The 57,671-nt window shown below is 40.6% G+C and carries 49 protein-coding genes (2 of these 49 cut by a window edge); 13 read left to right on the top strand and 36 right to left on the bottom strand.

Annotated features, from left to right (window positions below; genetic code table 11):
* From N773_RS0112595 to N773_RS0112535, 13 genes are all read right to left on the bottom strand, one after another.
* Positions 1-91, bottom strand: the 5' portion of a protein-coding gene (locus N773_RS0112595) for a hypothetical protein (RefSeq protein WP_196231643.1). 419 nt of this gene lie to the left of the window's left edge; 91 of the gene's 510 nt are visible here — the first part of the coding sequence; its start codon is at positions 89-91; its stop codon lies off the left edge, out of view.
* A gap of 247 nt (positions 92-338) precedes the next feature.
* Positions 339-728, bottom strand: coding sequence for a hypothetical protein (locus N773_RS0112590; protein WP_024858114.1), 390 nt, complete (start codon positions 726-728; stop codon positions 339-341).
* A gap of 16 nt (positions 729-744) precedes the next feature.
* Complete coding sequence (locus N773_RS0112585) at positions 745-1,386, bottom strand: hypothetical protein (RefSeq protein ID WP_024858113.1); 642 nt, start codon at positions 1,384-1,386, stop codon at positions 745-747.
* Complete coding sequence (locus N773_RS0112580) at positions 1,376-2,164, bottom strand: hypothetical protein (protein ID WP_024858112.1); 789 nt, start codon at positions 2,162-2,164, stop codon at positions 1,376-1,378. The genes N773_RS0112585 and N773_RS0112580 overlap by 11 nt, the downstream gene beginning before the upstream one ends.
* 59 nt (positions 2,165-2,223) lie before the next feature.
* A complete protein-coding gene (locus N773_RS21320; protein ID WP_024858111.1) occupies positions 2,224-3,468 on the bottom strand; it encodes an Ig-like domain-containing protein in 1,245 nt (414 codons plus the stop codon).
* Between the two features lie 4 nt (positions 3,469-3,472).
* Positions 3,473-6,151 (bottom strand): VirB4 family type IV secretion system protein, encoded by a 2,679-nt coding sequence (locus N773_RS0112570; protein WP_024858110.1) that lies wholly within the window; start codon positions 6,149-6,151, stop codon positions 3,473-3,475.
* Positions 6,111-6,473, bottom strand: a complete 363-nt coding sequence (locus tag N773_RS0112565; RefSeq protein WP_024858109.1) for a DUF5592 family protein — start codon at positions 6,471-6,473, stop codon at positions 6,111-6,113. Before N773_RS0112565 ends, N773_RS0112570 begins: the two co-directional genes overlap by 41 nt.
* Before the next feature lie 2 nt (positions 6,474-6,475).
* Entirely contained in the window at positions 6,476-9,283 is a 2,808-nt protein-coding gene (locus N773_RS0112560; protein ID WP_024858108.1) for a hypothetical protein, read from the bottom strand.
* Between the two features lie 91 nt (positions 9,284-9,374).
* Positions 9,375-9,755 carry a hypothetical protein gene (locus N773_RS0112555; protein ID WP_024858107.1) on the bottom strand — a complete coding sequence of 127 codons (381 nt, stop codon included), beginning with the start codon at positions 9,753-9,755 and terminating at the stop codon, positions 9,375-9,377.
* A gap of 16 nt (positions 9,756-9,771) precedes the next feature.
* Positions 9,772-10,848: a DUF3991 and TOPRIM domain-containing protein gene (locus N773_RS21315; protein ID WP_024858106.1), complete on the bottom strand. Its 1,077-nt coding sequence runs from the start codon at positions 10,846-10,848 to the stop codon at positions 9,772-9,774.
* Positions 10,849-10,860: 12 nt separating this feature from the next.
* On the bottom strand, positions 10,861-11,205 hold the full coding sequence (locus N773_RS0112545; protein ID WP_024858105.1) for a hypothetical protein: 345 nt from the start codon (positions 11,203-11,205) through the stop codon (positions 10,861-10,863).
* A 132-nt stretch (positions 11,206-11,337) separates the two neighbouring features.
* Positions 11,338-21,504, bottom strand: coding sequence for a DUF6908 domain-containing protein (locus N773_RS0112540; RefSeq protein ID WP_024858104.1), 10,167 nt, complete (start codon positions 21,502-21,504; stop codon positions 11,338-11,340).
* A gap of 121 nt (positions 21,505-21,625) precedes the next feature.
* A complete protein-coding gene (locus N773_RS0112535; protein WP_024858103.1) occupies positions 21,626-22,420 on the bottom strand; it encodes a septation protein SpoVG family protein in 795 nt (264 codons plus the stop codon).
* 215 nt (positions 22,421-22,635) lie between these two features.
* Between N773_RS0112535 and N773_RS0112530 the strand changes: the two genes are divergently transcribed.
* Together N773_RS0112530 and N773_RS0112525 are read left to right on the top strand one after the other, a co-directional pair.
* Complete coding sequence (locus tag N773_RS0112530) at positions 22,636-22,869, top strand: type II toxin-antitoxin system Phd/YefM family antitoxin (RefSeq protein ID WP_013499806.1); 234 nt, start codon at positions 22,636-22,638, stop codon at positions 22,867-22,869.
* Positions 22,853-23,260 (top strand): type II toxin-antitoxin system VapC family toxin, encoded by a 408-nt coding sequence (locus tag N773_RS0112525; RefSeq protein ID WP_013499805.1) that lies wholly within the window; start codon positions 22,853-22,855, stop codon positions 23,258-23,260. The genes N773_RS0112530 and N773_RS0112525 overlap by 17 nt, the downstream gene beginning before the upstream one ends.
* Before the next feature lie 57 nt (positions 23,261-23,317).
* Here the strand turns inward: N773_RS0112525 and N773_RS0112520 are convergent, their stop codons facing one another.
* The 7 genes from N773_RS0112520 to N773_RS0112490 all read right to left on the bottom strand — a co-directional run bounded on the left by N773_RS0112520 (position 23,318) and on the right by N773_RS0112490 (position 31,095).
* On the bottom strand, positions 23,318-23,776 hold the full coding sequence (locus N773_RS0112520) for a hypothetical protein (RefSeq protein ID WP_024858102.1): 459 nt from the start codon (positions 23,774-23,776) through the stop codon (positions 23,318-23,320).
* A gap of 172 nt (positions 23,777-23,948) precedes the next feature.
* Positions 23,949-27,695, bottom strand: coding sequence for a SpaA isopeptide-forming pilin-related protein (locus N773_RS0112515; RefSeq protein WP_024858101.1), 3,747 nt, complete (start codon positions 27,693-27,695; stop codon positions 23,949-23,951).
* Between the two features lie 147 nt (positions 27,696-27,842).
* The gene (locus N773_RS0112510; protein WP_024858100.1) at positions 27,843-28,829 is read right to left on the bottom strand and encodes a hypothetical protein; all 987 of its coding nucleotides are present in this window, start codon (positions 28,827-28,829) and stop codon (positions 27,843-27,845) included.
* A 92-nt stretch (positions 28,830-28,921) separates the two neighbouring features.
* A complete protein-coding gene (locus N773_RS0112505; protein WP_024858099.1) occupies positions 28,922-29,587 on the bottom strand; it encodes a hypothetical protein in 666 nt (221 codons plus the stop codon).
* 167 nt (positions 29,588-29,754) lie between these two features.
* A complete protein-coding gene (locus tag N773_RS0112500; protein ID WP_155250895.1) occupies positions 29,755-30,417 on the bottom strand; it encodes a DUF3849 domain-containing protein in 663 nt (220 codons plus the stop codon).
* Positions 30,417-30,875 (bottom strand): hypothetical protein, encoded by a 459-nt coding sequence (locus tag N773_RS0112495; protein WP_155250894.1) that lies wholly within the window; start codon positions 30,873-30,875, stop codon positions 30,417-30,419. Before N773_RS0112495 ends, N773_RS0112500 begins: the two co-directional genes overlap by 1 nt.
* Complete coding sequence (locus tag N773_RS0112490; RefSeq protein WP_024858096.1) at positions 30,802-31,095, bottom strand: hypothetical protein; 294 nt, start codon at positions 31,093-31,095, stop codon at positions 30,802-30,804. The genes N773_RS0112495 and N773_RS0112490 overlap by 74 nt, the downstream gene beginning before the upstream one ends.
* Before the next feature lie 156 nt (positions 31,096-31,251).
* Between N773_RS0112490 and N773_RS0112485 the strand changes: the two genes are divergently transcribed.
* Entirely contained in the window at positions 31,252-31,956 is a 705-nt protein-coding gene (locus N773_RS0112485; protein ID WP_024858095.1) for a hypothetical protein, read from the top strand.
* A gap of 100 nt (positions 31,957-32,056) precedes the next feature.
* Here N773_RS0112485 and N773_RS0112480 read toward each other — a convergent pair whose 3' ends face one another.
* The 11 genes from N773_RS0112480 to N773_RS0112425 all read right to left on the bottom strand — a co-directional run bounded on the left by N773_RS0112480 (position 32,057) and on the right by N773_RS0112425 (position 40,377).
* Positions 32,057-33,172: a DUF3848 domain-containing protein gene (locus tag N773_RS0112480; protein ID WP_024858094.1), complete on the bottom strand. Its 1,116-nt coding sequence runs from the start codon at positions 33,170-33,172 to the stop codon at positions 32,057-32,059.
* Between the two features lie 4 nt (positions 33,173-33,176).
* Positions 33,177-33,542, bottom strand: coding sequence for a hypothetical protein (locus N773_RS0112475; RefSeq protein WP_024858093.1), 366 nt, complete (start codon positions 33,540-33,542; stop codon positions 33,177-33,179).
* Positions 33,543-33,771: 229 nt separating this feature from the next.
* Positions 33,772-34,074 carry a hypothetical protein gene (locus N773_RS0112465; protein ID WP_024858091.1) on the bottom strand — a complete coding sequence of 101 codons (303 nt, stop codon included), beginning with the start codon at positions 34,072-34,074 and terminating at the stop codon, positions 33,772-33,774.
* A 67-nt stretch (positions 34,075-34,141) separates the two neighbouring features.
* On the bottom strand, positions 34,142-34,696 hold the full coding sequence (locus N773_RS0112460) for a hypothetical protein (protein WP_024858090.1): 555 nt from the start codon (positions 34,694-34,696) through the stop codon (positions 34,142-34,144).
* A 138-nt stretch (positions 34,697-34,834) separates the two neighbouring features.
* Complete coding sequence (locus N773_RS21875) at positions 34,835-35,749, bottom strand: exonuclease domain-containing protein (RefSeq protein WP_024858089.1); 915 nt, start codon at positions 35,747-35,749, stop codon at positions 34,835-34,837.
* A gap of 21 nt (positions 35,750-35,770) precedes the next feature.
* On the bottom strand, positions 35,771-35,983 hold the full coding sequence (locus N773_RS0112450) for a hypothetical protein (RefSeq protein ID WP_242840383.1): 213 nt from the start codon (positions 35,981-35,983) through the stop codon (positions 35,771-35,773).
* 56 nt (positions 35,984-36,039) lie between these two features.
* Entirely contained in the window at positions 36,040-36,522 is a 483-nt protein-coding gene (locus N773_RS0112445; RefSeq protein WP_024858087.1) for a hypothetical protein, read from the bottom strand.
* Position 36,523: 1 nt separating this feature from the next.
* Positions 36,524-36,772: a hypothetical protein gene (locus tag N773_RS0112440; RefSeq protein ID WP_024858086.1), complete on the bottom strand. Its 249-nt coding sequence runs from the start codon at positions 36,770-36,772 to the stop codon at positions 36,524-36,526.
* On the bottom strand, positions 36,769-37,665 hold the full coding sequence (locus N773_RS0112435) for a ParB/RepB/Spo0J family partition protein (protein WP_024858085.1): 897 nt from the start codon (positions 37,663-37,665) through the stop codon (positions 36,769-36,771). The genes N773_RS0112440 and N773_RS0112435 overlap by 4 nt, the downstream gene beginning before the upstream one ends.
* A gap of 3 nt (positions 37,666-37,668) precedes the next feature.
* Positions 37,669-38,466 carry a ParA family protein gene (locus N773_RS0112430; protein WP_024858084.1) on the bottom strand — a complete coding sequence of 266 codons (798 nt, stop codon included), beginning with the start codon at positions 38,464-38,466 and terminating at the stop codon, positions 37,669-37,671.
* A 261-nt stretch (positions 38,467-38,727) separates the two neighbouring features.
* Positions 38,728-40,377 carry a phage tail tip lysozyme gene (locus N773_RS0112425; RefSeq protein WP_024858083.1) on the bottom strand — a complete coding sequence of 550 codons (1,650 nt, stop codon included), beginning with the start codon at positions 40,375-40,377 and terminating at the stop codon, positions 38,728-38,730.
* A 681-nt stretch (positions 40,378-41,058) separates the two neighbouring features.
* On the opposite strand from N773_RS0112425, the gene N773_RS0112420 reads away from it, so the two are divergent.
* Positions 41,059-41,997, top strand: coding sequence for a GGDEF domain-containing protein (locus N773_RS0112420; RefSeq protein ID WP_242840382.1), 939 nt, complete (start codon positions 41,059-41,061; stop codon positions 41,995-41,997).
* A 110-nt stretch (positions 41,998-42,107) separates the two neighbouring features.
* Here N773_RS0112420 and folD read toward each other — a convergent pair whose 3' ends face one another.
* The 4 genes from folD to yfmF form a co-directional block, all read right to left on the bottom strand.
* Complete coding sequence (folD, locus tag N773_RS0112415; protein WP_024858081.1) at positions 42,108-42,959, bottom strand: bifunctional methylenetetrahydrofolate dehydrogenase/methenyltetrahydrofolate cyclohydrolase FolD; 852 nt, start codon at positions 42,957-42,959, stop codon at positions 42,108-42,110.
* Positions 42,960-43,030: 71 nt separating this feature from the next.
* Positions 43,031-44,269, bottom strand: a complete 1,239-nt coding sequence (lgt, locus tag N773_RS0112410; RefSeq protein ID WP_024858080.1) for a prolipoprotein diacylglyceryl transferase — start codon at positions 44,267-44,269, stop codon at positions 43,031-43,033.
* Positions 44,270-44,275: 6 nt separating this feature from the next.
* Positions 44,276-45,559 carry an EF-P 5-aminopentanol modification-associated protein YfmH gene (yfmH, locus tag N773_RS0112405; RefSeq protein ID WP_024858079.1) on the bottom strand — a complete coding sequence of 428 codons (1,284 nt, stop codon included), beginning with the start codon at positions 45,557-45,559 and terminating at the stop codon, positions 44,276-44,278.
* Positions 45,552-46,832, bottom strand: a complete 1,281-nt coding sequence (gene yfmF, locus N773_RS0112400) for an EF-P 5-aminopentanol modification-associated protein YfmF (RefSeq protein ID WP_024858078.1) — start codon at positions 46,830-46,832, stop codon at positions 45,552-45,554. Before yfmF ends, yfmH begins: the two co-directional genes overlap by 8 nt.
* 373 nt (positions 46,833-47,205) lie before the next feature.
* Between yfmF and N773_RS0112395 the strand changes: the two genes are divergently transcribed.
* The 5 genes from N773_RS0112395 to nifJ all read left to right on the top strand — a co-directional run bounded on the left by N773_RS0112395 (position 47,206) and on the right by nifJ (position 54,174).
* Positions 47,206-48,213 (top strand): glycoside hydrolase family 130 protein, encoded by a 1,008-nt coding sequence (locus tag N773_RS0112395; RefSeq protein WP_024858077.1) that lies wholly within the window; start codon positions 47,206-47,208, stop codon positions 48,211-48,213.
* Positions 48,214-48,420: 207 nt separating this feature from the next.
* Positions 48,421-48,921, top strand: a complete 501-nt coding sequence (locus N773_RS0112390) for a LuxR C-terminal-related transcriptional regulator (RefSeq protein WP_024858076.1) — start codon at positions 48,421-48,423, stop codon at positions 48,919-48,921.
* Positions 48,922-49,113: 192 nt separating this feature from the next.
* On the top strand, positions 49,114-49,434 hold the full coding sequence (locus tag N773_RS0112380; protein WP_024858074.1) for a hypothetical protein: 321 nt from the start codon (positions 49,114-49,116) through the stop codon (positions 49,432-49,434).
* A gap of 144 nt (positions 49,435-49,578) precedes the next feature.
* Positions 49,579-50,301, top strand: coding sequence for a SecDF P1 head subdomain-containing protein (locus N773_RS0112375; protein WP_024858073.1), 723 nt, complete (start codon positions 49,579-49,581; stop codon positions 50,299-50,301).
* Between the two features lie 300 nt (positions 50,302-50,601).
* Positions 50,602-54,174, top strand: coding sequence for a pyruvate:ferredoxin (flavodoxin) oxidoreductase (nifJ, locus tag N773_RS0112370; protein WP_024858072.1), 3,573 nt, complete (start codon positions 50,602-50,604; stop codon positions 54,172-54,174).
* Positions 54,175-54,281: 107 nt separating this feature from the next.
* On the opposite strand, the gene N773_RS0112365 is transcribed toward nifJ, so the two are convergent.
* Positions 54,282-54,878 (bottom strand): helix-turn-helix domain-containing protein, encoded by a 597-nt coding sequence (locus N773_RS0112365; RefSeq protein WP_024858071.1) that lies wholly within the window; start codon positions 54,876-54,878, stop codon positions 54,282-54,284.
* 833 nt (positions 54,879-55,711) lie between these two features.
* On the opposite strand from N773_RS0112365, the gene rpsJ reads away from it, so the two are divergent.
* From rpsJ to rplW, 4 genes are all read left to right on the top strand, one after another.
* The gene (gene rpsJ / locus N773_RS0112360; RefSeq protein WP_013496799.1) at positions 55,712-56,026 is read left to right on the top strand and encodes a 30S ribosomal protein S10; all 315 of its coding nucleotides are present in this window, start codon (positions 55,712-55,714) and stop codon (positions 56,024-56,026) included.
* A 96-nt stretch (positions 56,027-56,122) separates the two neighbouring features.
* On the top strand, positions 56,123-56,761 hold the full coding sequence (gene rplC / locus N773_RS0112355) for a 50S ribosomal protein L3 (protein WP_024858070.1): 639 nt from the start codon (positions 56,123-56,125) through the stop codon (positions 56,759-56,761).
* Between the two features lie 17 nt (positions 56,762-56,778).
* Positions 56,779-57,402 (top strand): 50S ribosomal protein L4, encoded by a 624-nt coding sequence (rplD, locus tag N773_RS0112350; protein WP_024858069.1) that lies wholly within the window; start codon positions 56,779-56,781, stop codon positions 57,400-57,402.
* Positions 57,402-57,671 carry the 5' portion of a 50S ribosomal protein L23 gene (gene rplW, locus N773_RS0112345; RefSeq protein WP_024858068.1) on the top strand. The gene runs 21 nt beyond the window's last position, so only the first 270 of its 291 coding nucleotides appear in the window; the start codon lies at positions 57,402-57,404; its stop codon lies beyond the right edge, outside the window. Before rplD ends, rplW begins: the two co-directional genes overlap by 1 nt.

Here is a 57,671-nt window from a genome sequence, read left to right as displayed (position 1 = left end):
TTCGGTCATCCAGTGAAAATAGTCTTTTGGTTTTGGGCATTTCAATCACTCCTTTTTTTATTGCGGCTGATAAATAGGTAATAATGAGCATAAAGAGAGTGATATCACTCTCAGTAAGAAAGTGCGGTAGTACCGCACTTTTAGGCTAGAAAAAGTGATATCGTATCTATTGAAAATGTATATACGGATATACTATAATAGATATACGGATATACTTCATTCAGCTGAATATTTTCAAAACAGATATACGGATATACTCTTTTATATATACAGATATACTGTTTTTAGCTATTTGGATATACGGATATACTCATTTAAGACGCTGATTTTTGACTGAATCAAGGCGAAGTTTGTTCCGCAGATTCTATAATCGCTAAAAGCTGCTTAGAATTCAAGTCGTTTACATCGTTTTTATCCAGTTCAGGATAAAGAAAATTTTCAAGTTTCTGCGTAATTCTAATCAATCTTAGCAGTGTTCTGTAAACATCTGTAAGGACCTCGGTTGAATTTGCAGATGTATTTTTTATCTCTGTTTCACACAGAGATCGAACGATTTTTGGAAGATATTCAACCATTTCATCATTATTGCAGGCAACATATTCATTGATAATCTTGCATAGAAGTTCGTTCCTTGAAGAACAATTGCGTTTACTTGCAATTAAATCAAGCTGAGTTATCGTATTATCATTTAATCCTCTTATGATGATATCATTCTTACTTTTACTCATATAAATTACTCCTTTTTTATTCTCCGGGAGAGAGGAAATTAGCACCAATATTATCAAAATAGTCCTCGGCTGTGCCGAATTTTTTCTCGATTTTCTTTCTGTTGTAGTTACGGATAACGAAGCAGCTTGAAGCAAGATATAAGAAGAAACCTTGTTCAAGGGAGTTAGGAGCAAGGTCAAATTCTAATATATTTTCAAGAGGTTCGTCAAGCTTTTTATTGTCCAAAGTGTATGAACTTAGGTTTGTATCTTTACTGTTTTTAAAGCACAAACGAAATTTTTCATAGCTGTTATTAGCGAATTCTGCTCGAAGAATATCTTCATAAGCTACATTCAGAACACGCTTGAAACGATAGCTGTTTGTATAATATATAAGCTCCATCTTACGTTCTCCGGCATATATTTCAAGCAAGTGTTCATCGTGCTTTGACGTGTTTTTGAATAGAACAGAACCAACGATAAGAAGTATTATACCTAACCACAGGAATATGCTTGGCAGCCTGAGAACGAACAGTAACATACATACTATACCGGCAGCTATTATACCTATGTTTTTATAAAATACTTTCTTTTTTACTCTGACATTATCGGTGAAATCCTGTTCAACACCATCGCGGAATTCGCTGTACGGATATTCAAAAAAGTTATTATCGTCCATGATATTCTCCCATGTCAAGGTTCAAAATATACTGCCTGTCTACTTCAAAAGCTTGATGATCTGTTTCCTGTGAGAACAGTAATACGTTATCGAGATGGTTATTTATATATTCGATCTGCTTATCTGTTGCAGTGCTTTTACCAAATCCGTATTTATATTCTGTCACCCGAAAATCAACATAATCGCCGTCAGGATACCAATCGTTTTCATCAAAGAAATCTCTGATATGTTCGTAAAATGTATCGTTATCCATCATATTCATGGAAATTGCTACACTATTTCCTGCATATGAAATAACGCAGAAAGTGAAACCATCCGAGCCGTAACTGTCAAGATTATCCTGCAAGTTTTCGGAAATATCATCTCTTATTCTTTCGGGAATCAGACCGTCAATCATTATCTTAGAGTATTCATCGTTAGTAATATACCTCTGCTTGTCGATGATATTTGCGCGTACTGCGAAGTCTTCAAGAGCACTTTTTCTTGTCATCATATAGTGTCCGTTGCTGACACCATCTGTTGTATTACCGGTCCATGTTGCATAAGTAAGATCGGGTAGACGAACACCGACAACAGTATTATTTATTTCCATCATTACGCTGTAGTTGTCCAGTCCGTTGAAATTTCCGTTCTCGGGAAACGATCTTCCGCTCTTAAAATCATCAATTCCTTGCCTGATTATGTAGTCGATTTCTTTGTCAGATCTGCCGAAATAAGAAAGCTTAACATCGTCATGAAACGGATATTTATCGTATGATATATTGTTTCTATCAGTCATTTTTTATTCTCCTTTTTTAATGCTATCTGTGTCTATAGACACATCTTTTATTGAATGCTCTATGATACAGTGACCATACAGCTTGCTTTCAGACCGCCGTCATTTGTCGTTGCGGTGATTATAGCCTTACCTTTTCCGACTGCTTTTATCTCTCCGTCTGCATCGATAACAGCAATATCTTCACGGTTACTCTCCCATTTTACTGACTTGTCATCTGCATTATCTGGTGATATTACAGCCTTGATTTTATGTTTTTCACCGATTTTAAGAGTAACATTATTGGCAGCATAGTCTGTTTCAAGCTTGATACCGTCCACATGAATAATAGCTCTTGTGACAGGCGCAGGTGTTGTTGTAACGGTTGGCTGAGGTGTTGTTGCTGTAGTTGTTACTGATGTTGTAACTTGCTTAGTGGTCGTTGTTTCTTCTTCTCTCGGAGGTTCTTCATAGTCGTTGTAATTATTACCTCCGCCTGAATATCCGCCACCGGAATACCCACCTGAATAACCTCCGACGTTTCCGTTTCCTACTGAATTATTATGACTAGCAGCGGAGGAACTATTATCTTTTTTTGAAGAAGATGATGAGCTTTCAGAAATTCGGCTAGTTGTTGTGATTTGACGACTGTCCGGCACAAGCATAGGTTTTGTTGTAGTTGTTGTTATAGAAGTATACTCAGGCTTTGAGGAATCATCATCATATTCGCTGCTCGTATCATCACTTTCTTGCGATGATAGATCCTTTCCTTTGGGATCGTAGTCCTTGGAATCCATGAATTCTATATCGCGCTTATCAATACAAATGACCACCTTATATGTTTTGCCTTCGATCAGTTCACCCTTGATCGTATCACCGAATTCATCGACTTTATCCTCGGCATAGCGGTCATTCTCTTTATAGGAGATAGCAATACCGATATAAGAAAACTCACTTTCAGCATCGCTTATTTTAGCAAGTGATGATATATCACTCAGCTGATCTATGGTCATATTCGATGTTACATCTTTGTATTTGCCGCCTTTATAATAATAGTATACTGACTCTATCTCAGGCTTTACTTCTTCAGTTTTGCCTGATTTTTTTATTACAGATAGCATAAAATCAAGTTCTGATTTATCTTCAAGATATGCCGCATCGGATACCTTAATCATGTAGGCACCCAATTCAATGCTTTCATTATAGAACTTACTTTTACTGTCATTAGCCTTTGTTCGTATAGCTGGATAACTCAGCATAAAGAAAAATAGTGGAAATGTTATGAGTAAGAATAAGGTATATATTATATTGCTTTTTTTTGTTTCCATATCATTACTCCTTTGCGATATCTATCAGTTCTTGTCCGAATGAAATAACAGTGCTTGCTACAAGAGTATAAAGATAATCACTATCTTCTTTTTCAAAACCAAAAATGCTGAGTACTTCATTGGTAAAAACCTTGCAGAAGTTTTCTCTGATAGCAGGATCATTTAATAATTGCTTGCCATATTCTTTCATACTCATTTCAGTATAATAACGATTGAATATCTTATGTATAATTTCACTTCTGTCTTGTGCATTACCGATGTACATCAAATCGCAATCGGTTGCAATTTTGTAGCAATGAACTTTGTTTCGACCGGCAGAAAGTGACATTAGCATTTCTCCTGCCTGAAAATTAGTTGAATTATTCAGTTCGGAAAGAGTGAACTGACTGAATATCTCATGCAGTTTTTGTATGCTGTCAGGTGACTGTTTGAGTATTATTTTATACTGTATAAGCTGGAAGATTGTCTTTATTACGTCTGTTTCAGCACTGTCCGAGGACGGAAGAAAGTCCAGGATAGACTGTGATGCAAACCATAATCCTGCATCATACTTACGTGAACGCCTGAGAAGAGTCTCAATAAATTTCGTTACCTGTCTGTTTTTTACAGAGATAAATCGGTGAGCTTCATCTAACAGACACACAATATATCGTCTTTCATGTGGACTAACGAAAGCATTATGTTCTCTGTTTTTACAAGTTTCTGCCCACATAAGGGATAAAATATTAAAAAGCTGTGCATTATAAACATTGGTTTCCATTTCAGAAATCTGCTTGACATCAAAGACGATGAGGTTTTTATCATCGATATTTACATTCGTATAGTTATCAAACATCGTACCGAAAGCACCATACTTAGATAACTGCTTGATTTGTGTTTCAAGCTTTTTATAGTTCGATCTTTCGTATTCAGACAGAGTCTGATCCTTTTGAATGTTCGTGAGATAGTTGTATAGGTCACTGAAAATAGGAAACTGTTCCGGGAGAAAAGAAGATATATCCGTTGTATCAGTTATGCCTTTTTCCTTATATACTGCGACCAGAACATCACGCAGCGCGAATAATTCATCGTCGGAAAGAGATGGATTATACTGCCCGAAGAATGAGCATATTCTGGATATTTCCAAAGTGAAGTTCATTGATATCGCTTCTGATTTTGTTATCGAAGCTCCATCATTTTCATCATCGTTTTCAGCATCAGCAAGCACCGTCATGCGTATCTGTAACGGATTTATCGTGTTGCCGCGTGACATTCGTATAACTTGTCCATCGAATATTCGCGCCATATCCCTGTATTCATTTTCGATATCTAAGACCATTACTTTATTGCCCAGGAGTAATTGATCCTGGAGCATAGTTTTTAGTGTTACAGATTTACCTGAACCTTTAACGCCCACTGCAAGCAGATCGTAGGAGTTACGTCCCTGCTTGTCGTTACGGTAAAAGCAGTTAAAAATATTCAAACCGTGAGTATCGGTATACCCGAAGAAAATGCCCGAAGGATCCGTGTGCGACTGATAATAGAACGGATACTGACGTTTATATGTATCCTGCAATGGATAAGGAGTCTGAATAGTATTGCTATCGGTTGTCATACCAAAGTATTCCGATTTCAGGTCGTTGATTGGAACAAAAGATGTAATACCTCTAGTTTCAAGTTCTACGGAAATATCTCTTACACGCTTACTTAGTTCTTCATAGCTGTCTGAAGTTACGAAAAATCGCAGCGTAGTATACACCATCTGTTCGTTACCGCTGCTTATTTCATTATATATAGCAGTCAGTTTATCAAATTCGTTCTGAGTATCGATATCATCAGCAACATCCTGCTTTATAACAGCACGTGACCGCAACTCTTTGAGGGATTGTTTGATCTCATCAATCACAATCTGCTTAGATCTGAATTTGACATCAAATGTGATAGTGCAGTCAGCGAAGGTCGATACAAGTGCAGCAAGCTCAAGGTCATTAAGGTTAGCAGGATAGTCATTGACAACCAAAGAGGTTATGTACTTGTCTTCGATCTTAAAATAATTCTGATAAAACTTAATTTCTGTAGGCAGTGTCTTATCGTTTGTTTCGGTATACGTGTGCAGTTTATCACTCTGAGTGTCGAAACACAGATACTTGTTAAAAAATTCTATGGTTTGTTCTTCGTTACAAAAAAGTACATTGGTATCTATCATTTCACGCTTGAATCGCTTGCAGCAGTCATCCAACTCAGATATATCATCAGAAAAAATCAGTAGATATGCAAGTCTGTCACTGTGATTTTCTTCAAATTCAAGAAACTCATTTTCTTTCCTTGCCATCATACGCATTATATATTTATGAGTGATGTTTCTTCGCTTGAGCAGCAGATTGTTCTTCTGCTGCTCGAAATAAGGCGATGATGTTGTAAATATGTACTTGTGAGCGCATTTCATCGATGTAGTTGCCCGGGCAAAGTTCTGGAATACGGATTCCATATCGTTGTCCGTGTAATGAAAGATATCAATACCTGATACCATCAACAACGATATGTATTTATCTTTTCCGTCAGCCTTTATCTTAAATATGAATTCCTCGTTAGGCACACTAAATGAGTTAAGATCGATCAGGTTGTCAAGAAACATCGCTGATGTAACACGGACCTTTTTAGTTTTATTTATGTTTTTTATTTTTATTTCTCTTAGACTTTTCATTTTCTTTCTCCTTGATCGTCTGCTGGTATTCAATATAATCATGATTGGAAGAACCAATAAAAAAGTTGTTGTCAAACTTAAATCGGATAAAGTTTATTAGACCGCGTGCAAAAGACTGAGAGGGATTAGTAAGTGATTTTCCGGTCAGAATGAAGTATACGATTATAGAACAAGCTATAAAAAGCCATTGCATCGCTCCACCTATCAGGGAACCTATCATTGATGATATCATGATTATGACAAAAAGCCCCATAAAACGCTGTGCAGTCAGACCTTTGAATACTTTTGTTTCAGACTTGGTCTTTTTAGGTATCATTCCCATAATTAATCTCCTTTGCGCTGATTTGTAGGCTCATTAGCAATGTTATTGGTAGGCTTATTAAAAGCATTGCCGATATTTGCTGTATTGTTCGATGTTGTGTTAACATTATTCTGTCCGTTAATTCCATCAATGCCATTTTTACCGTCATTTCCATTATGACCATTTACTCCATTTATTCCCGTATCGCCTTTTTCTCCCTTAGCTGATTCAGTTATATTTGAATTGCCTGAATCAGTTTTTGGTGGAGTTACTATACTACTGTCACTGCTTGTATTTGTAGTTTCGTTGTTAGATGTACTTGAAGAAATGATATTAGATGAGGAGTTGCTGTTTTTTTCAACATTCCATCCTTCTTTTACTCCTTTCATTCCATGAACAGCAGTAGAGACAGCTCCCTGTGAATTTCTTGCTTCACTTTCTCCAGCAAGATAACCTTTTCCAAAACCGGTAAAACCACCTGTGACTCCATCTCTTAACATACTTCCAAAGGCTCCTCCATAAGTTGCTATTTTACCTCCAACACTGTTAAAGTTTCCGTTTCCATCTGTGTGCTTTGAAATTCCATTTTCAAAACCTGATTTAGCTCCATTTATTGCTCCATGTATTTGACCAGATAAACCTCCTGCAACAGCGGCAGCAGCAGTGTTTCCTTTCTTTACAACATTACCAACTGCTCTGCTTGTATTGCTTACCGTACTGCCTGCGATCTGTGTTGCGGATCTGATCGACATTATAGCAGCTGCACCCGATTTAACGCCTGCATCAACACCAAGTATCTTAACAATAAGATCGGGTCCGTCGATGACAAACATAGCTCCTCCAACAGTGAGAGCTATCAGGACGGTAAACGGATAGTTCTTGTCCTGTGCAGATATCAGCACGTAGATATAAAGTCTAAGGATAAAAATAACAGCTATCATTACGATGTTGCACGATATAAGATTTTGTACAACTTGTTTTGCTCTGCCTGAACCACTAAGATCAGATGCTACGACCAACGGTGCTACTATCTGTGCGAAAAGCAGATCAAAAAGCAGTCTTACGATCTTAACCATAGCAAAACACATACTTATAAGTGTAACCACAACTAAAATGAACGTAGGAAGGAAGTCAAGGTAATAATAGTAGACTTCTTCATATCCGTCAACGTATATCATCGCATTAAGAGCTGCCGAGAATGGTTCATCTTTTTTTGCAGCTTCCTGCATTTCCTTAGTATGAAGTGGTTCAAACTGAGCTACGCCATTGTCTTTCTTGTCTTCAATTATTTTACGATAGTTTTCTTCCATATTCAGATATTCGATGAGGCTGAAATTGGTGCCATATTGTTTAAGATATACCTTATTATCTTCAATTCTTCTTATTAGTTCCTCAACGCTACTGGGAGAATTACCGATCAAATTATAGTAGGACCATTCAGCAGTAAATACTTTGTTGAATTCGCTTGGAATATCATTACTCAGAGCAAGTTCATTCATATACTCAACCATACGACAATTTATTTTTGTTATGTAGTTAAATGCAGGAAATGAATCATACTGCCAATGACTGTACCATTTTGGGTCTTTACTAGCATCTTCCTGTGAACTATAACCAAATTGTTCGTAATTATTTTCGTCGATCCTTTTCCATGTCGATAGATAAGGGATAGCTTTTGGCGTTTTTTTGGTCATATCTACATCTGTATATATGGTGTCACCCTCGAATATTTGTGAAACAGGGCTATAGACTGTAAAGCCATTATAGGGAGCGAACCTACACCATACTTTTTGTCCTCTATCTCTATAAACACCGGCTGCTACTACAGCTCCGCCAACTTTAGTATATATAAAATCCGTGTTACCATCTTTATCATTATGTACCTCGATATAATGATCGTCCTTGTTTGATTTCTCCCAGTATTCGTAGATTGAGAGTATAGTTGATTGATAGTCATACTGTGAAGTTGCATGAGTAAACTCAGCATCAAGCAAAGTTATCTTATCTTCCAGTGTTAGAGTCTCGTATTTTTTCTGAACGACAGCCGGGGCTCTTTGATCTCTGCCTGTATCGCTCCACTTTCTGTCAAAACTGTCAGAGTGGATCGTTTGGTTGATCGGTAAGCTATATACACGTTCCGGACTGCTTTTAAAAACGGCATTATCGGATGAACTGTACTTTAGTAACTTATTGTTTTTAACCGAATCCTTGACCCTAGTTATGCTGTTGGCAAGCAAATTTTGACCTAACGTAGGGCTCGTTATCGTGGTATCCTCGTTAATAACTATGTCTTCGTTAAATGAGCTTTTAACGCTTTTCACTCCACGGGTACGCAGGGCTGAAAACTGACTGACCAAAGTCGGTAAAGCTACCAGTAACATTATGGATACGAGCAGATTTCGGAAGAAGTCAGACAATCGCATCTTATCAGCATTAATCAGCAGCATAACTGCCGCTATAACAAGCGAAAGAGATACTAATGCCCACGCTACCGGGTATACTACTGATGTAATATTAAATTTATTTTTTATTAGAGTGTATAAATTTATATCTAAAAGGGTTGTAAGTCCTTTGTCAAACTCATCAATAGTAACGCACAAAAACTTGAGTGTGTTGTACTCGACATACCTAATAGCGTTTTTTATTCGATTGTTACCTTCAACGACCCGACCAACTTCATAGCTTACACCCCAGTCAATGCTGTCAGTACCTTCGGCTGCAACATGAACTATCGGGATAATATACACCACGACAATGAATACAGCTATAAAACAGATAGACAGTATTCTCGCTTTTTTTGTGTCTATAGACACACTTTTACTTTTACTCATTTTTATATCCTCCAATCTATATTATGTGTGCTGCAAAAAGCAGAACATTTCTGCACTTTACGGCACACATAATATGTGTGTGCCGCAGAGCTTATCCCTGAAGTGAGCCTATAAGTCCAACGCCGAATGAGAGAACAGCGACACCAACAAGTATGCTGACTGCCATGCCCTTACCTTTTTGGAGTCCCTGACCGCCACCGGTAATGAATATGATACCGAGACACATTACGCAGAATGCGGCAAGACCATAGCCGATCAGTTTGACTTGTGCGGTTGCTTCTGAGATCCATTGTGTAATTGCACCCCAACCATCGCCGCCTCCCTGAGCAGAAAGTGTTGTTCCTAAAGCTGTTTCAGCTGTTGTGATGCCCGCGGCTGATGCAGAAAATGCAGAGCATACTATCATTGTGTATACCATTACGATAATGGCAAACATCTTCTTTACCGCTGTTGTTTTGCCTTTTGTTTTCATAAAAAAACCTCCTAATTTAGCGTCTAGCGCTTGTCCTGTTATATGTAACATCGTTATCGATGTTATCACTTTGAGTAACTGTTTTTTGCTGCTGTATATATTTGCACAGCACTTCATTGTAGTCTTTGCTGTTCTTAGGTGTATGGATAGATACTTTGTATTTATCTCCATACTTCTGTAAGATGTTTTTAGCGCCCTCCCGTCCGGCAGAATCGGAATCAAGACAGCAGACGATCTCGTTTATCGACGGATTCCTTGACAGGTAGGCTTGTAATGCAACATCTGATACACCAAGCAGCGCAAGTCTGTTTTGCCGTTTCCAGCAATCTTCTCTATCACCTTTTTGCTCACCGACGATCTTTGCTATCGTCGCATGGGAAAGCAGGTCAATAGGTGCTTCAAAAAGATAGACCCTGTTTATCTCGGCTTTTGGATCACTCTTATTGCATGGCACATTAAAGCTGTATTCTATCATACTTCCGGTTGTGTTACCTTTGTATGCTTTATCTGCATAAGTATTCGTTCCGCGCTGTGTTACGCAGCGAATGTTATTATTCTCATCGTAGCCAACGAAACAGGCATTATTATGAGTATCCTGATAGATCAGCTTATCATGGAATAGAGTACTGACTATATCAGCATCTATACATCTTGTAAGAGTAAGGTACATATATACGTTTTTGTAATTGCCATTCGTTTTTTCGGGTATATATAGCTGTTTTTGTGACGGTTCCTTACTGGTTGTAGGTGCTGATGAAGTCGTTTTTTTGAATCTTGTTACAGTTTCGGTTTCAAGAGGGGAGAGCATCATACAAGCTTCCTGAAACGAAAGCCCATCGACACGCTGGAGCCAGTCGAGAACGTTTTTTCCCTTAACATCGTGACTGTTCCATGCCCATGTACGGCGGTTAGGGTAAATAACTAAGCTGTCATGCTCTATGCATTTAAAATACGAAGAAGTCTGTTTAAAGGAAAAACCTTCTTTTCGTCCGAGAAAATCTATCATATCTATCGAACGCAGATTTTCAAGCTCATCATTTGTATAGTGAACATACTCTTTCCCTGAACCTATATACGAAATACGTTTAGGCAATCAGATCACCTCCTACATAGAATTGATACCTCTGAGGATATCGACCTTTATTCTTTTTATCCGATTTATGTCAGATACATCGGATATATAGATATCATTTCTTCCAAGAAACGCGCTGTCTTTGCGGATCTGCATTTCTATGAGCTCACATATATCCTTGTTGTTGATGTAGTATCGAGCAAGTTCCAGCCGATCAATAGTACGGTCCGTAACTATATCTTTAGATGTATGGTTGATTATCCTTACCTGACATAAATCATTGTCAGAATACTTATTAAAGTTATTGACAGGATCCTTGCAAAACTCATCATACGCATTTTCAGTAATAGATTTATCGTCAGCAAAGCGTTTCAGCATAGGTCCGTCCAATCGAATATATGAGAGTAATTCGCTTATCGGAAAGACAAATTCTTTGCGAGGTCTATCAGGATATCTAAACTGTATAATAATGTTTTTCATGTCATCACCCCCTAAAAAGAGGGACAAACGTTATCGTCTGCCCCTCGATGTAGTGTTGCTTTCGGTTTCATCAGCTGAAATAGCTGCCATTCTGTTGTCACTGTCATCACCAACTGCAAGCTCCAGTGACAGCTCCTTGTATCTGTGCTGTTTTTCACGCAGTTCATCTTCATGCGGGAACACATCGCCGCAGCGTGTTTTGGCTACATTCAGATTCTTCTCGGTTTCTTTGAGTTTATCCTCATTTTCCGCGATGCTTTTATCTATCATGTTATCAAGTATGTTGTCGATGTTGTCAAAAACACCCTCATGACTTGTTCCCATAGATGTCCTGAATGTGGTTCTTCTGCGAAGTTCAAGGCTAATTATAGGTGTAGAATAATCACTTGTTATGCCTGTTTCGACAAGCAGCATTTTAAATCCTCTGTACTCACCTACAGCGATAACTTCTTGTGTGGCGATCTTTCTAAGACCTATCAAAGTTTTACCCGCTTCTTTTTTGTCGATAAACATATTACCGCGTATCGAACAATTAAATGACTCATTTTCAGCAGTAGCAGCAGCCTGCTTTTTATCGTCATACAGCCCAAGCAGTCTGTTGTTGAGTGCTTTTATCTCCTGCGGATAAGTTATCTCCGCCTTCCTCTGAGCATCATGCAACTCAGTATCAAACTGTGATTTCTTCTGTTTGAGTTTCTGAATATCGTTTTTCAGCGTTGCAAACTCTTTTATTCTCGGATCTCCAAGTGACAGAGCCTTTATTTCGGCGTATTTTAGACTTGTATCATCAAAAGCTTCTATTTCATCCGAATGCAGCTTGCTTGTAAGCACCTGTTTTATCATTATTGACTTGCCCTCGATAGTCTGCCATCTGTAAGCATCGAATGTACCCTTGCAGCTGTACTTGAATTCAAGGATCTGTCCATCGCCTATATCAGCGCATTTGTTACCTTGTCTTTCACCTCTTCCGTTTCTCTGGTCGTAGTCACTCGGTCTCCATGGAATATCCAAATGGTGGATAGCGTACAGATAATCCTGTATATTAGTTCCCGCACCCATCTTTTCAGTACTTCCGAGTATTACTCTTATATCTCTGTTTCTGACCTTTTCAAACAGCTTTTCTTTTTCCTCAGCGTTCTTAGCATCATGGACGTATGCTATTTCTTCCTCCGGGATACCTTTTGCTATCAGCTTTGTCTTGATATCGTCGTACAAGCTGAAAATACCATCGCCTTTGGGTGTAGACGTATCGAGGAAAATCACCTGTGTCAGCCTGTTTTCGTTTGTGTCTGTATATACCTTGAACACATTTTCCACACAGATGTTGATTTTGCTGTTCGGATCGTCGGGATAAGATGGGTCAATCAATCTCTGATCGAGGGCGCATTTACTGCCATCGGTTGAGATCAACAGCATATTGTCAACATCTCTGCCGACTTCCTTATTGTGTACTCTGTCAGCACGTTCTCCACACTCTTTTATAAATGCTTTCTGTATATCCGTAGGTTCAGTAACGACTACAAGAGTTTTGACTTTTGGTGTTTTCAGATCGAGATCCTCTTTCATTTTTACATCTGCACAAGTGTGGAAGTCCGTTTGTAGGAGAGTCACATTCTTGTATTCCTTAAACTTTGTTATCGAACGGAATGATGTTCCGGTTGGATCAAGTTCAAGATCTGTTGTAAGTCTGCCGTAGTCTGCGATCCACGAATCAAACGATGAGTATCCTTTTTCTTTCAGGTATGAGGGAGCAACATATCTCATTGCTGTATATAGTTCTGTCATCGAGTTGGAGATTATCGTACCCGATGCAAGAACTGTACCTCTGTTCTCTCCGTTGACTTCTCGCAGATAGTTTGTTACCAACAGGAGATTTTCAGCCATTTTTGAGCCTGTTGAAGTGATACCCTTGATGTTGTTTAACTTTGTATTAGTATAGAGGTTTTTGAAGTTGTGGGCTTCATCTACAAAGATATAATCTATGCCTGTTTCTTCAAAGTATATGTTTTTATCTCTATCCATAATGTAATCAAGAGCATCAAGTCGGTTTTCAAGCTGTTTACGTCGTGTAACTGCCGCTTTAGCACTTATGCTGCCGCGTTGTTCTTCTTCTATGGCAATGCACTGATCTATTTCTTGCTGATAGTACAGCGCTCTTCTATTTGGTGAAAGCTGTACCTTTGCAAATACTGAGTACGGCATTATTACCGCATCCCAGTCACCTGTTGCAATACGGCTTGTCATTTTCTGCCTTTTTGCTTTATCACCTCCGTTGATAGCCAGTACGTTAGCTTCAGGGTATAATTTCACGAAATCCGCAGCCCACTGATTTACAAGGTGGTTCGGCACTACGAATAATGGCTTTGTTGCAAGTCCTGTCCTGCGAAGTTCCATAGCCGCAGCAGTCATTTCAAATGTCTTGCCGGCACCGACTACGTGTGAAAGTATCGAACTGCCGCCGTAAAGCATTCTTGCAACTGCATCTTTCTGATAATCTTTTAATGTTATGTCTGAATTCATACCGTCGAAGGTCAGATGAGAACCGTCAAATGTTCGCAGTCTGTATACATTAAAACGCGCGTTGAAGATATCTTCAAGCTCTTGTGCTCGGTACGGATCAGCGAATATCCAGTTTTCAAACATTTCCTTAACCGTATCCTGCTTGTTCATAGCTTCTTGTGTTTTTTCCTGATCTACTACATAGTGTTTCTTGCCATCGGCACCGTCTTCGACGTGTCCCACCTTTGCATTTCTCAGGTTCAATGATGCATCGACCAGTTTCAATGCATTCATATCTTTGGTACCATAGACACTGCAACACAATTCTCGCCAGTCACCCATGTTAGTATTATTGACGTGCCATGTTGACGATGCAAGGTCATGTTCCACGGTTGTATCTACGTCAAGTTTTTCGCGTATGAACTGTTCAATGTATTTTTCGGGTATCCATGAACTGCCCAGCTGTGCAGATATCCTGCCAACAGGTATCCTTTCGGGCTGTACCTTTTTCAGCATTTCGACATTTATTGCATAATCGGGTGATACAGCACTGTATCCCTCTGCTATGCGCAGTTTGCGGGCTACATTACCGCTGAGATATTCATCGGCAGTTTCCCAACCGCTTGTAATATCGCTTTCCATCACCTTTTCGGGATCCCTGAAGATGTATGTTCCGTTCAGATCTTTTATACAATCTTCGATAGGCTTGTCTACGAGTGAAGAAATGTATTCAAGGTCGATACGGGCTTTTGTGTTAAGGCATACCGAGTATGCATCAACTGTTGTATCACAGTGAGTTATCTCAATTGCTCTTGAAACTGTACGTCTATTGAATATAGCAGCCTTTACAAGTTTTGTGCTATCGTCTTTATCCTCTGTTTCCAGTGCATGAAGATTATAGACATCGTCGGAGTTTTCGATAACTTTTCTGATCTTAGCTTTTTTACGTGTTGTGAAAACATCACGAACAGGACCGTATTTAGCTGTATAGCTGTCATACAGATTATTCAATCCTTTTTGCGCTTCAATAAATTCTTCATCGCTCCTGTTTTTCTGCGTATAAAGAGTTTCTTTGTACTGGTCAATTAGTTTTATCAGTGATGTCAGCATATCTTTTTCTTGCTCACTGAAATCTCTTATATCAACTTCTGCCAGTACAGAGCCCTCTTTAAAGAACGGTCTGGACTTATACATACGGAATGTATGATTACGCATATCGGGATCCGCTTCATACTGTTCGCGTATTGAAAGCCATTCAGCATCTTTGTTGTCCTCAGTTATTGTCGGCTGAGGTCTGTTTATGGTCTGAACGGAGATCGTTGCTTGCAGATTCTGAATAGCCTTATCTAATGCCTGTTCAAGTGTTTCACCTTCATTTTCTCGGACAGTAAGTGTATTACCATATCTGCCGCTTGTTTCAAGAACTGTTCCGCATACCATTTCGGGGTGATCTATGAAATACTGATTTATAGGCAGACCGTAATATGTTTCGCGGTCAACTTCAAGCCAGTCTTCATAGTCTGCATTTGGTTCTGAACGCTTTTGCAGGAAAAGGATATCTGCGACTGCATTTGTTCCGGCATTTTTTTCAAATGCTGTGTCAGGCAGCCTTATAGCACCAATCAGCTTTGCTTTGTTGCTGATCTCTGTTCGTACCTTAGCGGATACCTTATCCATCGTACCCGATGAAGTAATTACTGCAACTACACCGCCTGCGCGTGTCAGATCAAGTGATTTAAGGATAAAATAGTCATGTATCAGGTGATTTGACTTGTTATACTTACGGTCTGTCACGCTGTAATTTGCAAACGGCACATTACCTATTACTACATCGAAGTAATTGTCTTTGACATCGGCATTCTGGAAACCTGTAACTTGTATTTTTGCCTGCGGATAAAGCTGTTTTGCTATACGTCCTGTTATACTGTCTATCTCAACTCCCGTGAACTGATAGTTAGCCGCCTTGTCGGTCGGTGCACAGCCTAAGAAGTTACCGATACCGCAGGACGGTTCCAGCACTTTGCCGCCCTTAAAGCCGAAGTTTTCCAGTGCGGTATACATCTTTCTGATAATTACCGGGCTTGTAAAGTGTGCATTAACTACGGAATTGAGTGCTGCATTGTATTCCTCCGGTGTAAGCAGATTTTTCAGTTCTGTGTATTCATTTTCCCATGAACTGTTAGTTGCTTCAAAGGCTCCCGAAAGTCCGCCCCAGCCGACGTAATGTGCAAGCACTTCCTGTTCCTCGGATGTTGCCTGCCTATTCTCAGCTTCTATTTGTTTCAGCAGTTTAATAGCAGCAATGTTTGCCTTGTATTTTTCTTTCGGTGTACCAACTCCTAACTCATCATCTGTAATAGTATAGTTCTGAGGTCCGTTGACTACCGCAGCTGCTTCAACTACAGATTTTGCTGCTTCAGCATCATATTCAGATATGAATACGTCAAGCGGTTCAACGCGAGTTATTGGATACCAGCCGGTATGCTGATCGAGAAGATCTATTTCATTGTGTTCGGGCTTGATAGCCGTTACTGTATAGGTCCTGTCCTGATACTCTATTTCAGCACCGACTTTTACAGGCACAACAGGAGCATTTTCCTCCGTGAACACGGGTGTTCCGAAGATGGAAAGCTGAACTGTATCATTCTCAACCGCATCATTTTTATTACGTAGTATGGTGTACTCATCATCGACTTCATCTAAGCCGAGAAAGTCCAATGCAGCATCCTCTGCTTTTTGAGTATCATCTTCCACGATGTCATAGGTAAGTGCTACCTTTGATATGGCATCCTTTACTCTCTCAGGGAGATCGGGTTCATCCCACTTGACAGCTATGCGGTTTTTACGGTCGATCTGAGCAACTACCTTGTATTTCTTTGTATTTTCGTCGATAGTTGTTTTGTCAAATGCTTCTCCGCTGTAAATGCCGATAGCGTATCCGATGTTGTCGGGAACAAGTGTTCTGGTATGGTCGGTGTTATCAATGAAATCAGCTATCAGCTGTTCACGGTTGTCATTATCAGCTGTGACCTGAATATCGTATTCGCCATTCAGGAATTCAGCTTTTACATCCTCAAAATCTTCTGTTCCCTTGTCAACTATTGTCTGAGAACTGTGATCTTCAATGTAGTTTATAAATGTTTGGTAGCCTAATTTTGTACGTCCACCCGCAGCACTCATTACCTTTACAGCTTCATTGATGTCAAATTCGGTTATGGTCATTTCGATAAACTGACCGTTACCGTCGTTACCATCTTCATTGAAGTAACTCCAGTAGACTACACTACCATTTCGCTTTATTTTGTCAATGCCTATTATGTCACTGTCAATGTTTGGCTTTTCATCATTTTCATGCATTAACTCAGCATATGTCGTATCAAGTACGATCTCATCATCGTAATTTTTTATGCGCACAGGTTTGTAACCCTGATGTGAGATGTTCGCAAGCCATTTTTCTACGAAGTTATTGCAATCGTCCTGGTCAAATAAACCGCTGGTATAGCTTTCATAGATACCAAGACTTGAGTTTTCAAAGCTTATTGCCTGCGCAGAAGTAGCATCGACCTTAATAACAACATCGGGGTCATACATCAAATCGCCGTTCTGGTCATAGAAATGCATTATGGAGAAAGTATCTTCCGAAAGCCATTCAAGGCTTAACGGTTCATAAGCATCCCCGGCTTCCATTCGCATATAAGCGTATTCTTTCTGCATGAACTCAGGAAACAGTTCATTTAATGCTTTGAGGTTTCGCTGTGCAGCACCATACTGCATAACCGTCAGCTCATTATCTGATTCATTAACAGATATTTCCGCTGATAAAGACTCTTTTTCCTGTTTTGAAGCATTATATTTTTCTTCCAGTTTGCTGATATCGAACTGGTCATAGAGTTCTTGAAAGTCAAGAACGGAAAGTACATCTTCGTTGAACGAATGAAGATCATCGTATTTTTCTTCTTTGTAAAGTTCATTGTCGATGTAATAGCGCAGAGCATTGTCCATAAGGTCAGCATATACCTGAAGTTCAAAATAGTGACTATCGTCCAGATCAACGGTAGTGTATGCTATGCCGACTTTGTGAAGATCGGTAAAATCATCACTGCCACCACCGTACTCGCTGTCCCAAAAGTTTCGGATATACTCTTTTGCCTTTTCAAGTTCTTCCTTGTTTGTAGCTTCAAAAAGCTTCTGCTGAATTAGCTTTTCCTGTTCCTTTTTATCTTTCTCAGAGATAAATTTGTCTATTTTGATAAGGTTGTCTATTCTTGTAACAACATCTTTCCAGTTCATTGTGGCTGTGCAGCCTTGCCACTCATCGTAAGCAGGGGAGTGAACTATGGTATAGCCCTTTTTACCGTAATAAAAATTTGTATCCCTATCGCCAAATCCGCCGTCTGAATATAAGTTGTTCAGGAATTTAACCTTATCTTTTGTGGTGCGTTCTTCATCGTCAAAATAATCTCGGATCTTGAATTTTGTCTGATAGTTAAAATGCTGTATTACACGATTTTTTTCATCTTCAGAAATAAAAAACGAAGGTATGAACTCAAAATCAGGGTCTGCTTTGAATTGTCTGCGCTCGATAGTCAGGTCTTTCAACCGTTCTAAGGTTTCACGCGGTCTATGAAAATGAAAACGGAGTATATCTCTGTTCTGCTCATAATCATTTACAAACTTTGTCATCCCTGAAATGTAGTCTTGCAGTTTCTCGCTGTCCATAAGATCATTTTTTATTCTCTCGGTACTATCGGGAAAACCGCCGTTGAACATTTCACGAGGAATGAAATACTCATAAATGTCGTAATCCACATCCTGATGTAGATACCACAATTTGTCTGCGATATCTTTAATTTCCATCTCAGCCGCACGGTCTATAACAGACTGTGAGCAGAACTGACCTTTATCGATCAGCTCACCTACCCTTGCAGCGACTAAATGCCAAGGTGCAACATTGTACATTTTTGCGTTAAGTGCGCTTTCGCCTGCGCCTATCCACAATCTTTCTTTGTCCCACCATGCTGAAATCAGTTCACTATCTGAATATATATACCCTCTCCCATTACCCTCGGACCGAAAACTACTATTAAACTCACGGCTGAGAAACTCGCCGTTTTCCGTATCGGACTTGCCTTTCTGATACTGTGCAATAATACGCTCCAGTGTTCCCTTTGTGGCACTGCCGCATCGAAGAACATAGTTTACCATGTCATCTGTTACATTGAACATAGGACGTGTATCTATTTCAGATGTATCCTTTTTACGGCTTTTTGGCTTTGTAGTGACCGCCATTGTTTCGGGCTCACCGAAAAATGACAGCTGTGCAGCAGCATCTTCCTGTACATTATCTTCAACCGTTTCGGGCGTGTCAATTATCTGAGTGTCAAGATATTCACCGCGTTGCATCATATCAGCGAATAATGTTACAACATCTTCCCAAGAATAGAAATTCTCGGCTGTGCGGGACATATAATTGCCTTCCCATATACAAAGACCATCCTCGAATGTTTTGTAGCCCATGGTCTTTTCTTCATCTGTTGAAAGCTGTGAATATTCTTCGTTTATAGCTTTACGGATAAACTGCTCACGTTCTTTGGCATTTGCATGAGTTTCAAAGAAATCTGCAATTTCCTGTCTGTTATGATGATAGAAACGATCATGCCGCAGCACAAAGAAAATATCATTGTTATCAGCTATCAGCGGAAGTCCGGACGGTATATAGTGAGTGAGTAGTTTAGGATCCAACACAGGCTGTATACCCTTGATCGGATTATCTCTTTTTAGTTCCCACAGTATCAGCTTTTCTTCTTCTGTCAGCTCGGTATTAGCTTTCAGATACGGTATTAAAATGTCAACTGCATTTTTGGCTGTGTTTTGACTATCTTCTGTATTGTATGGATATGGTTTCTGACGGATTATCTCGGTCTGAAACTGCTCAATATGATCGATTATAGAGCCGCCGCCTGTTCCTTTGCCGTCACCTATATCAAATCTTGCATCATATGAAAACTGTTCGCCGCTTATTGTTGCGGTAACTGTAAACCAAGTTTTCTTGTACCAACCAACTTTATTATCTTTATCGGTACGTTCGGTATGCTGTTTTTCGTCAAGATACTCGATTATGGCATTTGCAAGCGCGAAACTCATATCGTTACCGTTATGTTCATTTCTGTATTTGGTTATGAGATCGTCAAGCAGCTTGCTTTCTGTTGTCAGTTCGGGATCGTTTTCTGTTCCGAACTTAATGGTAATGCTGTCAGGGAGAGTTTCTTTTTTATTCTCCGGGATATTATCATTTATAATGATAAATCCTGCATCACGCAGTCTTTGAGTGTAGTTATCTTTCTCTTTATCAGGAAAGCCGCACATAGCAACTTTTCCTTTCCTTGAAAGATAAAGCCCGAGTGCTTCAGAAGCAACCCGGGCATCATTATCGTACATTTCCCAAAAATCTCCGACCTTATGCAGCGTAAGCGAGGTTTTTTCTTCCGCTGTATCGTCTTTTTCTTTGGGTGTTATAAATCTATCCTCACGGATAAGTTTATCTATGGTGTTTGTTACGGTCTGCCAATCAAATGACAGATTTCCCGCATTTCCATCAATATTGTATCTGACTACGAAACAATCATTTCTTGCAAGATATGCGCTGATAATATCATCATTGGTCGAGTTATAGCTTTTACCTTTGTAATTAGTCCTTACATAAGAGGTCAGAGCATTTACACTGATATTACCCGAAAACAATGCATTGATACGTTCTTTATTGATAGAGCTGTTTTCTATCATAAGTGCAGTTTCTAATATTTCCTGCTGTTTTTCGGCAGTTAAGCCGTTATCTGATACTTCAGATATGGGCTGAACAGTAACCACACTTTTATTTTCCTGAATAATATCATCATTGTCATTGTCGGCTGTGACATTTTCAAGTGTTTCGGGTACAGTATACTTTTTTTCTTCATCTTCTGCCGTTTCAACAGTAGTTTTCTCAGATATTTCCTCGTCATATACTGCATCGGTAATATCTTCAAATTCGCTAAGTTCTTCGGCTGTAAACATGACATTTCTGCTGCGTTCTTCTATCTGTTCCTTTGTTACAGAAGATACTGTCCTTTGCGCAGCTTTAAGCATTGACCTTGCATATATCGCGGTAATTGTAGCTGTAAGGTTGACTTCTTCATCTGACAGTTTTGTAATGTCAGATAAGTCGAGATATGTTTCATTCTTATCAATACCAAGTCTTTCGCAGATAACATACGTAGTAGATAAAGCCGCAATTTCCCTTACATTCTCATTAACAACACCGGAAAGGGACTTGTCTTTTGACATCATTTCGCAGAGAAAATCACAGATGTTTACTGAGAAGTCATTTCCATTATCGAGCATAACATTATCTGTTATGTTCATGGCGTTGAAATGGTCATAATAAAAGGGAATGTGACCACTTGTAAACTGCCATTTTCTTACGGACGCGCCGTTTGTATCCTTAATGTCATAGCGTATATGTCCGTCACTGAAAATGAAACCTTTAGCTTTGGGATTTATAAATCTGCCCATTCTGTTCCATTCTTCTAGTGTAGCAACGGCAGTTGCGGTAGGTTCTGCGGAATACACTTTCATGATATCCGCATAACCATAAGAATACATATTTGATGAAAAGCTGAGATAATTCTGCCAGTTTTCTATTGAATTATTTAATCTCATTATTTATATCCTTTCGCAACAAAATCTCCCGTAGGAGTGATTATAGCTTTGTTTCCCTAGGGAGTAACGATTAAAGTTTGTGCTTATTGTTTTGTTTTTTTATTCTCCGAGAGAAAAGAAATTATCTTCCGCGTCCGTACTGCGGTGTTATATCTTCAAATCCACTGAATGGATCGTAATCGGGAATGGCAGCACTCTGCTGATTATAGTTGTTCTGCTGCTGTTCGTATGCATAGCTATTATCCTGTGCCTGTTGTTTAGCGTGAAGACTATCCAGGACTGCATTGGTCAGCTTATCATAGGCTTCTCGGGTGTTCGGGTGGAACAAATCACGGTAGTCTATCTCAGGCTGTCCGTCTGCGCCTATCACTATCTGCTTTGTTTCGGGATCATATTTTTTTGTGCGATAACTGGGCAGATCAAGAAATTCGCCCTTGCTGCCCTCTTTGACCATGATGCTGTCAAGTTTAAAAGCATCACCGAATGTTACCGAGCCGATCCCGACAAGGTGTTTTGACTGATCGCTGTGCAGATTGACGTTGATCTTGCTCATCTCAAACTGAGTATTACCAAGAATGTTGAACTCTGCATACTCTCTGTCATTCGCCCTCCATCGCTCCATTATAGCGTTACACATTTCAGTACGCGCAGCGTTATTTACAGGGTGCAGGACTTCTGTAAATTCTTTTTTGGGATTGCCGTTAGAATCATATACCGGAGAACCGTTGACCTTGGCATTACGTGCTACGGTCGGCAGGCTAACGTACATTCCGTTGGCTGATTCCCTGATGGTTATGCGTTCAAGTATATACTCATCACCATTGTCGTTCTGGAACTTGACTGATGCAAAACCTCTTGTGTTGTTGGCATCACCCTCGGGTGGGGTATACCTGGACGCGGATACTTGGATTCTCATTTGGAAAAACCTCCTTTTGAAATTATAATTTTATAGCAGACCGTATTATCTGCTGAATGCCTGCGAATAATAATGGGGGAGAGGGAGTGTGTCTATAGACACAGTTTTCGCAGGCATTCAGCAAACAAGCCTTTCTGCGTTAGCTAAAATATCCATTGACATTTTAGCTAAAATATGATATACTTATATTAGCTAAAAAACATGGAGGTGTTTTTATGATTACTGCAACAGCAACTGATTTTCAAAATAACTTCGGTCAGTATCTACAAGAAGTTCAGCAAGGCGGCGAGATAATAATACTCAAAAACGGAAAAGAAGTTGCCAGACTGGTTTCACATAAGTCTACGGTTTCTTTTCTAACGGACTCGCTTACAGGAGTTCTAAAAAATGATTATGATGAAAAAGAAATTCGCGCGGAAAGGTTAAAGAAACATGAAGATCTTGATTGATACAAATGTGATCCTTGACGTTCTCTGCAATCGACCGGATTTTGTAGAAAACTCATCAAAGATTTGGAAATACTGCGAGGTAAACAAAATCGATGGATATGTTTCTGCACTCACCGTGCCGAATATTGTGTACATCCTGCGCAAGGAACTTGATCCTAAGAAAACGGAGCAGCTAATAAAGCAGATACTTATGATTTTTGAAGTCGTTGATCTTAAATCATCCGACCTTAATTCAGCGGCAGAAATGCTCACTTCTGATTATGAAGATGCTTTACAGATGTGTCAGGCAAGTAGGATCAATGCGGATTTTATTGTAACCAGAAACATTCGTGATTTTAAGGATAGTAAAATTCCTGCGCTCAAACCGTCGGAGTTACTTGATAGGATCTAAGCAAAAAAGCTGTCGGCATTGTTGTCGGCAGCTTTTTTACAGAATTCGTATTTTTTGTTATCCAATGATGTTGAATGTAACACCACAATTCTGAGCGAAATTGTTATCTGCTGTGTCGAATGATTGCGGATTATCTTTGAGTATCTTTACGAAAGTTTCTTCGGATATAGGAATATCTTCTAAACAACCGTTGATGTCGATGCTTTTGGCAAACATACTCAATCTGTACTTTACTTCGCAGTCATTCAGTTCTTTAAGCTCTTCGGCAGGAATGATAGTAAAACCGTTATCCTTGTCATAAGCAAGATCAAAGAAGTCATTGAGATAATGTTCACATATCTTTTTCTCAGATGGTTCTTCATCATCACCACAGGTGAAGAAAATCTCCTCGCCTGTTGCCTTATCGAACACCTGATATTCAAGGTATGCAGCGACACCACCATATAGTTCACCGTTTATCCTCAGATCTCCTTTTGTTATAAGCATTTTGTCATAGCATATTCTGTATCTTTTCATGATTTATACTCCTTTATCAAGTTTTTGTGCAGATCGCACTATCTGCTGAATGTCTACGATGAATAAGAGAAAAGTGTTTCTATAGACACAGTATTCGTAGACATTCAGCAAACAAGCCGCCTGTATAGGGCGGCTGTCTGCTTTTATAAGGGGGTGCTTTTTAAAGCGATGATTAGCTGTTCTTACGCTTTCTTGAAATGATCATGAGAGCGAGTGCAATTGCTGTTACAGCAAACGCACCGTTAGCAGCAACTCCGGTTGAAGGATTGCTTGTTGTTGTTAATGAAGTAGAAGGTGTTGAAGAATCAGGCTTTTTCTTGTTCTCAAAAGTAATGTTAGAAGTCTGTGCTTCAAATACTGTTACTGTCTGAGCATCAGCTACAAAATAAGCCGCAGGCACAGATTTACCGTCCTCGGTTATGGTGTATGTACCTATCGGCACACCATTGAATGTAGCTTTACCGTCCTTGTCAGTAACAGCTTCCAGCTTCACGGTTCTGCCGCTATCAGAAGTACCTTCAAGAACAAAATTGATTCCGGCGATATCTTTCATGCCCTCAGTCCGTTTCTGAATACTGATGCTGCCGGATCTTTCGCCATTGAATATCTCCTTAGTTACTGTTTCAGCGTACAGCACAGTAACCTCGGTTTCTTCTGCTACCATATATGCAGTCGGTACAGTCTTTTCATCCTCTGTGATAGCGTATGTTCCCACGGGGACATTGCTGAATGTAGCTTTACCGTCCTTGTCAGTAATAGCTTCAACGTGAACATCTGTTCCACTATCGGATACACCCTCAAGGATAAACTTGATACCCTCGATGTTTATCATACCCTCGGTTGTCTTGTGGATCTCAATGCTGCCTGTCTTTTCATCATTGAAAACTTCTGCAATAGATGTTTCGGCATACAGTACATTTACTTCCTGCTTGTCAGCAACAAGGTATGCAGTAGGTACTGTTTCCTTGTCCTCTGTGATGGTGTATGTACCAACAGGCACCTTGTTAAATATTGCCTTACCATCCTTATCGGTCACAGCTTCCAGCTTTACATCTCTGCCGCTGTCAGATGTACCCTCAAGAACGAAATTGATATCAGCGATATTGCCCTTGTTCTTAGTATTCTTGTGTACCTCAACAGTACCAGACTTTTCATCATTGTAAATCTCTGCGATAGTTGTTTCTGCGTACATAACAGATACTTCCTGCTCATCAGCCACAAGGTACGCATACGGAACAGATTCTGCATCTTCGGTGATGGTGTATGTACCCACAGGGATCTTCTCAAAGGTTGCAATACCATCAGCATTTGTTGTTGCCTGAGTATTTACTACTGTACCGTGGTCTGATGTTCCGCTGAGAGTAAAGTTTATTCCATCAACGTTTATCATGCCCTCGGTTGTTTTATGAACTTCAATACTGCCTGATTTTTCCTCATCATACATTGTAACATGATTTGTGGAGCCATCTTCATTAACTGTAAATTTAATGCTTTCTGCGGTGAGAAATCCGTCAGGAGCGAGAACCTCTGTCAGAGTGTATTCCTTTCCGACTGTAAGCTTACCAATGATAGTGTGTTCAGTAGTTGTAGATGTCCATTCATCTATAATTGTACCGCTATCATCGGTTACTGTGAGTTTTGCACCTTCAAGTTCTTCTTTGGTTGTGAGAGATTTCTTGCTTATCTTTACGATTGTGGGCTTTTCGTTGATTGTGGTACGGTATTCAAGCTGTGTTCCGTCATCACTCATTTCAATAGTGATAGGTTCGCCTGAAATATATCCGTCCGGCACGTATACTTCTGTGAGTGTATATGTGTGAGCGATAGGCAGTGACTTAGGTGTAGCTGCGTTGCCGTCCTCGTTGGTTTCCAGTGTGTAAATGGGCTCGCCGGCAGGAATCATATCTTTGCCATTTGAGCTGTAAATATCTTCGTTGCAAGTCACCTCATATTTTGCACCTGCAACAGGTTCAAGGGTTTCACTGTTCTGTTTGTGGATAGATATTGATCCGCGTTTCAGTCTGTTGACGATTGTTACAGTCTTGGATTTATTGTATTCAAGAGTAACATCCTGATCCGCAGGCTGTTCATATCTATTAGGTGTATTTTCCTCGTGGATAGTGTATGTTATGAGGTTGCTGTCAGTATCATAGATATCAAGGTCAGAAATAACTGTAGGCTCATTACCATGTGTTACAGCAGTTCTGACGGATCCATCACTACCTGTGATTGTGAAATTACGGTCACCTGTGTTGCCGTCCTCATGTCTCTTTTTGAGTATGAGTGTACCGGGAACATGGCTGTTAACGATGTATACATCTGTGACCTGATTAAGCAGGAGAGTTACTTCCTGATCTTCGGGCTGTACATATCTATCCGGAACATTTTCCTCGTGGATAGTGTAGGTAATGATGTTGTTATTATCATCGTACATACGCAGATGTTCAAGTGCTGCAGGCTCATTACCGTGTGTTACAACAGTGTAAGTTTCTCCGTTACCTGTTACCGTAAAGGTACGATCATCGGTGTTGCCGTCTGTATGAGTTTTATGTAATACGAGAGAGCCGTATTTATACTCATTGTTAAAATAGAGGTCTACGGTATAATCCTTGTTGGGATCAGCTTCTGAAAGAGTAACAGTCTGTGCGCTAGGATTAACATTTCTCAGATCGTTGTTTATCTCTGAAACAGTGTAATTTATAACATCACCGTCATAATCATAGAGGTTAAGCCCGTCAATCTTTGCTACACCGAGTGTATTTGTGTTTAAACGTTCTCTATGAATTGTTCCATTTTCAAACCAACTGATCATAAATTCTCTGTTTTTCACACCATCTTCAGCTGTCTTGTTAATGCGGATAGAACCAGTCGTTTTGACCTCATTAACGATGACAGTTTCATTCGGAACAAGAGTATAAACATCATTCGATACATTATAGCCTGTCGGAGCTTTTATTTCCTTGACGTAGTAAGTGCCGTAAGGAAGGCTGATTGCAGCACGACCATTTGCTTTTATGGTCATTTCATCTATCTTGTTTTTGCAAGCTTTATCCGTATAAACACCATAAACAGCAGATGATCCGTCAACTTTTGATTTACCGACAATAGCACCTGTGCCGATTTCTGTTTTTTGAATTTCAAATGTGACTTCTCTGTTTAATTTAAACGATGAAACTCTCATGGCACCTGTGTATTTACCGCTAGTGTCATTATTGATAACAACACCGTATGTACTCTGTGCTTCAATGCGCCAGTGGTTTCCACCGTCACCGTTGTCGTGAATGTTTTTATCGTTGATATATGCAGGATTTACACCTATCTTTTTCAGATAAGCTTTAACAGCTGCTTTATTCTCGAATTCGCCTATATAAATCCATGCATGATCAGTACTGCCATTCGTAGGATCACCGATAACAATAGAGCCGGGCTCTATCGTACTACCGTTTGACCTCTCCCAGTAGGGGTGATTGTTGGTACTTACTCTTATTTTTTCTATTTCCAGTGGCTTAGTTGTGCCTTTATAGGAAATAGTAGGATTGGTGTAGCTCAGCCAATGATTAGTATCTACGGGGACGGGGTGATTCCATGCGAAACCTGATGTTTTGTAGCCTAACTTTGTCATGGTATAGTACACCAATCCTGAGCAGTCTACCCCGGCTGAACGAGTATAATTCACATCGTAAGCAACAGGTGTTTTGTTGGCATCATACATATTGTAGTATCCTTTACCACCTGCGCTTGAATAATTACCTCCAAGTAGAGTAGCTGCCTGTGCGATGATCTGATCGGCGTTTGGGAAAACTGCTTCTGATGCGGCTTTAGCTTTCATCGGTTTAACTTCTGCTGTTGCAAAAGAAAAAGCGCATACAGCAGCCATTATTCCAGTGCCGATTCTCTTCAAAAGTTTGCCTTTGAACATATTATCATATCCTTTCTGAATTTTAATATAAAAAAAGCATTTCCTTTTCGGCAAAATTAAGGAAATGCTTGATCTATCATATTCTCCGTGAGAAAAAGAAAAGCACCTAACATGATGTTGTTAAGTGCTTGAAGTTATGTTTAGCTATTATTCTCCATATTTAGATGAAGAAACGTCAAGTGAGTATCTATTATCATAGATATCAAAGAAAATATCAAGTGGAACAGGGTCAATAATACCACTACCGTCAGCGCGATAACCACCGAAAGCTATGGCTGTATTTGCTGTAGTTTCGTTTGTCATTGGTTCCATGTAGTAATACTGTCCATCTATGTTTACAATATTTGCTACATGACCATACCAGTCATATTGTGATGAGCGTGCGAGGTAACACTCAAGACTCGCGCCCTGAGCAACGAAGTATGCATTAAGTGCGTATTCTATGCAGTTTCTACCACCACAATTGTATGCGTATTCACATACAGCCTTTGCCTTTCCATAGTTTGTTCCATCATAAGAAAGGTTTTGTCCAGCCTGATACATAACTTCATAATCGATAGGATAAAGAGTCAAGAAAACATACATCTGATCGTCTGTCATATCAATATCCACTATAGAAGTATTTGGTGCAACAGGCTCTGGAATAGGCTCAGGTTCAGGAATATACTGTGTAGTAGTTGTGGTAGTTGTTTTCTTCACAGGCGGCTGAGTTGTAGTTGTTGTCTGTGTAGGTGCTGCCTGCTGTTGTGCCGGAGCCTGAGTAACAACATTCCCGCCACCGGAATAACCTCCGCCATTGTTACTGTTATTTGATGACCCGGTTCGACCTGAAGATGTGATCTTTACCTTACCTGAAGACTTTTTGCTGGTAGTAGTAGATTTTTTACTTGTTGTAGCAGCAGTCGTTTCAGCCTGCGATGAACTATCGTCCTTTTCGGTCCTGGTAGTCGTTGTAACCGCTTCACTTGTTTCTTCTGTTTCGCTTGTTGTTGTGACAGAAGAAGTGTCCTCGGCTACCGTCGTTGTGGTCACTTCGGCAGATGTATTTGCTGCATTGTCTTTCTCACTGATATTACCGCAGGATGTAAGCAGCATTGATATCATTACGATTAGTGAAATTGTGATTCTTTTCATCTTTGGTCATCTCCTGATTGTTTTATCTAAGTATATCATATCGTCTGTAATAAATCAAGAAGTTGGTCGGGCAAGTGTGTCTATAGACACATTCAGATCGATGGTAGATTGAGTTTTGCACCCGCACCGACAAAGCGATTATAAACATACTGTTCGTTGATGTACTCCATCACCGAATACTTGACCATATTGGAGTAGCGCACACGATCTTCTGACGGTATCTCACCAAACATTTCTCGCCTGCGGACCATATCGCGGGGGACATCGGTAAGTGTCACAGATGCGTAGTAATTACTGTAATAATCATAGTACGCATTCAATGCGAAATTCCTTTTGAATTCATCCTGACTTATACCTGTATCAAGAAGATAATTGAGCCAACGTATCTGTGCTGCATCACCGGACAGATACTTCATTCGATCAGTTACTATTGTATGCTGTGTCAGCATTTCATTCTCCTCAAGCATACAGCGCAGATTCGCCCTGAAAATATCCTTATACCACAGATATGCGCGGCACTGAACATCGGAATCTATCTCACAGGAATAATCGAACTGCGGCAGCTTGGTCGCATTCCAGAATTCTTCACCCATAAATTCACGAACAGCTTTGTTCTCAAATCCACCGGAAACATCATCGTTATCCGGGCTGTTCATGTATTCTTCATGCAGTTTCATCTGATCTGCGATAAATGCTTTTACTTCTTCGGGAGTGTGTTTCAGTCTCAGAATGTTCTCATCTTCGGTATTAATTTTCATACTAAGCCCACCTTTCGTTTGTTTCATATTGTTCCCCAATTATATTATATCATGAAAGCCCTGAATAAACAAGAGAAAACCTTAACAAAGATATATCTGTGCTTTTGTGCAAATTGGGAAAATTTTCCAGTTCTACTAAAAGGCGAAAATGATAATTTAAAAAATTACTATCTTCTTCCGTAACCCATTGATTCGGATTGTTCGTAGGACTGATCGTAATCATTATCTATATCCTGAGTCTGATCTATACTCCTGTTCGCTATCCTCATACGTACAACATCCGTAAAACCGTCAAGCACAGAGGGGTGAGTATCACAGCCGAAGAAATCTCTATATTCTTCGATTTTTATATCATAGGCTTGAATGAAGTTATCAGCCCATGCTTTGTTAAGATCTGAAAATCTCCCGTCCCATGACTTACCATGAATGGTAAGTGCTACCGCCTGTGCTATATCGAAATCGCTATGATTAAGAGAAAGCTTATCATAAGCTCCATCAAGATCGTAATGATACAGTTCATGCATTGATGCTGAGATCTCTTTATCAATGTCACTTGCTGTATTTTTCAGTGAAATACGATTTTCAATGCTTTCGTACATTATATCCTTCTCCTTTGCAGATTTAACTGCATTAAGATAATTGGTTGATACTATTGCATTACGCCATTCAATGTAGCCATCGTCTGTAATGTATGGCTTTGATGCAATTAGATATGAATGTTCTGTCATAGATTGCAGTACAGCTGTATGATAGAACTGTTTCTTCAGTTCATACAGTCTACCGCTTTTATCTGTATACAGAGCATCGTCAGTCATAATTTTTCGTCTCATCAGAACTTTGTAGTATAATGAATATCATCGGCACCGATCTCGGACCGATACGCTCTTAGATATGGTCTAAGTCCGTTTTTGTTTGCCCAGCTTGTAAAATCCGAATCGGTGTCAATGAGCCGACCGTTTTTCCTTTCTACCGGAGAAGAAGAAATGGGGAAAATCGTTCCTGCTTGCAGCATATCATTGATAGCATCATAATCAAGACTAAGCTTTTCTGTCATTATGAGATCCGTCCCGGTATCCGATACTGTACCGTATTTTATCTTCGCATTTGGCTTTTGATCCATATACTCCATTGCTGATAGATAGTAGATCGTATCTGAGGTATAAGCTATCAGCAAGCATATTTTATTCAGTTGTTTGTGAGAAAGCATCTTAACTTTATACCCCTTCGCTTTGATCCGATGACCCGCCAGCATCAGGCTGAACGAGCACTTTATCAGTGTGTTGTCCATCGCTATCCTCCTTGTCCTTGTTCTCGATGTAGTGTCTTACGGTCTTTGGAACTTTCTTTTTGTAAAGCTTATCAATGTGATTGTTGATGACAGCAGAGAGTTCTGCTGCAAGATCAAGAGTATCACCGTCCTCTTTTAGGTAGAAGTTTATGAGTGATATCTTTTCTTCATCGATATTCAGTTCCAGCTTATCAAGTATACTTCCTGTTTTCTTTGCCATTATTATTTATCCTTTCTATATTTTAATTAAACAAAACAATGTCCATAAGCTAATTTGCTTATATTTATACTGATTGTTTGACACACTTGATTATTTTATCGTAATATGTTATATTTATATGTGTATTATTGCTATTTGTTTAAAGGGGGCTGTATTATGAGCTATAGAGGCAAAAATAAAAGAAATCCTAATGATTATTTCCCTTCAGTTCATAATCATACTTACCATAAAGGCTCATTATATGAATACACATACATTGCTGGATCAGGAGTAAAACGCAGTAGAAACAAGTGTATACACTATGAAAGTGAATCGAAATGGTGTGATGTTCTAAAAGCTTCATGTGTTGGTCCATCAAATGATATTTGCACACATTATGCAACTAATAGAGAAGAGGAAACAGAAACTAATGTGAAAAAATCAAACATTAGCACTTCCATTTTTTTTAAAATGATTTCCATAGATGAGATAGTTCTTGATGGTAAGACAAATATACCTACTTTGGGAGACGTTAACTATGAAAAAAATTTCTATTTAAAGAATCGTGTATTTACTGCCCCAGTGTTAGTAGTTCAGCAATCTAATAGATATATTCTTAAAGATTCTGCACAAGTATTCTTTGCCGCACGTAGTTTAGAAATATCAATGATACCGTGTGAATTATACACTGACGAAGATACAGCACGTAAACTGAGGTATATTAGAACCAAAGGTAAAAAAGTTTATTTGCGTGAGTATAATCAACAAGGAAAAATAATTGATTTTTCATATTACAAAGTATTCATTGTTTTGAATAATGGAAAAACAATATCATACGCGATTCATGATGCTTTATCGAAGTCGCTAATACAGTTTATTTAGAAAACCTTTATTATTCAGTTGGCTTGATTGATCATAAAGTGATAATACGTGTCCATTGAGATCTTGTCTGTATATGGCAGTAATACCTTAATTTGTTTTATCATCTATGACATGATGATATGTCTAAATGAGTCCGTTCCTCCCAGTCAGGACAGATTTTTTCAAAATCTTCGTGAGTTTCGCTTCCATCTGATTTTGTTATGCAAACATCTATATAATTATAGGTTCGTTTGCTTAATTCAGTTGAGTATTTTTCAAGTACATCTTCATAATCCTTTGAAAGGATTGATGGATCGATTATCGTATCTTCGATAGGGAAGTCAAGTTCTGATTCAAAACCATACCGTATTACTAACTCGTTATCGTAATCGAATAAGTAGAATGAATCATCTTCTGTATATTCAGAATAATTGTCCTTACGCTCATGACCATTTACATCAATGCCTCCGACATAGTAGGTGCTTGTTGCATGGAAGGATATCTTAGTAGTATCCTCGGGAAGATCATGGTCTTTCAGAAAATTATCCCATACTTCTTTAACGTATGAAGGAGTTGAACCTCGTTCACGCCAATCAGGGCAAAAATCTTTGAATTCAGTAAAAGGTGTCAGTCTATTTGGAATTTCCAACAATACACCTGTGACTTCTTTTCCGTGTGTTTCTATTAGCTTTCTGGAATACTTGTCAAGTGCTTTTTCATAAACTGATCTCAATTCATCAACTGATGTCAATGTTTCGGTGCAGTTATCGTTGCTGTTGTATAATATCGTGTATTCGTCTTTTATGACTTCCTTTATCTCAAAAATATCTGAATTTGTACTGTTGCGTATCTTTATAGCTCTGATATTAAGATCGAGCCTGTTCTCAGCAAGGAAACCTCGCCAAATAAGCTGACTCTTGGAAGATACATTTGACATAAGCCTGTCTGCTGTTTCCGTGATAGTATAGGGTATGTCTGCCATGTTTTCGCTATCCTTATCGAGCCAATCCTCATAGATCTCATCCAGCGTATTATTGCTCAATTTTAAAGCGATCTTTTGTTCAGAAGTCAGCGCAACGGTTTCATCACATATCATATCTCTGATGTTCTGTTTGATAACTATCTCATAAGCATTCTCATATACATCTTTTGGTTTAAGCTGTTCTTGTGATTTACGAAATTCACAGTATTCACTAAGTATTTTATTTCTTAGACTTATATGTAAATTCATAGCCATGAAATTAATACCCCCTTTTAGCTCCTCGATCAAGCAGTATCCTCAGATCGACCTCATAGTTGTTAGTTTCAAGAGGATCGCATTTGCTTAGGAAGTCCTCGATGTCACTTTCGATATATTCACGAACATCATCTGTGAGCATATCATCTGCATCAACATCGAGATCACCGTATCTGTATACACCAACTTCAACGTCGGTATAATCATCATCGTCACAGTCGCAGTTTTCAAAATAATCGACTAATGCCGAACAAGAATACAGATCGTCATCGTCGATGTATTCGTCTGTAACAAATCTGCCGTAGTCTGTATCGACCACAGTGATCGTTAGTGAGCATTTTCCGCTTTTTACTTCTTCAAGACTATACATGATCTATCTCCTTTCTACGTAATCTTTGTGGATAAGTATGAATAATCTCACTGTAAGGCAAACAGCGATGATCAACACAATACAAGAAAAAACGGTTAATAGTATCTTCAACGGAGTGCTTGACAAGACTTCCGGGAAATTCATGATTTTGTCAATCATCATAGCAAAGGTTATTATAAATACTCCGCAAATTGTGATTATCAGATACTCCTTGTTTCTTCCATTTTTGTTATTGTTCATTATTAGTCACTCCCTTATATAAAGCTTTCAGTTCACCTGTATTTTCATCAAACACCTGAATCTTACACTCGCCGGTTTCGTTATTTAGTTCTATTCTTATGTTTGAATATAACCCGTATGTAGCTGAATTAAAATCAAAATCCTTAATATTATACTCTGCTATACATTTTCTTACTGTCTCTTCATATGGTGATGTGATTACCATTATGGGGGAAGTGATTAGCTTCTGATTGTATCTTACAGACTTTTTTTTACTGGGTCCTCTAAATCCTACAATAATATTATCTTTCATTTTCATATCACCTTTCGTATTCCTTAAAAAAAGCAGTCGAAAGTGTGATCGACTGCTTTTATACAAATTAGTATGCGATTTCCTGAGCTTTATCAATCATATAATCAAAGACATTGCCAAGCGCATTATACACAGTGGCATAGCCATTTACAGCGGGCAAAAGTGTACGTGTCAAAGCTTCAGCGAGGTCTTTCGCCATTTGCAACTGTGCGTTTGTCACCTTATTGCGCTGTGCTGCAATATTAACTGTGTTAAGAGTAGCCCTTATTATGTCCTCAAATACTTCTTTTTCCTCCATTGATAACAGGGTTAAATTGCCGTCTGTTCTGGTGACTTCTTTCTTGGAAATACTTGTTACTACATCTTCGGTCTCCTCATCGCTTAAAGGCTTCATATTTATCCGATGCTCCTGATAAATATTGTTTGTTCGATAACAATCAAACTCGCAAAAATTGGATGCGGTACTGCTAGAACCTGAACGATAAGCCATTAGCGCATTTGTTGTGTCCACCACAAAACGAAAAGAGGTTGGTGTCAAACAACCGGAGCCCTCATGGTAGCTCAGCGTGGACTTACCCGCATCCATGACTGTTTCAAACAAATTTCGATTCTGAATTTTCATTAGAAAATTCCTCCTTTAAATTATTATTAAGCATAAAAATGCTTACATAATAATTATATAAGATTTTTCCCGAAAATAAAAATTTTGTATAGTTATTTTGGTATTTTCTCAAAAAAATTTTTCTGTATAGTTTTTTTGTCATTTAAGGAAAAGATTCGTATTTCTATCAGATATTATCTTATTATATACATATAAGGTAGCATAGCAGTCCGCAAGACTGTTATGTGCTTCACCTGGTCGGCTATTCCAATTGTAATCATAGTAATCGGCAGCTTTGATGAGATTTTGCCATTTATAATCGTCGTATTGTTCGCTCCATTCACCGTAGATCGGCGCGAACATCGTCATTACATCAATGACCTCTTTATTCATCCATGTAATACCACCGGAGAAATAAAGAAAATTTTCATCGAATCCAGTATTAAAGCCTATGATTTTCTTTGCAGCTTTTATTATGGCATTTATCTTTGGCATTTCATCATAGATAGTTGGAGCATCCGCTACCATTTGCGGAGTAATGTTATTTACACATTCCGCTTCTTCCCATGAAGTATGGTATAAAGGGCGAAGATAGCTGTTGTAAAGAACATTTCCTGCATCATCTATGATAGATACTTGCAGCAATTCATCGTCTAATTCACTGAGTCCTGTTGTTTCAGTATCTATTATAATAGTATCCGCTGATTTTTCGGGTGCTATGTCAACGTTTCGCATAAGTCTAATTGCAGTCCTTTCAAGTTCGCACAAGGAAAATTCAAGTAGATTATTCTTTTTCCTTAGTTCTTCGACTTCTGCAAGTAGTTCAGTTTTTCTGTGTTTCCTTTTTTCTTTTTCTCTTTTATTTCGTTTCTCACGTTCAGGACGAAAAAATTCAGACAGCTGCTCAGATGTAGCTTTGGATACTTCATCAGGTCCATAATAGATGTATTTATCCTGACAAAATTGATTTGCCCATAACTCTATTCCTTCTGCCCCATCTATTGGTAAAAAGCCTTGTTTTGCCCACTGCCTTGCGGTTTTGTGGTCGGGATAATCTTGATTATGTACTTTCATCTTGTAGTCTCCTTGCTATAATCACACCTCATCAAAAGACATCTGACCTTCCAGCTGCTTTTCTTCCTCTATGTGGTTATCCTCGGTTTTTATATACAGCCGGTAAGCCTTTTTATCACGGCAGAGATAGATTCGACTTTTGTATTTTATTTTGTAGCAGGCAGCTATCTGAATTGCCGCCTGCTCCAGTTCTTCTTTGGTTCCGATTATTCGTATTTCCATTTTAAGTACCATTTGATAAAGTGTGTCTATAGACACACTTTATCAGCCCCTTTATTATAATAGTATAGTCAGTACCATTCATGTGCTTCAGTAAAATGATACCATACACCTTTCAACTCAAATCGGAGATAAGTTTTTGAGTAAGTCTTACACTCTTTAAATGGTATTCCTTTTTCATACGTAAATCTATGGATACGTTTTTTATGTACATACTTGCCGTTTCTGTTTTTGATGAGCGAGTATACTTCCTGTCCTATAACTAAGTTGCAATCTTCCTCTTCAATGAATTTATAGAAATTTATTTCTTCAACATAGTGAACACATTTCGGAAGAAGATCCTTGCGGGTATCAAGACCGTGTCCATTGAACAAACGCACTACAGTTTCTTCAAAAAGTTTTTTGTTCTCCGTGGATAATTCCTCGTACCCGGGGAGAAGTGTCAGATCGTAGCCGTGTATCAGCTCGATATCAGTCAGATCACGTAACTGATAGTTTTTTATTCCGGCGTTCTCATAGAGTTCCTCATACTCGCGTCTTGTTATTTTTGGCATATTAATCACCTTTTTCTTTTTTTACTTTATCATGGAATTTTCTAATCAAGTATCCCACTCCAAATACAAACCAAAAGCCAATTACTATTAATAATGCTTGTAAAGGAGATATTTTTATTTTATCGTGTAACCCTTTATATATAATCGCTGTAGGAAAAACAACAATAAATGCTAGTATCAGGATAATTGCACCTAACTTTAAAAGTCTATTCCACAAACAATTAATAGCTTTTAAAACTGTTTTTTTCATATTTCTCCTTTCTCACAGAGGAAGGAAAGAATATCCGCTGATGACTTGAATCGTTCCATGTTTGCGAATATGTAATCCGCTAGCTGCTCCTTGCTCATTTTCTTCATGGCATTGTAATTGGTGGCAGGCTCTTTTTCTTTATCGTCACTGTTCAGACAATCGTCAATATCTTCTACTGTTGCATTATAATTAGTGGTAAACAGATCAACGACCTTATCACATTTGGCTTTGTTTAGTTTTTTATCCTCATTATACACATAATCAGCAAGCGTATCCTGCTGATCGGGTGTAAGTGTTCTCAGCTGCTTTATGCTGTTGGTTGAGATAAGACCTGCATCGACCAGTTCCTGCATTGGTGTAGTAAGTGTGTCCATAGCAATTATTCGATACATCTGTTCACGGCTGATGCCGAACATCTTAGCAAGCTGATCGGCGGTCAGCTTTTCTTCCTTTCCTGCGGCACGATACCGCAGGAAAATCTTACACAGCTTAGATGGTGGGGGAGCTGCATGATGTATGTTGCTTTCACATACTATCATGTAAGCTTTAAGGTCTGATACATCAACAACCGTAGCAAGCGCATATTTAGCAGTTATTGACTTTAGCGCTAGGTATCTGTGATGACCGCTGAGGATCTGATACCTACCATCCTTTTTACGAACAATGATAGGTTCCAGCTGTCCATTCTCTTTTATACTCTCGCTCAGAGCTTCAACCTTTTCATCGTCGATGTCAAAAGGCTGATTTCCGTCCTCGTCTGTGTACATATCAAGCTTGTGCATTGCAATTTCAGTTATCTCATTCAGCACTTCCTCAGCTGAGATAAGGCTTTCTTTTATACTGCCTTTTTCTTTCCTCTCGGAAAAGGTTTCGCTAACTTTATCAAATTTCATGCCTTACACCCCCTCAATACGCGCAACAAGCTCATCAGTGAGAGCCTTGTATTCACGTGATACGCGGTTGTCCTTAGCGTTTGACAGAACAACTGCCTTTTCAGTGAGTGCAGAGTTGGCGGCAACAGCCATACGTTCTATCTCGCTTTCAAAAACAATGTCAGAGTAATTACCGCGGAGCATTTCGACCGTTGTTTTGCTGTTGTTGCTTCTGTCAACCATTGTTGGCACAATTCCGATGACTTCTATGTTTTCATTCAGTTCTGCCTGGATCTCATTTATCTGTAATAGGAGATTAGGCAGTGGGGGATAGCTCAGAGGGTGAGCCTGACAGGGGATAAGCACATAACGGCTTGCCGTAAGTGCGTTATCCAATATAACATTAAGGGACGGTGGGCAGTCAAGCAGGATGTAGTCGTATCTGCTAAGCAGTTCACTGTTCTGATTTATCAGTCTGCGAAAAACTGTTTCTTTGCTTCTTACCGAAACAAGGTCTATGGCGATACGCTGCATTGTGTTCAATTCTGCCGGGATTATGTCAACTCTGTTGACCTCGTTTGTGACAATGTAATCTGCAAGGTCAATAGTTTCGTGGTTAACTGTTTTGTAAAGCGCTTTACCTATATTGTTCTCTGCATTGTAGATCCCGAGGAAATTTGAAAGGGATTCCTGAGTGTCCAAGTCAATTAGCAGGACCTTTTTGCCCGTAAGAGCAAGTGCTGCACCTACATTGATCGTCGTAGTGGTCTTGCCCACGCCGCCTTTTTGATTTGCTACTGCAATTATTTTTGTGTTTTTCATGGCTTTTTTCCTTTCACCGCTGTTGCGGATTTTAATCTTAGTGTTTTTCAATCTATTGACAGCGGAAAGGACAGTGAGAAAAACACTAAGCACTGCCCGCAGGGAGCGACCCTGCCGCTGCCATAAAAAATAGCGCCTGACTTTTGTCAAACGCTATCTTTTATCGTATATAATACGATCATAGTACATTTTTTGAGATATTATATAACCTTCTCAAAATATAAAAGCGATTATAGATTCACCATAACCGCTTTTTCTATCTTATTTATTCTTATAGATATTCTCCATTAAATTTTTTATCATATCAGCACATTGTTCGCGAGTTGCCGGTAAAGTCACATTTCTTGTGGAGTTACTTTGTGTTATTATATGATGATGAACTGCCCAGTCAACGGCGCCAGAGTCTTTAGCCCATTGACTTTGTGTATAGTAAGATGATTCTCCTCTAATGAATGACGTATCATATTTACAAAGAGCTGCATATTTGAAAAGCATTTGTGCTACCTGCTCAACGGTAATATTGTCATTGACTCCAAAGACACCAACCATATTATCGGTTTTATACCCTGCTACGATTTTTTTATCATATGCCCATATTATAGGATTTGTAAACCATTTACCATTAGGTACATCATTAAAGATATACTTATACGTAACGTTTTGGGGTTTTCCTGCAATATTGTAAATAGTAGTAACAAGTTCAGCTCGTTTTACTATCTCTTTTGGATCAAAAGTATTCTTTTTAGATCCATTAGTTGCCTTTCCCACCATAATCTGATTTTTGAATACAAATTCTGCGGCTGGTATATTCTGAATATTTTTAGCATCATAAAAATATTCACTCAGATCAACTTTTACATAATTGAGAGAAATCCAACCCTCATTTATTTTTCCCCAGCCATCTTTAACACTTAATACTTTAACAGATTCACCCTTGTTTTTTATCAATCGCTCATTATTATTGATCATTACGTAGTTATCATTCTTTTTTTCTGGGGTTTCTCTAACATAAACGTTAGAAATTAATGTTCCTGAATAAAGATAATTCTGTTTATTTCCGTTATATTCATTAAAATATTCTTTGGCTTTATCTAAACGCCAATAATAAGAATTTTGATTATCTTGAGATAGACTATCAATATCAGTAATATCATCTTTGTCAAACTCATATATTAAACAAAACTCTGAAGCAGCTTTCTTAGCGCCCGCTTCGTTATTTGAAATGTTTTTCTGTAAAGTACTTAACAACGAACGATATTTATCTCCGTAGGTCAATTCATCATACATAAAAGCTAATTGCGATTTTAATGATTTATAATCGTTATATTGATGTAGAACCGTCTTTCTTCCATTTTTCCATTGACAAATACCATAAGCTGTTTTATCTTTGCTTTCTGATGTAGGACTAAATGCTGTACTTCTTGTTTCATAATATATATTTGCAAGGATACCACTAATAGCTGCGTCATTAAGTCCGAATTCTTTTTTACAGTAATTATATATCTTTTCCCTATTATCTGAGCCTTTTAGATCAGTTTCGCTTTTTATCGTTGTGGTATATTTTCCAAATACCCATCTATCTGTATTTTGAGTTTTCCATGTATCGCTCTCTAGGTAATATTTTATCTTATACCATCTTCCTGAGTCGGTATCTTCATATCCACTTACTTCAAAAAAAGTACCTCTTCTAATTGTTTCAGCTTTATCGTACTTAGTACTAGGTCCCTTTCTCGTATTGATAGTAATATCAGTATCTGGAGTAATTATTCGTGTTGATTTTGCTTGAGTAAAAGCAGAAGCTACAATAGAATTGTCATACTTTGGTACAAATAACTTGGTAACTGCTGTATTCGTACCTAAAATAGATAATGCCATCGCAAATGATGCGATTCTTTTGATTGTTCTCTTCATTTTTTCATTCATTCCTTTTCAAATAAAAATTGGTAAATTATAGAAATTTACTAATTTATAATAACAAAACTAATTCTATTTGTCAATATATTTAATGAATCATTAAACACATATCGAAAGATATTTAACATGAAAACGGAAAGTAAGTTTTAAAAACACAAAGTATCGTCCGGAAGTGTACGATTCCACTGCTGCAAAATCTCTTGATAAGAGCCAAGCATTATCTGCGGTGGTCAAAAATATATGGTATTAATGTAGCTTTAGATATACCTAAAATCATATGTTTGACATAGTCATATTAACATGGTAAAATATGGTTAGTTTTTGCCGCTGTTAGCCAGAAGAATAAGGTCAAAGTAAATTAACAAAAAATTTAGATATATTATCACGAGATTCAGGTCTCCAAAACCGCGTGTCCCGAGTTCGATCCTTGGTGCCCCTGCTTCATTCTCCCATGATGTCTTGTCATGGGAGTTTTTTTATTGTCATTTATTACAAAAATCCCCCGGTTCTTTTGTTTATGGTTCAATTGTTTTCTTGTTGCAAAATTATTCATAATATGATATTATTAATATAGAATTTTATGAATATTGAAGGGGGGCGATATCCTTGAATGATATAAATATTCACAAGTTGTCTTACGGTGTGAATACTGCTTTGCTTTTCATAGTTGCCGGACTTATGATATTTTTTTATAAGCTGGAAGCTGATTTTCTTGTTTATTTCAGTGTACCTACGCTGTGTGTATATATATTTAATTATTTTCTGATCTACAAGGATAAACTTGGTTTTTTTCTGTGGCTTGTTTATGCATGGATAACCCTGTATATGGGCGTGACTACAGTATGTCTTGGTGAAAGCTACGGTTTTCACCTGTATTGTTTTTCAATGATACCTGTAATTTATGCTGTTGAATATCTTGCTTTCAAAATGGGCAGAAAATCAGCAAGGCCAATGCTTATCAGCATTTGTGTAGCTGCGTTTTACTTTATTATAATAGGATATGTCAAGATACATGGTCCTGTTTATAACAGGGATAACAGATATTCTTTTTTATTTCTGATCTCAAATTCACTGATCGTATTTTCATTTTTGGTGATATACATAAATACACAGGTCCGTTCCATAATTAATTCGGAGATCAGGCTGACGGATATGGCGCACAAGGATCGTCTGACAAACCTTTATAACAGGCATTTTATGCTTGAAAGGCTTGAAGAAGTCAGCAGTGTAAAGGATACTGCTGTTCTGGCGATGGCTGATATCGACGATTTTAAGAAGATCAACGATCAGTATGGACATAACGCAGGAGATGAGGTGCTGAAAGCTGTATCGGAGAAGATGACTTCTGCCTGCAAGAACTGTGACATTTCGAGATGGGGCGGTGAGGAATTTCTGATACTGTTCTGTGATAGTGATGAAGCGGCAGATATCCTTGAAAAGATGCGTACTGATATTTCTTCATCACCTGTTGAATTTGAGGGTCAGGTCATTAATATCACGGTGACTGTCGGCATGGCGAGAGGTAAAAAAGATCAGTCCATCGATGAGTGGATACAGGAAGTCGATAATAAGCTGTATATTGGTAAAAATAGTGGAAAAAACTGCGTGATCGTGTGAGCGCAAAAGTGAGCATCACGCGCAGCGTAAACAGAACAAAAAAGCGGTGGCTCAATCAGAATGTTGAACCGCCGCTTTTACGTTTGTTATGTTATTATGTTTGTGTGCTTTTATACTCCGTGATGTTCTTTGCCTGCTGTCAGTGTATTCTTCATCAGCATAGCAATAGTCATAGGACCAACACCGCCGGGCACAGGTGTGATGAAGCCTGCTTTTTCCTTGCAGTCCTCAAAATCAACATCTCCGCACAGCTTGCCGTTCTCGTCGCGGTTCATGCCAACGTCGATAACTACCGCACCCTCCTTGATGTAGTCAGCAGTAACCATCTTAGCCCTGCCCACAGCTGCAACAAGGATATCAGCCCTTGCGCATACCTCTTTAAGGTTCTTGGTCTTGGAATGTGTGATAGTAACAGTGCCGTTCTGGTGCAGCAGCAGCATAGCCTGTGGCTTGCCAACGATATTGCTTCTGCCGATAACAACGCACTCCTTGCCCGCAACATCTGTACCTGTTGACTTTATCAGTTCCATAACGCCCGCAGGTGTGCAGGGCAGGAAGCTGTAATCGCCTATCATTATCTTGCCCACGTTTACAGGGTGGAAAGCGTCAACGTCCTTGTCGGGACGGATATTGTTGATGATGATCTTGTCATCAAGGTGCTTGGGCAGAGGGAGCTGTACAAGTATACCATCGACCTTATCGTCATTGTTGAGCTTGTCTACCAGTGCCAGAAGTTCTTCCTCGGTAGTTTCAGCTGGCAGTGCATACTTGTAGGAATTGAAGCCCACAGCCTCGCAAGCCTTCTCCTTGTTCTTTACGTACACCTGTGAAGCAGGGTCATCGCCGACGATAACTACTGCCAGACCTATCTCAATGCCCTTAGCTTTCAGTGCCTCGACTTCCTGTCTGATGCCCTCTTTAACCTGTGCCGATACTGCCTTGCCGTCAATAATGTTTGCCATAGTATTTTTCCTCCCTGTATATATTATATGTTATTTCGTATCCGAAAGTGCTTACAGGCACTTCGCAGTTTTCAATCCTCACTGCTGTCCTTTTTATCTTCGTCCTCGTCATCAGCGAGTATAGACTTGTAACCATCGTTGGGAATTTCTGTCTTGTCCTTTTCGGCTGCATCCTTGAGCGCCTGCTTCTGAGCCTTTATCGCGTCCTTGCCGAATTTCTCGTTGTATTCCTTTTCCAGCTCCACAAAGCTCTCGCCCTTGTGCTTAGCTTCAGCTATCTTCTTTTTCAGCTCTTTCTTTTCCTTCTGCATATCCTCATAGCCTGCATATTCTGCCAGCTGAGCCTTGGATACCTCGGTCTCATAGAAGAACTTGTAATTGCCCGAACGCTTTGTAATGCTTCTGAAAACTATCCAAAGTACGATAGATGCCACTACGCAGGTTCCTGCGACCAGCTGAGAAACTCTGATATGACCAAGATACAGCGAATCTGTTCTGAGACCCTCGATAAAGAATCTTCCCAGACCGTACCAGCCTGCATACATTATAAATATCTCGCCGTCGAACTTGCGGTGTTTGAAATAAAGATGCAGGAGTATGAATCCCACCAGACACCACAGGCTCTCATACAGAAAGCAGGGGTGTACAGGTGCAAATGCGTCAGCATCGGGGAGAGAGTCCACATGGTCTGAAAGGAAAAGCGCTGTCTTCCAGGAAAGCATTCCCCAGGGCTTGTCGGTGTTCACACCGAAGCACTCCTGATTAAAGAAATTTCCCCATCTGCCTATGCACTGTCCTATCAGGAAACAGGGTGCTGTAACGTCCAGCATAGCCGAAAGTCTTATCTTTTTGATCTTGATTATACTTCCGCCCACAAGTATCGCGCCGATAAGTCCGCCGTATATTCCCAGACCGCCGTCGCGGAAATTAAAGAATTCCTTGAAGGTAATACCCTCGGTGTTGAATATGACATAGTAAAGTCTGAGACCGATAAGTGCGCCGATAACACCGCCGATAACACCGTCTGTTGCCCTGTCGGGGTCAATGCCGCAGGGACGCATCTTCTTGTAGCCGTATATCATTGCGAGAAGTATGCCCACACCTATCAGCAGACCGTACCAGTACACTGTAAAATTCACACCGGGAATGGTAAATACCGTTCTGTCGATGGATATGCCCTCTCTTAAAATATTGTTCGTGTTGCCAAAATTCGGGAAATATACCTTATCGGGGTTAGCCTTCAGTTTTTCCCTGACCGCAGCAGTATCCTCAGCCAAAGTGCAGAGAGCAGTCATAACATTCATGTTCATTTCAATTTACTCCTTTGTCGGTTCAATTATTGATATAGCGGAATTTTCTTCATCAAAAAGTTCATCAAGTGCCGCCCTGCAATCCTCGGCAGTTATGTCTGCCAGAAGTTCAGCTTCGTCAAATACGCTTGTGCCGTTGAAGTAGCTTACTGTCATAGCATCGGTAAGTCCCTCAACACTGCCGAACATTCTCACTATCGAACCGTACCTTGATTTTCTTACTATATTGAAGGTTTCTTCGTCAAAGCCTTCTTTTTTAACACGCTCGATCTCTACCAGAAGTCTTCTGTATACCTCGTCGGGGTCTCTCGATTCACCCGATACCATGCACACAAAGAAACTTCCGCTGCATGAGAAAGCACTGTATCCCAGCTGCGAGTTTATCAGACCTTCATCAAAAAGCTGCTGATACAGGGGCGATGAAGAACCTATCAGCATTTTCAGCGCCATTCTCGCTATCGATATCTTTCTCTCAAACTCCATTCCGTCGCAGGCTTTCGACTTGAATCCGAGATCGAACAACGGAAGTCCCACAGGGAAACTTGCGGTCACGCGCTTCTTCGCAACACCGCGTCCCTCTTCGGGGAATTTGCATTCCAGCTGAAGATCCTTAGCAGGCTTCAATACCCTGTCGCATATCTCGATCACCTTGTCTTCGTCCACATTGCCTGCAATGGAAAGCACCATGTTGTGCAGATTGTAGAATGTGTTATAGCAGTCGTAAAGCAGTTCGGGAGTTATCTGCGCGATGGACTCCACTGTGCCGGCGATATCGATCTTTACCGGATGTTCCTTGTATATGGCTTTCAGCATATTGTAAAAGCAGGCATTCGAGGGCGAATCCTCGTACATCTTAATCTCCTGTGCGATTATGCCTCTTTCCTTTTCAACATTCTCTTTTGTGAAATAGGGCTTCTGCACATAATCGAGAAGTATCTCCAGTGACCTCTCCCAGTTTTTCGATGTGCTGAAAGTATAGGCAGTTTCATCAAAGAAAGTGAAAGCATTTGCACTTGCGCCTGTCTGGGCGTAAAGCTCAAATACTGGTATATCCTCGCTCTCGAAAAGCTTATGCTCCAGATAATGGGCTATGCCTTCGGGGACTTCGATAAAATCTCCTGTCTCAGAGGTCTTGAAGCAGGTATTTATCGAACCGTACCTTGTGGCGAATGCCGCTTCGGTGGTAGAATAGTTCTCCATCTTCCATATCAGTATATCAAGCCCCGAGGGGTGGTGTATCAGCGAATACTGCTCGCCGAATCTTTCGCTCTTAATGATCTCCTTATTCATCGGCAGTATCCTCCTTTGCTTTCAGCACGAACACTGTGTCCTCTTTGAAGCTTTTCGCACACTCTGTCACCTGCTCAGCTGTTATGCGGTCTACGATATCGCAAACTTCCTCGGGAGTATAAGCTGTCCCGCGGGAATTCTGAGCCCTGTACCAGGCTGCCATATCCCATTCGGAATCGTAATTCGCCATAAAGTTGCTCTTGATATACATCTTGGTATTTTCAAGCTCCTCTTCGGTGAATCCGCCGCCCTGAAGTATCTTTACCTGCTCGCGGATAGCTTCCTGTGCCTTTTCGATATTCACAGCATCCACACCGCTCTCGATCAGCATGACACCTTTCAGTTCACTGTAATAGCTGTCACAGCCGTAGCAGAGTGAAAGCTTCTCCCTGACATTGAGGAACAGCTTTGAAAAAGCTGAACCGCCCAGCAGGCAGGACATCACCTTGCATACATATATATCATCATAGTCGGATTTGTAAGCCATGAACATCTTGCATTGCTTAACGTCCATGTATTCCTCTTTAACGCATACCTCATTCTTCAAAGGGGATAAAGTGCGGTAATCGACCTTTACCACACTCTTTCTCTCCAGCTTTGAAAAAGCTTCTTTAAGCATATCAACAGCACTGTCTATATCTCCGCCGCCGCATACCGTTATATCGATAACTGCGCTTTCCAGCAGATATCTGTACTGCGCCATAAGCTCTTCCTGAGTTATGCTCTCCGCTCTTTCAGCAGTACCGAAGTCGGTATTAGCCGCAGGTTCGCCCTCATAGATGACTTCCTTTGCCTTGAGATAAGCGTAAGTCCTCTTGTCGTTGACAGAAGCCGCGATATTATCCAGAAGCTCCTGCTTTCTCAGCCTGAAGTAATTCTCGTTGAACTTGCCGTCTGTGATATCGGGGCTGAGCACGCATAAAAGCAGTTGTCTTACTGCTTCTTCCGATATCACCTCACCGCCGATGGTGTACTTATCCATTATCATGTTCATGGAAATTCCCATAGCCTGATAATCGCTGACATTACCCGCTATCGAACCGATGGAAGTCCCGTAAAGCCCCATGAACTTTGAGGAAAGCTCGCTTCTTGAACGTATCTCCGAGTTTGAAGTCACAAGCAGCGACATCAGCAGGGAATTAGTACCTGTGTTTTCAGGGTCGATAGGCACAACGAACCTGACCCTGACGATATTGGTCTTGTATTTCGGGTCAATTATCCGGGTAAGGGTCATACCCTCCCCGATCACCGATCTGTCATATCTGATCGCCATTTACATTCTCCATTCTGTATTTTGCCCATATAACGGCAGAAAATATACCAAATTATATTATAACACAAATCTGTCGGGATTTCCACCCATTTCACAATATTTTCATCTGGATCAAGAAAAAATATACTTGCGCAGATCGCTTAAAAGAAAGCTTTTGACAGTTCGGGAAGAAATGCATTTGTAAACATTTTATTAACTTTTCGGAAGTATACGTTTTCATTTTGAGTTAATCGATTACTTGGCAGGGGTGGGGGGTTGCAAAATCCGGAACAATTGTGTATAATGTTTTCAAACAGCTGACACAAATGTTTAAATGACTATAAGCTGTATCGGCAAGAGAATATGTAAACTGAAAATGAAAGGCGGAATAATTATGAAGACACAGATCATCAACGGTGTATCACTTCCCAATATCCCTTGGCAGGATAAGCCCGCAGACTGCAAGGACGTTATATGGAGATATGACGCTAACCCAATAATTCCCAGAGACCAGCTGCCTACTTCAAACTCGATATTCAACAGCGCAGTTGTTCCCTTTGAGAGCGAGAGAGGAAAGTTCGCAGGCGTTTTCCGTGTGGACGACAAGTGCAGGAACATGGAACTTCACGCAGGATTCTCCAAGGATGGTATCCATTGGGATATCGAGCCTGACAGAATAGTATTTGAGCAGGCTGACAAGTCTACCGAAGAAGCTAACCAGTGGGGCTACGGCTATGACCCCAGAGTATGCTTCATCGAGGACAGATTCTGGGTGACATGGTGCAACGCTTACGGCTGGAAGCCCACTATCGGCGTGGCTTACACCTATGATTTCAAGACCTTCTACCAGTGCGAGAACGCTTTCCTGCCTTTCAACAGAAACGGCGTGCTGTTCCCCAGAAAGATCAACGGCAAGTATGTAATGTTCTCAAGACCTTCCGACAGCGGTCACACTCCTTTTGGTGATATGTATATCTCACAGTCTCCCGATATGAAGTACTGGGGCGAGCACAGACACGTTATGGGACCCCTTAAAGCATGGGAATCCAAGAAGATAGGCGCAGGTCCTATCCCGATAGAGACCAGCGAGGGATGGCTGTGCTTCTATCACGGCGTACTGGAGAGCTGCAACGGCTTTGTTTACAGCTTCTCGGCTTGCATACTGGACAAGGACGAGCCATGGAAGGTCAAGTACAGATGTGCTGAGTATCTGCTGAGCCCCCAGAAGATATACGAGTGCGTAGGCGACGTTCAGAACGTTACATTCCCCTGCGCTACCCTCGTTGACGCTGACACAGGCAGGATAGCTATTTACTACGGCTGTGCTGATACCTGCGTAAGCATGGCATTCACTACTGTTGATGATGTTGTGGATTATGTGAAGAATCATTCTTCAGTTTAATAAGAAGATAACCGGTAAAATATGGTAATAGTAACCGCAGTGCTTTCGGGTGATGAAAGCGCTGCGGTTTTTTTGTTAATTTTCTGAGATGTGCTTGACAAGTATAATATCGAGTGCTATACTACTATTTAGAAAATATCAAGAGATATACATCACAAGATAAACTATCAAATGATATTATTAATATTATATTATGAGGTGCTTAATGTGGTAGAAGAAAAAAAATTACCAATCGAAAGATCAGAAATTATGCAGCTGAAATTAGCTGATATATATGACAATGCAGATAATGTTTCTTCAGATAGAAAAAAACAGACATTATCCATAAAGTGTATATCTGATGGGTATGCTATCACCATAGATATAAAAAAAGTTGATCCGGATGGCGACAAAGAACTCCAAATAGATGACATATCGGAATTGGAAAAAAAGGTATTGGAGAAAATAAGTGAGGGAGAAAAGCAGGTTCAAATTGCCAAAGATTTAGGTATTTCACAAGCTACAGTTTCTGGCATCAAAGCAAAGTATCCATCGTTATTAGAGCTGATAGGAAAATCGGCTGCAGATGCGGCTTTATCTGTATTAAATAAAGATAAAGCACTTGATAGAGTAATGTATTTAGATCAGCGTGCAAGAGAATTATCGGAAAAATACGCTTTTAAAAAGAAAAATGTTGATAAAAAGAATGGGGGTGAAGATGATGAGTGAAAGATTTCCTAATATTGATTGGTGGTGTGATAGGTGTGGTGCTTATTTAAATGATCAGGTCGGGTTTGATGATCATAACTACACTCACAAATGCACCAATTGTGGACACAAGAACAGTATTTCGAGAGATAATATTTATGAATCTCACGAAGATTATTGGAACGCAAAAAACGAAGAATAGGAGGACTTTATATGGCTTATAAATCTGCTAGAAAAATCGGCGAGATGATAGGATTATCATCACAGAAAACTAATGTTAAGCTGAAAGAACTTGGATATTTAGATGGAGAGCCAGGAAACTATAACCTTACAACAAAAGGTGAGCAAGTTGGTAAAATGGTGTATGATGATAACGGTTATGGAGGAAAGTGTGCACGCGGCTGGGGATATGCTGTGTGGGATGAATCCGTAGCTTATGAGATAGGTGACCCAGATGGTTATAACAGAAAATTAGAAGAAATATGTAAAGAAATAGGATTAGAAGAACCGTTCGATTTTTCTGAAGACGACTAATATCTGTTATCCTCCGTTCACTGAGCGGGGGATATTTTTTGTATATTAATATGCTTGACAGCGTTAACAAAAAATGATATAATTATGCTCGGAACAAAACTATTGTTTCCCAAAAAACAGAAATAAAGAACGGAGTGTAACAAAATGAAAAAATTGATATTGGCAGTTTGTCTGGTTATGTGTCTGGCGGGGTGCGGTAATAATTCGACGGAAGATAAGGCTAAGGACAGCAAGGCTTCGGCTGAATCTGCCGTGTCATCGGCGGAAGAAAGCAAATTCGACAGTCATATCACCTATACCTGCGAAAAAGCGGCGGACGATGCGGAGCTGGATAAGGTAGCCGATGCACTGGATGCCCGCTATTCACAGGCTTTCAGCGAAAGCGAACATACTATTAAAAAGGACTATGAAAACAAGGAGATAAGGCTGGAGTTCGATAATACCGAGGGTACGGAAGATTTTGCTGAGACATCGAACCTTGCAAATATAGTTAAGTTCATAAAGGGCGAGGACAAGTCCGGCGAAGTTATACTTACCAATGAGAATATCGAAAGCTGTGAAAAACAAATGTACGTATATGCCGGTGATGGTTCTGAACGCTGGGTAGTTACTATACAATTTGATGATGAGGGCAAACAGTTATTTGCAGATGCGACTACGGAACTTTCAGAAAAGAAAATGCCTATATCTGTCTGGCTGAACGATGAGATGATATCGGCACCTATGGTAAATGAGCCTATCATGGATGGAAAATGCCAGATATCGGGAGATTTCGATGAGGAAAAAGCGACTGAGCTGGCTGATAAGATAGCCATGAAGCCCCTGCCTTTTGATATCACAGTGAAGGAAAGCGAACTTAATAAATGATGATGACAGGACAGCTTTCGGGCTGTCCTTATTTTTATCAGATTATTGCAGGAGAATGTCTGTATGCACGATTGGGTTAGGATATACTAACCAAATTACACAAATCTTACCTGTTAAATTTTTCACGCATGGGGCAAAAAAACGGAAAAAGGTCTTTACAAACCAAAAAAAACGTGTTATACTATAAGAGTTAACGCGTATACGTTTTGTTTGTTATGCCAGAATCTATACGCTGACCTTTGAGAGAACGTTTCTCAAATCATGTCGGGCTGTCCGCCCGTAGAAAGGATGATCGTTTAAATGGCAAGAAAAATGAAAACCATGGACGGTAACAACGCTGCTGCTTGGGCATCATATCCCTTTACAGAAGTTGCTGCTATCTATCCTATCACCCCTTCCTCTGTTATGGCTGAGGTTACAGACCAGTGGTCTGCTAAGGGTCAGAAGAACCTGTTCGGTACTCCCGTAAAGGTTGCTGAGATGCAGTCGGAGGCAGGTGCTTCCGGTACTGTTCACGGCTCACTGAGTGCAGGTGCTCTTACTACCACCTACACCGCTTCTCAGGGTCTGCTGCTGATGATCCCCAATATGTACAAGATCGCCGGCGAGCTTCTTCCCTGCGTTATCCACGTTTCTGCAAGATGTGTAGCTTCCCACGCACTGAACATCTTCGGCGACCACTCTGACGTATATGCTTGCCGTCAGACAGGTTTCGCTATGCTGTGTTCATCCAACGTACAGGAAGTTATGGATCTGGGTACTGTTGCTCACCTCTCTACAATCGAGAGCAGAGTTCCTTTCCTGCACTTCTTCGACGGTTTCCGTACCTCTCACGAGATACAGAAGATCGAAACATGGGATATCGAAGATGTAAGAGAGATGACCAACTTCGAGAAGATCGAGGAATTCAGAAAGAATGCTCTGAATCCTGAGCATCCTATCCTCAAGGGTACTGCACAGAACCCTGACATCTTCTTCCAGGCAAGAGAAGCTTGCAATCCTTACTATGATGCTGTTCCCGGTATCGTTGAGGATTACATGGCTAAGGTAAATGCTAAGATCGGTACAGATTACAAGCTCTTCAACTACTATGGTGCTGAGGATGCTGACCATGTAATCGTTGCTATGGGTTCTGTATGCGATACTATCGAAGAGACTATCGATTACCTGAACGCTAACGAGGGCACAAAGCTGGGTCTCGTTAAGGTTAGACTTTACAGACCTTTCGCAGCTGACAGACTTGTTGCAGCTCTGCCTTCCACTACTGAACAGATCACCGTTCTTGACAGAACCAAGGAGCCCGGTTCTCTGGGTGAGCCTCTGTATCTGGACGTTGTTGCTGCACTGAAGAACACACAGTTCCACAATGTACCCGTTGCAAGCGGCAGATACGGTCTGGGTTCAAAGGATACAACTCCTGACCAGATCAAGGCTGCTTACTGGAATTCCTACAAAAAGGACACCTATAAGCCTAGATTCACACTGGGTATCAAGGATGACGTTACCAACCTCTCTCTCGAGAGCGAGGGCAAGCTGGATTCCGCTCCTGCAGGCACAACTGCTTGTAAGTTCTGGGGTCTGGGTGCTGACGGTACTGTTGGTGCTAACAAGAACTCCATCAAGATCATAGGCGACCACACCGATCTGTATGCACAGGCTTACTTTGCATATGACTCCAAGAAGTCCGGTGGTGTTACAGTATCTCACCTGAGATTCGGTAAGACTCCTATCAAGTCTACTTACCTCATCAACCAGGCTGATTTCGTAGCTTGCCACAACGAGTCCTACATCACCAAGTACAACATGGTACAGGATATCAAGCCCGGCGGAACATTCCTGCTGAACTGCCAGTGGGACGAGAAGGAGCTGGATAAGCACCTCCCCGGCCAGGTCAAGAGATATATCGCTGAGAACAACATCAAGTTCTACACAATCAACGGCGTTAAGATCGGTAAGGAGATCGGTCTGGGCAACAGGATCAACACTGTTCTCCAGTCTGCATTCTTCAAGCTTTCCGGCATCATTCCTATGGAAGACGCTATCAAGTTCATGAAGGACGCTGCTACTGCTTCTTACTCCAAGAAGGGTGAAGCTATCGTTAAGATGAACCACGACGCTATCGACGCAGGCTGCCAGCAGGTAGTTGAGGTCAAGGTACCCGCTGCTTGGAAAAAGGCTAAGGATACTCCTATGGGCGTTAAGGCTGTTAAGTGTGCTAACAAGACCCTCCAGGATTTCGTTAACAACATTCAGATCCCCTGCAACGCACAGGAAGGCGACAAGCTGCCTGTATCTACATTCACTCACATGGCTGACGGTGTGTTCCCTCAGGGTTCCGCTGCATTTGAGAAGAGAGGTATAGCTGTTGACGTTCCCGCTTGGGATGGTGCAAATTGTATCCAGTGTAACTTCTGCTCTTATGTATGTCCTCATGCAGTTATCAGACCCAGCATCATGACAGATGACGAGCTGAAGAAGGCTCCTAAGCTGGCACAGGATAAGGCAGTACCCGTAACTGGTATGCCCGGATACAACTTCGTTATGACTATGTCTGCTCTGGACTGCACAGGCTGCGGTTCTTGTGTAAACGTATGTCCCGGCAAGAAGGGCAACAAGGCTCTGAACATGATGCCTCTGGAGAGCCAGCTTGCTGAGCAGGAAGTATTCAACTACGCTCTGACTCTGGCTGAGAAGCCTGAGGTATTCGAGAAGTTCAAGGAGACAACTGTTAAGGGCTCACAGTTCAAGCAGCCTCTGCTTGAATTCTCCGGCGCTTGCGCAGGCTGCGGTGAGACTCCTTATGCTAAGCTCATCACACAGCTGTTCGGCGACAGAATGTACATCGCTAACGCAACTGGATGCTCCTCTATCTGGGGTGGTTCCGCTCCTTCGACTCCTTACACCACCAACAAGGAAGGCAAGGGCCCTGCTTGGGCTAACTCCCTGTTCGAGGATAACGCTGAGTACGGTTACGGTATGTTCCTGGCTCAGTCCACAATCAGAAACAGAACTATCGCTAAGGTTCTTGAACTGAGCAAGACCACTAAGGCTGCTGCTGTTAAGGAAGCTGCTGAGGCTTACCTGAGCACAGTTGATAACGGTGCTGCTAACAAGGCTGCTACTGCTGATCTGATCGCAGCTCTGAAGAAGTCCAAGAGCGCTGCAGCTGATGAGATCCTGAAGGATGCTGATTACCTGGCTAAGAAGTCCATGTGGATCTTCGGCGGCGACGGTTGGGCATACGATATCGGTTTCTCCGGTGTTGACCACGTTCTGGCTTCCGGTGAGGACGTAAACATCTTCGTATTCGATACCGAGGTTTACTCCAACACAGGCGGACAGTCCTCCAAGTCTACTCCTACCGGTGCTATTGCACAGTTCGCAGCAGCAGGTAAGGAAGTTAAGAAGAAGGATCTGGCAGGTATAGCTATGTCTTACGGTTATGTTTATGTTGCACATGTTGCTATGGGTGCTGACATGAACCAGTGCCTGAAGGCTATCCACGAGGCTGAGAGCTACAATGGTCCTTCCATCATCATCGGTTATGCTCCTTGTATCAACCACGGTATCAAGGGCGGCATGAAGATCGCTCAGACCGAGGAGAAGAAGGCTGTTCAGGCTGGTTACTGGCATCTGTACAGATATGATCCTCGTCTGAAGGCTGAAGGCAAGAATCCTTTCATCCTGGATTCCAAGGCTCCTTCTGCTGATTACAGAGAGTTCATCATGGGCGAAGTTCGTTACAACGCACTCGCTAGACAGAACCCTGAGAGAGCTGAAAAGCTGTTTGCTAAGGCTGAGCAGAACGCTAAGGATAGATATGACTATCTGATGAGATATGCTAAGCTCTACAACACTGCTGATGAGAAGTAATTTTCATAAGTAAATAATTATCGCCGCACTCCGTTTGGGGTGCGGCGGTTTTTTGTGGAAGGATAGAATTAAGTCCCCGAGCGTTCGGAACGGTCGGGGACTTTATGTTATACAATCATAGCTATGAGGTGGATAATGGTCACGATGATGCTTATGCCGCATATCACAAGTGCGGCTATCATTCCGCGGCGGTTTGAATTGCGTATCCCCTGTTCTTTTGCTTTTTCGATATCGTCGAGAGTCTCACCGTTCATAAATGCGATTATCTCGCGCTGGGTCTGGATATCGTGTTCGGATTTGATAGCTTCCATTTTGTGGAATGACATGAAAGTAAATACAGCTAGTGCCCCTGCAAGCAGACTGCCAATAACCATACCGACAGTACCGAAGTGTTCATAGATGGGGGTAACAACAGCCATAAGCAGTATCAGCCCGATTACACCGCACCACTGGGCGCGTTTGAGCGCAGATGCGTCTTTGTTGTGGATAGTGTTTTTCATGGTTTCAACATCTCCTTTGATAAGTTCATCGAGGGACACGCCGAACAGGTCGCTGAGGATAAGCAGGCTGTGAACATCGGGGTAGTTCTTTTCGTTCTCCCAGTTGGAGATAGTCTGTCGGCTGACATAAGCTTTCTCGGCGAGAGTTTCCTGTGACCAGCCCTTTTCTGTGCGCAGTCTTTTTTTGGTCTTGCTGAGTTCCATTCGGTACCCTCCTTTCTTTGGGTGTGTACTCATCATAGCAGATGTGACCGAAGATTTCTACCAAATGCTCTTGACACCGCGTAAAATCGGGTGACAAAAGTGTTTGACAGAGGATTTGTATAAGTATATGATATAGTATCGGGGCGGATATGTCAAGGGTGATGACAAAATTCATTTTTAATTTGAGAAAAATACATTCGGATGGAGTATACTATTAGAATAGTGCATCAGATTCTTGAGAGAAAACGGCGTTTTGATTGATTGTATGAAATGTATAAAATAATGCGATTTGCGGAGCAAAATTTCTACACTGAAAATACGTATAAATTTTCCCAAAACCCTTGCAAAATAGGTAAACGTAGTGTATAATAATACTTGCGTGACTGCACAGTGTATCTTAAATGAGATACACAAATGATATGCGATGAAACGGAAGGTTGCTGACAGTAGGTCAGGTAATTTCCGCGGAGTATGTCCGATTTTAAACCGGGCGACTGTAATACCGAGCACTGTATGTGTTATGCTTCTTGCGAGGGAGCTGTGGGATATCCTGCGCTCTTTTAGCTTAATGCATGACCATGTGCCTGATTTCGGTCCGGGAGCCTGCTTGCAGGTCTCGGGATTTTTTATAAAATGATCAGGGAACACACGGTAGAGTGTAGATTGAGAAAAATATCTCACAGGTACTACGGATAGTCTTACAAGCCTGTCAATTGCACAAGCGGTTGAGCATTTGACAAAATGAAAAGTCGATCGTTTGTGCAATTGACTGAGGCTTGGCTAAAGACTTGCCCCTAAAACAATTTTTATATTGCTGTAAGGAGGCGATTTAAGTGGCAGTCAATGAGAAGATGAGGATCAAGATCAAGGGCTATGAGCACGCTGTAGTTGACAGCGCAGCTGCAAAGATCGTTGAGGCGGTTAAGCGTTCAGGCGCACAGGTTTCCGGACCTATCCCGCTGCCTACCAACAAAGAGGTAGTAACGATCCTGAGAGCTGTACACAAGTACAAGGACAGCCGTGAGCAGTTCGAGCTGAGAACTCACAAGAGACTCATAGATGTTATCAGACCCACCAAGGAGACGATATCTACTCTTGAGAACCTTGAGCTTCCCGCCGGCGTAAACATCGTTATGGAGGTCAAGTAATCTCCAAATGAGACCGACCCATAAGGGTCTCAAAAAACGAGGTTTTAGCAGGTCATGTCGGTAAATGCCGACCAATAACCATAAGGAGGAAAAATCATGCAGAAGGGAATCATCGGTAAGAAGATCGGTATGACACAGATCTTCGATGAAGCAGGAAAGATCGTTCCTGTAACAGTTGTTGAAGCAGGTCCCTGCGTAGTTGTTCAGAAGAAGACTGTTGAAAAAGACGGTTATGAGGCTGTACAGCTGGGTTATGGCGAGATCAGAGCCAAGAGAGTAAACAAGCCTCTCCAGGGTCACTTCAAGAAGGCTGACGTTGCTATGAAGAGAACTCTTAAGGAGTTCAGACTGGCTGATATCTCAGCTATCAACGTTGGCGACATCGTAAAGGCAGACGTATTCGCTGAGGGCGACGTTGTTGATGTCAGCGGCACCAGCAAGGGTCACGGTTTCAGTGGTACTATCAAGCGTCACAACGGCCACAGACTTAAGGAAACTCACGGTACAGGTCCTGTACACAGACATGCAGGTTCCTACGGCGCTTGCTCCGATCCTTCAAGGATCTACAAGGGCAAGAAGATGCCTGGTCAGTACGGTAACGTAAAGGTTACTGTTCAGAATCTGACAGTTGTAAAGGTTGACGCAGAGAATAATCTTATCGCTATCAAGGGCGCTATCCCCGGTCCTAAGAACGGAACAGTGACCATCTGCGACAGCGTTAAGAAGAAGGCTTAGTGGAAGGAGGAGTTAATATGTCAAAAATCGCAGTAGTTGATATGACAGGCAACAAGGTAGCTGACACTGAGCTGAACGATGCTATATTCGGCATCGAGCCTAACAAGGCACTTATGCACGCTATGGTAGTTAATTTCCTGGCTAACCAGAGACAGGGCACACAGTCCACCCTCACCAGAACAGAGGTACAGGGCGGCGGCAGAAAGCCCTGGAGACAGAAGGGTACCGGCCACGCAAGACAGGGCTCCATCAGAGCTCCTCAGTGGGTACACGGCGGTATCGCTCTTGGTCCTAAGCCCAGAGATTACAGCTATTCGCTGAATAAAAAGGAGAGAAGACTTGCTATGAAGTCTGCATTCTCCACTAAGGTCATCGACAACAACATCATCGTTGTTAACGAGATCGAGACCAAGGAGTATAAGACCAAGGTTATGGTTGATATGCTCAAGGCAATCGGCGCTGAGGGCAAGGCTCTCATCGTAACTGCTGATGTTGATGCAAAGGTAGTTAAGAGCGCTGCAAACATTCCCGGTGTCAAGACAGCTACCGTAAACACACTGAATGTTTACGATATCCTGAACTACGATAAGTTCATCGTATCTTCGGAGGCTGTAAAGAAGATCGAGGAGGTATACGCTTAATGAAAAATGCTCACGATATTATCATAAAGCCTATCATCACCGAGGACTCTATGGACAGACTCGCTGATAACAAGTACACCTTCCAGGTTGCCAAGGACGCTAACAAGATCGAGATCGCTAAGGCTATCGAGGAGATCTTCGATGTGAAAGTTGCTAAGGTAAACACCATCAGCGTTAAGGGCAAAGAGAAGAGAATGGGCAGATACACAGGTTTCCGCCCTGACTGGAAAAAGGCTATCGTTACTCTTGAGGGCGAAAAGACCATCGAA

Source organism: Ruminococcus albus AD2013 (assembly GCF_000526775.1).
Lineage (GTDB): Bacteria > Bacillota > Clostridia > Oscillospirales > Ruminococcaceae > Hominimerdicola > Hominimerdicola alba_A.
This window is presented reverse-complemented; position numbering and strand designations above follow the sequence as displayed.

What these genes read in the sequence shown, in the direction of transcription:
- N773_RS0112580 (WP_024858112.1), bottom strand. Translation starts at nt 2,164, where the DNA reads ATGACTGATAGAAACAATATATCATACGATAAATATCCGTTTCATGAC.
- N773_RS0112365 (WP_024858071.1), bottom strand. Translation starts at nt 54,878, where the DNA reads ATGGAACTCAGCAAGACCAAAAAAAGACTGCGCACAGAAAAGGGCTGG.
- N773_RS21875 (WP_024858089.1), bottom strand. Translation starts at nt 35,749, where the DNA reads ATGAAAGTACATAATCAAGATTATCCCGACCACAAAACCGCAAGGCAG.
- lgt (WP_024858080.1), bottom strand. Translation starts at nt 44,269, where the DNA reads ATGAACATGAATGTTATGACTGCTCTCTGCACTTTGGCTGAGGATACT.
- N773_RS0112585 (WP_024858113.1), bottom strand. Translation starts at nt 1,386, where the DNA reads ATGGACGATAATAACTTTTTTGAATATCCGTACAGCGAATTCCGCGAT.
- N773_RS0112560 (WP_024858108.1), bottom strand. Translation starts at nt 9,283, where the DNA reads ATGAGTAAAAGTAAAAGTGTGTCTATAGACACAAAAAAAGCGAGAATA.
- N773_RS0112490 (WP_024858096.1), bottom strand. Translation starts at nt 31,095, where the DNA reads ATGGCAAAGAAAACAGGAAGTATACTTGATAAGCTGGAACTGAATATC.
- N773_RS0112475 (WP_024858093.1), bottom strand. Translation starts at nt 33,542, where the DNA reads ATGTATAGTCTTGAAGAAGTAAAAAGCGGAAAATGCTCACTAACGATC.
- N773_RS0112525 (WP_013499805.1), top strand. Translation starts at nt 22,853, where the DNA reads ATGAAGATCTTGATTGATACAAATGTGATCCTTGACGTTCTCTGCAAT.
- N773_RS0112540 (WP_024858104.1), bottom strand. Translation starts at nt 21,504, where the DNA reads ATGAGATTAAATAATTCAATAGAAAACTGGCAGAATTATCTCAGCTTT.
- N773_RS0112590 (WP_024858114.1), bottom strand. Translation starts at nt 728, where the DNA reads ATGAGTAAAAGTAAGAATGATATCATCATAAGAGGATTAAATGATAAT.
- N773_RS0112440 (WP_024858086.1), bottom strand. Translation starts at nt 36,772, where the DNA reads ATGAAAAAAACAGTTTTAAAAGCTATTAATTGTTTGTGGAATAGACTT.
- N773_RS0112445 (WP_024858087.1), bottom strand. Translation starts at nt 36,522, where the DNA reads ATGCCAAAAATAACAAGACGCGAGTATGAGGAACTCTATGAGAACGCC.
- N773_RS0112450 (WP_242840383.1), bottom strand. Translation starts at nt 35,983, where the DNA reads ATGGTACTTAAAATGGAAATACGAATAATCGGAACCAAAGAAGAACTG.
- N773_RS0112380 (WP_024858074.1), top strand. Translation starts at nt 49,114, where the DNA reads ATGGCTTATAAATCTGCTAGAAAAATCGGCGAGATGATAGGATTATCA.
- N773_RS0112545 (WP_024858105.1), bottom strand. Translation starts at nt 11,205, where the DNA reads ATGCTGAAACGCTTTGCTGACGATAAATCTATTACTGAAAATGCGTAT.
- N773_RS0112565 (WP_024858109.1), bottom strand. Translation starts at nt 6,473, where the DNA reads ATGGGAATGATACCTAAAAAGACCAAGTCTGAAACAAAAGTATTCAAA.
- rplC (WP_024858070.1), top strand. Translation starts at nt 56,123, where the DNA reads ATGCAGAAGGGAATCATCGGTAAGAAGATCGGTATGACACAGATCTTC.
- N773_RS0112465 (WP_024858091.1), bottom strand. Translation starts at nt 34,074, where the DNA reads ATGAAAGATAATATTATTGTAGGATTTAGAGGACCCAGTAAAAAAAAG.
- N773_RS0112430 (WP_024858084.1), bottom strand. Translation starts at nt 38,466, where the DNA reads ATGAAAAACACAAAAATAATTGCAGTAGCAAATCAAAAAGGCGGCGTG.
- N773_RS0112420 (WP_242840382.1), top strand. Translation starts at nt 41,059, where the DNA reads ATGATATTTTTTTATAAGCTGGAAGCTGATTTTCTTGTTTATTTCAGT.
- N773_RS0112485 (WP_024858095.1), top strand. Translation starts at nt 31,252, where the DNA reads ATGAGCTATAGAGGCAAAAATAAAAGAAATCCTAATGATTATTTCCCT.
- N773_RS0112515 (WP_024858101.1), bottom strand. Translation starts at nt 27,695, where the DNA reads ATGTTCAAAGGCAAACTTTTGAAGAGAATCGGCACTGGAATAATGGCT.
- N773_RS0112375 (WP_024858073.1), top strand. Translation starts at nt 49,579, where the DNA reads ATGAAAAAATTGATATTGGCAGTTTGTCTGGTTATGTGTCTGGCGGGG.
- yfmH (WP_024858079.1), bottom strand. Translation starts at nt 45,559, where the DNA reads ATGAATAAGGAGATCATTAAGAGCGAAAGATTCGGCGAGCAGTATTCG.
- N773_RS0112480 (WP_024858094.1), bottom strand. Translation starts at nt 33,172, where the DNA reads ATGGCTATGAATTTACATATAAGTCTAAGAAATAAAATACTTAGTGAA.
- N773_RS0112570 (WP_024858110.1), bottom strand. Translation starts at nt 6,151, where the DNA reads ATGAAAAGTCTAAGAGAAATAAAAATAAAAAACATAAATAAAACTAAA.
- N773_RS0112530 (WP_013499806.1), top strand. Translation starts at nt 22,636, where the DNA reads ATGATTACTGCAACAGCAACTGATTTTCAAAATAACTTCGGTCAGTAT.
- N773_RS0112395 (WP_024858077.1), top strand. Translation starts at nt 47,206, where the DNA reads ATGAAGACACAGATCATCAACGGTGTATCACTTCCCAATATCCCTTGG.
- N773_RS0112500 (WP_155250895.1), bottom strand. Translation starts at nt 30,417, where the DNA reads ATGAGACGAAAAATTATGACTGACGATGCTCTGTATACAGATAAAAGC.
- N773_RS0112535 (WP_024858103.1), bottom strand. Translation starts at nt 22,420, where the DNA reads ATGAGAATCCAAGTATCCGCGTCCAGGTATACCCCACCCGAGGGTGAT.
- folD (WP_024858081.1), bottom strand. Translation starts at nt 42,959, where the DNA reads ATGGCAAACATTATTGACGGCAAGGCAGTATCGGCACAGGTTAAAGAG.
- nifJ (WP_024858072.1), top strand. Translation starts at nt 50,602, where the DNA reads ATGGCAAGAAAAATGAAAACCATGGACGGTAACAACGCTGCTGCTTGG.
- N773_RS0112520 (WP_024858102.1), bottom strand. Translation starts at nt 23,776, where the DNA reads ATGAAAAGATACAGAATATGCTATGACAAAATGCTTATAACAAAAGGA.
- rplD (WP_024858069.1), top strand. Translation starts at nt 56,779, where the DNA reads ATGTCAAAAATCGCAGTAGTTGATATGACAGGCAACAAGGTAGCTGAC.
- N773_RS0112555 (WP_024858107.1), bottom strand. Translation starts at nt 9,755, where the DNA reads ATGAAAACAAAAGGCAAAACAACAGCGGTAAAGAAGATGTTTGCCATT.
- yfmF (WP_024858078.1), bottom strand. Translation starts at nt 46,832, where the DNA reads ATGGCGATCAGATATGACAGATCGGTGATCGGGGAGGGTATGACCCTT.
- N773_RS0112460 (WP_024858090.1), bottom strand. Translation starts at nt 34,696, where the DNA reads ATGAAAATTCAGAATCGAAATTTGTTTGAAACAGTCATGGATGCGGGT.
- N773_RS0112425 (WP_024858083.1), bottom strand. Translation starts at nt 40,377, where the DNA reads ATGAAGAGAACAATCAAAAGAATCGCATCATTTGCGATGGCATTATCT.
- N773_RS0112510 (WP_024858100.1), bottom strand. Translation starts at nt 28,829, where the DNA reads ATGAAAAGAATCACAATTTCACTAATCGTAATGATATCAATGCTGCTT.
- N773_RS0112495 (WP_155250894.1), bottom strand. Translation starts at nt 30,875, where the DNA reads ATGGACAACACACTGATAAAGTGCTCGTTCAGCCTGATGCTGGCGGGT.
- N773_RS0112435 (WP_024858085.1), bottom strand. Translation starts at nt 37,665, where the DNA reads ATGAAATTTGATAAAGTTAGCGAAACCTTTTCCGAGAGGAAAGAAAAA.
- N773_RS0112505 (WP_024858099.1), bottom strand. Translation starts at nt 29,587, where the DNA reads ATGAAAATTAATACCGAAGATGAGAACATTCTGAGACTGAAACACACT.
- N773_RS21320 (WP_024858111.1), bottom strand. Translation starts at nt 3,468, where the DNA reads ATGGAAACAAAAAAAAGCAATATAATATATACCTTATTCTTACTCATA.